This is a genomic window from Lysobacter sp. FW306-1B-D06B, from assembly GCF_038446665.1.
Taxonomy (GTDB): domain Bacteria; phylum Pseudomonadota; class Gammaproteobacteria; order Xanthomonadales; family Xanthomonadaceae; genus Lysobacter_J.
Genome location: NZ_CP151802.1, coordinates 396457 through 454127, shown reverse-complemented (window position 1 = coordinate 454127; position 57671 = coordinate 396457). Strand labels below are relative to the sequence as shown.

Sequence of the window (57671 nt, the reverse complement as noted above, 5' to 3'; positions counted from 1 at the left end):
CCATGAACTGAGTTACGAAGATTTCAAGCCATTCGCTGTCGCGAAAGCTGCGGGTATCCAGTGGTGGTGGATAAGCGGCTACGAACTCTGACAATGCGTTGATGGCATCGATTTGATCGAGGCTCCGCGTCCGAAAGTATGTGGAGGCGGCATCGACAAGCTCGGTTGTGAACTCAGGACCGAGACGTTCGAACATGCCGTAAAGGCGGAGGTGGAAGGGCGCGTCGCGCTTGTTTGTAATCACCCAGCCTGACCAGAAGTCAGCCTTGACGTGGCCGATGTGCTCGTCACGGAATGAGGCGATCCAGGGGGCGAGGTGCCCCGCTTCGTTCAAGAATGTCTTGCCGTATGTCCAATCAACTGCGGTGTCGGTATCCCCGAGTGCCTCCAACGTCACTCGAAAGTGTCGGGAGAGGCTCTTGTCGTGCGGCCCGAGTCGGCCACTCGCCAAGGCGCCGGCGAAGGCGGTCCATATTTCCGTCCATTTGGGTGTCCCAGCATTAGCGTCGCTGAGTGTTCGGCCGGTCAGGTCGAGATACACGTTCAGCCGGAATAGCAGCCGGTCAATATCGCTTCGATCTCGCTCGTTGACCGCCGCGCCGAGTGCCCTCTCGACAAGCGCGGGGTCAATTGCCCGGCGAGGGAAGCCAACGAAGCATAGGGGCGGGGTGACAATTGTCATGGCGATTTGGCCGATGGACGGCTCTTAACCGTCTGACTTATATGGAAAATGGTATTGTGTGACAGAATCCAGACAATTGTAAAAGCTCGAATTCGTCGAGGAAGAGCACGCCCTGGTGGGCCAGGAAATCTCGCCGGGCCGCGGCTGCGCACCACCGCCGACCAGCGCGACCGCGCTCGCGGTGTGGTGGGGCGACCGGAACGGACGCTCGCGCCAGCGCGCCGGGTCGAGGCCGCGCCCGCTCACGGACGCGATGGCCGCCGCTTCCAGCGCTTCTTCCTCACTGGCCTCCGGCAACAGGCCCGGCAGGCGCGAGGCCAATAGCGTCTTGCCGCAGCCGGGCGGCCCGACCAGCAACAGGTGATGCCCGCCGGCGGCCGCAACTTCCAGCGCGCGCCGCGCCTGCGCCTGGCCGCGCACGTCGGCGAGGTCCGGGCCGAGCCGGCGTTCCAGCGCGGGCGCCTGCGCGAACGGCAAGGCCTTGCGCGCCGTCAGGTGGGCACAGACTTCCAGCAGCGTGCGCGCGGGTCGCACCTCGACGCGGCCGGCCAGCGCGGCCTCCGCGCCGTTGGCGACGGGAACGATCAACTTCCGACCGGCGTCGCCGGCCGCGAGCGCGGCGGGGAGCACGCCGTCCACCGCGCGCAGCTCGCCGGTGAGGGCGAGCTCGCCGAGGAACTCGCAGTCCGCCAGCGACTCCAGTGGAATCTGCCCGCTGGCCGCCAGCAGGCCCAGGGCGATGGGCAGGTCGAAGCGGCCGCCTTCCTTGGGCAGGTCGGCGGGGGCGAGGTTGACGGTGATGCGCCGCGCCGGAAATTCGAACTGCGCGCACAGGATCGCCGCGCGCACGCGATCCTTCGCTTCGCGCACCGCCGCTTCGGGCAGGCCAACGATGGACATGGCCGGCAAGCCGCCCGCCAGGTGCACTTCGACCCGAACCGCAGGCGCACGCACACCCGATCGCGCACGGCTGTGCACGAGTGCGAGATTCATGGTGGAAACCGCTTAGTGGCGCGGCGGCGTGGACTGGCCGAGCTGGGCTTCGAGTTCGGCCACGGTGCGCTGCAGTTCTTCCAGCTTCTCGCGCGTACGCAGGAGCACCGCGCGCTGCACCTCGAACTCCTCCCGGGTGACCAGGTCGAGCTTGGCCAGGCCGGATTGCAGCACGGCCTTGAAGTTCTGCTGCAGCTCTTCGCGGCTCTCGCGCACGCTGGGTGGAACCAGGGAACTCAGGCGGCGGGCGAGGTCGTCGATGGGGTTCAGGTCGATCATGAGGGAAAGGTCCTCGGGCGTTACCCGCAGAGTGCGGGCTGGGCCGTGAGGGCGCCGTCGGCGTGGGTCGCGTCGGCGTGTGGGGGAAGTCCGAAAGTGGGTTCCACTCTACCGCAGGGCATCCCCTCCGGCACGGTCCTTCGCTATCCTCCCGCCGATAGCCCGGAGGTGAATGCGATGAAGATGGTCATGGCGGTGATCAAGCCGTTCAAGCTCGACGACGTGCGCGAGGCGCTCGCCGAGGCCGGCGTGGCCGGCATCACCGCCACCGAGGTCAAGGGCTTCGGGCGCCAGAAGGGCCACACCGAGCTCTACCGCGGCGCTGAATACGTCGTGGACTTCCTGCCCAAGATCAAGCTGGAGGTCGCCGTCACCGACGAGCAGGTCGATGCCGTGGTGGAGGCGATCATGAAGGCCGCCGGCACCGGCAAGATCGGCGACGGCAAGATCTTCGTGTGGGACCTGGAGCGCGCGGTGCGCATCCGCACCGGCGAGATGGACGGCGACGCGCTCTAGGCCGCGCGGCGGTTCCCGTCGTGCGACATCGCGACGCTTGTCGCGCGAAGCATTCCTGCGCAGAGTGAGCGCCCCGCGCACGACGCGATCGCCACGAAACGGACTTCATGCAGCGTCTTCCCGGACTCGATCTCCTGCGCGCCATCGCCGTGGTCTGGGTGATGCTGTTCCACTCCTTCCTCGTCGGCGGACTCGGGCCCGATTTCAAATGGCTCGAGCGCTACGGCTGGATGGGCGTGGACATTTTCTTCGTCCTCAGCGGCTTCCTGATCGGGCGCCAGGTGCTGGCGCCGCTGGCGCGCGGCGAGGCGCTGTCGTTCGGCGATTTCTACGCGCGGCGCGCGTGGCGGATCCTGCCGGCGTTCGCGGCGGTGCTGGCGATCTACCTCGCGTTCCCGGCGTGGCGTGAAGCACCCGGGATGGCGCCGTGGTGGCAGTTCGCCACGTTCACGTTCAACCTGCTGGTCGATTACGGCACGCAGCAGGCGTTCTCGCACGCGTGGTCGCTGTGCGTGGAGGAACATTTCTATCTGGTGTTCCCGGCGCTGGCCTGGGCGTTGTCGCGCCGGCCGTCGATGGCGAAGTTCGTGGGCGTGTGCGTGCTGGTGGTCGTCGCCGGCATCGCCTGGCGTGCCGGGGTCTGGCTGCACAACGACGCGCTGGATCGGCCGGGACCGTGGTTCGTCGAGGACCTCTACTACCCGACGTGGTGCCGCCTCGATGGCCTGCTGATGGGCGTCGTGCTGGCGACGATCGCGGTGTACCGGCCGGCGACATGGGAGCGCATGACCGCGCGCGAGAATGCCTTCGCCGTGATCGGCCTGCTGGGCATGGCGCTGGCGTTCTGGTTGTTCCGCGAGCGCACGGGTTTGCTGGGCAATTCGATCGGCTGGCCGGTGCTGTCGGCGGCGATCGCCTGCCTGGTGGTGGCAGGCGCGGGCACGCGCAGCTGGATCGGGCGCTGGTCGTTGCCGGGCGTGGCGTGGATCGCGGGGATTTCCTACAGCCTCTACCTCAGCCACAAGCTGGTGTTCCATGCCGTGGACACGGCGTGGGGCGAGGTGCTCGCGGGGCGCGGGCTGCTGACGTTCGCGGTGTACGCGCTCACCACGCTGGCGGGCGGGGCCGCGCTGCATTACGCGGTGGAGCGCCCCTTCCTCAAGCTGCGCGAACACCGCCGCGCCCGCACGCGTCTGCGTCTGGCCGACGCGACGGCCTGACGTCTTCGCCTTGCCTCAGGCCCCCGCGCCCAACGGCGGCGGGCGTCGGCGGATCGGCTGCGACTTCACGATCGACGTGCTGGCTTCGGCCTTGTCGGCGATGCGGTCGAGCAGCCCGTCGAGCTCTTCCATCGACGTCACGTACAGCCGCGCGATGTAGCAGTCGTCGCCCGTGACCTTGTCGCATTCGCCGAACTCGGGAATGCCCTGGATGAGTTCCTGCACGATGTGCAGCTTTCCGGGCAGCGGGCGGATGCGCACGATGGCCTGCATCGGATAACCCAGCGCCGCCGGATTGAGCTCCACGGTGAAGCCGCGGATCACGCCGCGCTCCTCCAGCCGCCGGACGCGCTCGGTCACGCTGGGCGGCGACAGCCCGACCTCGGCCGCCAGGTCCTTCATGGAGATGCGTGCGTTCTCCAGCAATCGCTGGAGGATGCGCTGGTCGACGGGGTCGAGGGCATTCATCGGGTCATGTCCGTGTTTTGCCTTGGATTGTAAGGCGCATAGGCGAGTATGGCTTTCCATTCGTCTGGAATGCCCCCGGGCCGCCGTCCATCCTGAAGCCTCCCCACACGAGGCAGGCTCCATGCAAGCGCAGACACGCGGGGCGGTCGAGATGACCGTCGCCATGACCATCCTGGGCACGATCGGCTGGTTCGTCGTCGAATCGGGGCAGCCCGTTGCCAGCGTCGTGTTCTGGCGCTGCGCATTCGGTGCGGCGACCTTGCTGCTGGTGTGCGCGGCGCTGGGCCTGTTCCGCCGCCTGACCCTGCGGCAGTGGGGGCTGGCGATCGCCGGCGGCGCGGCCATCGTCGCCAACTGGGCGCTGCTGTTCGCGGCCTTTCCGCGGGCGTCGATCTCCGTCGCCACGGCGGTCTACAACACCCAGCCCTTCATCCTCGTGCTGCTGGGGGCGCTGTTCCTGGGCGAGCGGCTGACGTGGACGAAGGTCGCCTGGCTGGCGGTGTCGTTCAGCGGCGTGCTGCTGATCGTGCAGGGCAAACCCGGTGCCGGCGCGCTGGGGCCGGCGTTCGTGCAGGGCGTCGCGTTGGCCTTCGGCGCTGCGTTCTTCTACGCCTTGGCGACGCTGGCGACCAAGCGGTTGGCGGGCACGCCGCCGCATCTGGTCGCGCTGATCCAGGTCAGCGTGGGCGTGCTGCTGCTGGCACCGTTCACCGACTTCCATTCGCTGCCGGGCGATGGCCGCGCCTGGGCGTTCCTGATCACGCTGGGCGTCGTGCACACCGGCCTGATGTACATCCTGCTGTACGGCGCGATCCAGAAGCTGCCCACGCACGTGACCGGCGCGCTGTCCTTCCTCTATCCGGTGTCGGCGCTGCTGGTGGATTTTCTCGCCTATGGGCACCGCCTGCAGCCGGCGCAGATCGTGGGCGCGGCGGCCATCCTGGTGGCGGCGGCGGGCATGAACCTGGGCTGGTCGCTCTCGAGTGTGCGCGCGCGCTTGCGGCTGCAACCCGTGATGCGGCGATAGCGCCGCATCGGCCAACTGCGAGCCGCGCTAACGTTCCACGGGCGCGGCTTCGCCCTGCATGAAGCTGGCGACGGGCTTGTCGCCGTTGACGGTGCGCGCCACGACGGTGACGGTCTTGCGGATGCGGTCGAGCTGGATCTCCAGGCTGCTGTCCGGCTTGCCCGGCGTGCTGAAGGAGCCGTAGAGGGTCGGGAAATCGCGGTCGTCGCGCGCGGACGTGTAGCTGTAGCTCGCGGTCTCGTGGAGCAGCGGCGGCAACTTCACCGAACCGACTCGCCCCAGTTCGATGCGCTTGCCGCCCACGGTCAGCGTGCCGCCGTCGTCCAGGCGTTCGCGAAAGCAGAAGACGAACTCCTGCGCGACGGGCGCAGCCTTGGGCTCGCCGACCCAGCGGAAATCGCCTTCGTAGCTGTACGTGTAGCCGTAGGGGCCGCCGCTGCTGGTCTTCTCGCGGACCTCGCCGCTGAGCTGTTCGTGGAAGACGGCCTTCCAGCACGTTCCGTCATCGGACGCGCGCGATCCCGCGTGGACGCTGCCCGCCATGACGAGCAGGCAGAACAGCGGGACGATGCCCCGACGGCCGTTATCCATGAAGTCCCCCTTCGTGGCCGCCACGATAGCGTACGAAAAGAGCGGCTGCGCCGGCCGTCGCGATCAGCCCTTGAGGCGGCGATAGACCCGCTTCCAGCCCAGGCGGATGGCGTCGACCCAGCGCGGTGGCGCCAGCATCTGCGCTTCCCGCGGCGTCGGCGCCTCGCCGATCAGGCGCTGGCGCATCTTCACCACGTTGGCCAGGTCGCTGCGGCGCAGTTCGCGCACCAGGGGCAGCCAGCGCAGCCAGCGCGGCGTGCGCATGGCGGAGGTGAAATCGATCAGCACCGGCGTGGTGCCGCACACCAGCACGTTGGCCGGGTGCAGGTCGTTGTGCGTGATCCCCGCCGCGTGCAGCGAGGCGACCGCACCGCGCAGCTGCTGGAAGACGTGCGAGCCGGCTTCCATCGCCACTTCGCCCAGCGCGACGCCGGGGATGAACTCGATGCCCAGCGCGAGGCCGCCGATCGTGCCCAGCAATGCCGGTGCATGTCGCCAGCCGCGCAGCCGGCCGAGCACGCGCGCTTCGCGACGCACCAGCAGCCGCGCCAGCGGCGACAGCAGCGTGCGTCGGTAGCGGCCGTAGTCCTTGACCACGGTCGGACGTCCGTCCACGTCGATCACGTAAACGTCGGGTTCCAGGAAGCGCTCGCCGCGCTTGAGCAAACGGGTTTCGGGCGGCAAGGACCGGGGGTCCTGCGGCAGGGCATTGGCATTCATCGGGGCGGTCCGGCGACGCGCGTCGTGCTCGGGGGAGGGCGGCGCGGCGGGGGCTGTGAACCGTTGGGTTCAGTTATCGAAATACTAATGTCATGCCGGCGGACGATCGCCTTGGCCCGGGCGCACGCACTGTTCCGCGATCACGACAAAGTCCGCATATGCGTGCAAGACGTCGCGCGGGAGCTCCAACAAAAAAGCCCCGCTTTCGCGGGGCTTTCAATGAAGCGGGGTGGGCGCGGAATCAGCGGCCGTCCAGCTCCGCCGCCACGAACGGCGGCAGGCTCGACGCGCCCTGGTGGATGTCGGCGGTGTAGTACTTGGTGTCGAAATCCTTGGCGCGGGCGTCGGCCTGGCGGACGTCGAAGCCCTGGCCCTTGCGCGCCAGCGTGCAGCTCCACCAGCCGGTCGGGTAGCACGGCTGCGGGAACGGCAGCGTCTGGAAGGTCGTGAAACCGGCCTTGCCCATCTCCGCGCGCATCTCCTTGATGAGCGAGAGCAGCATCAGCGGCGATTCGGACTGCTGGACCAGGATGCCGTCGTCCTTCAGCGCGCGGAAGCAGCTTTCGAAGAACGCCTTGTTGAACAGGCCTTCTGCCGGGCCGACCGGATCGGTGGAATCCACGATCACGATGTCCAGCGAGTTCGGCTCGCAGTTCTTCATGTAGGCGATGCCGTCGTCGAACAGCAGCGTGGCGCGCGGATCGTCGTTGGCGTCGCACAGTTCCGGGAACCACTTCTCGGCCATGCGCGTGACCTGCTCGTCGATGTCGCACTGGACGGCCTTCTGCACGCCCTTGTGCTTGAGCACCTCGCGCAGCGTGCCGCAGTCGCCGCCGCCGATGATCACGACGTTCTTCGGGTCGGCGTGGGTGAACAGCGCCGCGTGGGACATCATCTCGTGATAGAAGAAATTGTCCTTCGTGGTCAGCATCATCGCGCCGTCGATGAGCATCAGGTTGCCCCAGTCGGTGCTCTCGAAGATCTCGATCTTCTGGAACGGCGACTGCACCTCGTCCAGCTTCTTGGTGATGCGATAGCCGATCGCCGAGCCGGTCGGCTCGAAGTTCTCGTAGTGCCAGGAGGTGTTGGTGCTCATCGTTGCGTCCCAGGGGAAAGGCCGTGCGGCGCGCGAGGCGGCCGGGCGGGCGGAAAGGGGGCGGCATTGTAGCGGACCGGCCGTTACGGTCCGGCGTCGCGCGTCCGGGCGCTGCCTTCAGCATGAGGACGGGCCCGTCCGGCGCCGGGCTGTAGAATGCGCGTCCCCCCGCCTCCCCCGGTACCCCGCCGATGTCCGACTGGTCGCTCGATCAGGCCCGCAAGACCTACTCGATTCCGCACTGGTCGGAAGGTTATTTCGACGTCGGCGCGAGCGGGCAGGTCCTGGTGCGCCCGCGCGGCGCGAAAGGCCCGGCGATTTCGCTGCCGGCGGTGGTCGACGCCGCCCGGGCCAACGGCGCCAAGCTGCCGCTGCTGGTGCGCTTCCCGGACATCCTCGGCGACCGCCTGGGCAAGTTGCAGGCCGCTTTCGCGCAGGCGCAGGCCGAATGGGACTACGCCGGCGGCTACACCGCCGTGTACCCGATCAAGGTGAACCAGCACCGCGGCGTCGCCGGAACGCTGGCCTCGCACCGCGGCGAGGGCTTCGGCCTGGAGGCCGGCAGCAAGCCGGAGCTGATGGCCGTGCTCGCGCTGTCGCGCCCGGGCGGCCTGATCGTCTGCAACGGCTACAAGGACCGCGAGTACATCCGCCTGGCGCTGATCGGCCGCAAGCTCGGCCTGCAGACCTACATCGTCATCGAAAAGCCCTCCGAGCTGGCGCTGGTGATGGAAGAAGCCGCCGCGCTGGGCGTGACGCCGGGCCTGGGTGTGCGCATGCGCCTGGCCTCGCTGGGCGCCGGCAAGTGGCAGAACAGCGGCGGCGACAAGGCCAAGTTCGGCCTCTCGCCGCGCCAGGTGCTGGACCTGTGGAAGAAGCTGCGCGACACCGGCATGTCCGACACGCTGCAGCTGCTGCATTTCCACATGGGCTCGCAGATCTCCAACGTGCGCGACATCGCCAACGGCATGCGCGAGGCGACGCGCTATTTCGTCGAGCTCTCGCGCCTGGGCGCGAACATCCGTTACATGGATGTCGGCGGCGGATTGGGCATCGACTACGAAGGCACGCGCTCGCGTGGCTACTGCTCGATCAACTACGGCGTGCAGCAGTACGCCAACAGCATCGTGCAGCCGCTGTCGGAAGCCTGCGCCGAGAACGGCCTGGTGCCGCCGCGCATCGTCACCGAATGCGGCCGCGCGATGACCGCGCACCACGCCGTGCTGGTGGCGAACGTGTCGGAAGTCGAGGAAGCGCCGGAAGGCCGCATTCCCGACGTGCACGACGACGAGCCGTCGGTGATCCGTCACTTGCGCGAGGTCTACAACGAACTCGAACAGCGCCCGCCGGTGGAGCTGTTCCACGAAGCGCAGCACCACCACAGCGAGGGCTTGGCGCTGTACGCGCTCGGCCAGCTCGACCTGGTGCACCGCGCGCGCATCGACGACCTGTTCTATGCGATCGCGCACGACGTGCGCAAACGCCTGAGCTACGACGAGAAGAGCCACCGCGAGCTGCTGGACGAACTCAACGATCGTCTCGTCGACAAGTACTTCGTCAATTTCAGCGTGTTCGAATCGATTCCGGACGTGTGGGCGATCGACCAGGTGTTTCCGATCGTGCCGATCGAGCGCCTGGACGAGGAACCCACCCGCCGCGGCGTTTTGGCCGACATGACCTGCGATTCCGACGGCACGGTGAAGACCTACGTCGAGAACGAGGGCCTGGACACCTCGCTGCCGTTGCACGCGCCGCGCAGCGGAGAGAGCTACCGACTGGGCTTCTTCCTGGTGGGTGCGTACCAGGAAATCCTCGGCGACATCCACAACCTGTTCGGCGACACCGACGCTGTGGAAGTGCGCATCGAAGGCGATGACTACCAGCTCACCCAGCAGCGCCGTGGCGACACCACGGACGTGATGCTCGACTACGTCGGCTACCGCCTGGACGACCTGCGCGCCGCCTACCGCGAGAAGGTCGCCGCCGCCGCGCTGCCGGCGGACGAGGCCGCGCGCCTGGACGCCGCGCTGGAAAACGGCCTGACCGGCTACACCTACCTCGACGACGCGCCGCTGGCATGAGCGCGACGCTGAAGCGCTACCTTGTGCTGGCCCGCAGGACGCCCGGGTTCGACCCGGCCGTCATCGGCCCGCACCACGCGTACCTGGACGCCTTGCGGCGCCAGGGCCGGCTGGAGCTCGCCGGGCCGTTCTCCGACAAGAGTGGCGGCGCGTACCTGCTGAAGGCGGCGGACCTGGACGAAGCCACGGAGCTTGCACGGACCGATCCGCTTCATCTCAGTGGCGCCTCGGATGTCACGGTTTTTGAATGGAACGCCGCCTGACGCGGATCGTTTCCTCCCTCGCAAAACGGAAGTATCGAAAATGAAATCAGGGTTCATTGGCCTGGGCGCGATGGGCGCACCGATGGCTCGCTACCTGCACGCCAAGGGCCTGCTCACTGCGGTGGGCAACCGCACTCAGTCCAAGGCCGATGCGCTGGCCGCGGAGCTGAGCGTGCGGGCGGCGCGTTCGGCGGCGAACTTCGCCGACTGCGATGTGGTCGTGCTGTGCGTCTCGCTGGACGCCGACGTGCTGGAGAACGTCAACGCGCTCGCCGAGGTCCTCAAGCCCGGCGCGGTGGTGATCGACCATTCCACGGTCGCCGTCGACACCGCGCGTCGCTGCGCGGCGCTGCTGGCGCAGCACGACATCGCCTTCCTCGACGCGCCGGTGTCCGGCGGCGTGGAGGGCGCGCGCAACGGCAAGCTGTCGGTGATGGTGGGCGGCGACGCCGAAGTGCTCGAGCGCGTGCACGAGGTCATCGACTGCTACGCCGCGCGCATCACGCACATGGGCGCCACCGGCGCGGGCCAGGCGACGAAGGCGGTGAACCAGGTGCTGGTCGCCGGCATCAACGAGGCGGTGAGCGAAGGCCTGGCGCTGGGCGAGAAGCTCGGCCTGGATCCGGACAAGCTGCTTCCCACGCTGATGGCCGGCGCGGCGAGCAACTGGTTCCTCGAAAAGCGCGGCGCGACGATGCTGCGCGACGAGTTCACGCCGGGCTTCAAGTGCGCGCACATGCTCAAGGACCTGCGCATCGTCTCGGCGATCGCGCGCGACAGCGGCCTGCGCATGAGCACCGTGGAGCAGGCGCTGGCCGATTACGCCGAACTGATCGAGCGCGGCCAGGGCGAGTCCGACACCTCGGCGCTGATCACGCTCAAGCGCGACGGTTGAGGGTTCGCGCGGCGCGCGGCGAAAGGCGGGCCGCGAAGACAGCGTCGCGGTCGCGCGAGGCGACCGCCGGCGGGATCATCCCGCCGCCCGACGGGCTCCGAACCGCGCACCGACCTGCGCGCCGAGGAAGGCGCCCAGCCAGGCCAGCACGAGATTCAGCACGATCGCCAGCTGGTTGAAGCGCCAGACCTTGGCCAGCGTCATCTCCGGCTGCACCGTCACCATCACGAACAGCACCAGCGCCCACAGCAGGGCGACGAGCCCGAGCGCGAACCACCAGAAGCGCGCGCCGCCGATCGCGCCGCCCACGAACGCGGCGGCGAAGACGCCGGCCACATCGAGCAGCGGCAGCTCGCCCCAGGGAGTGGCCTGCACATGGTGCAGGCGCGCGCCGAACATGAAACTGATGAGAGCGAACAGCATCAGCGTCAGCAGCGACGCGATGCAGCCCGAAAGAATGCGCTTGTCCATCCCTTCCCCAGTGATCCCGTGCGGGATGGGCGCAGTCTAGCCGCGCGGCGGGGCGGGTGCGGTGATCGCGGTCGCGGCTTGCGGCGCGACCGCGCGGATCACGTCAGGGCGATCACTTGACCTTGATCGCCATCGCCTGCAGCCCGCCGCCGGCGAGCTTGCGCTTGGCGTCGGCCAGATCGCTGGCGGTGCCGTACGGCCCCATGCGCACGCGGTAGACCGTGTTGCCATTGATGTTGGCCGATTCGACGCGCGCGCTCAGGCCGAGCATCGCGATGCGCGCCTTCATCTCCTCCGCCTGGCCCGAGGCCTGGAAGGCGCCGGCCTGCAGCAGGTAGCGCGTGCCGTCGTCGCCGGTCGCCGCGGGCGCCGTCGAAGTGGATGCGGGCGTCGAAGGTGCCGGCGTCGGAGCGGGGCTCGTCGCCGGTGCGGTGCCGGCGGTCGTCGTCGGCGTGCGCGCCGGGACGGTGTCGGTCTCCACCGGACGCGGCAGCGCCGTCGTCGTCTGCGCGGGCTGCGCCGGCTTCGCGGGCTCGGCCGCAGCGTCGTCGTCCGTCGGGCGCGCGCGCTTGTTGCGCTCGGCCTCGCGGCGGGCTTCGGCCTTCTCGCTGGCGGCGAGTTCGGCGTCGGACATCGGCACTTCCTTGCCCGGCAGCAGGGTGTAGAAGTCGTAGTCGGTGTCCTTCTTCGCCGGCTCGGTGTTCGAGCGCTTGCTGCCCTTCGCCGGCGCAGGCGTGGCCTCGTCGGCGATGGCTTCCTGATCGGCGCCGCTGGCCTGGGCCGGCTGCGCGTCGGGGTTGGGCTGCGGGCGGAAGAAGCCGTCGCCGTTGGACTTGAGGTACTTGGGTGCGACCAGGATCACCACGACGGCCAGCAGCACGCCGAGGATCATCCAGGCCCAGCCCGGCAGGCCGCTGTCGCCGCCGGAATTACGCTTCGCTTGCGATTTGCCGCGACGTGCTGCCACTTACATCACCTCGGGGGCGCTCACGCCCAGCAGTTCGAGACCGTTCGCCAGTACCTGTCGCGTCGCCATCGCGAGCACCAGACGCGCGTCGCGGACGTCGGCGTCGTCGACCAGGAACTGGTGGTCGTTGTAGTACGTCTGGAACGTCTGCGCCAGTTCGAGCAGGTAGGCGGCGATCTGGTGCGGTTCCAGATCGCGGCCGGCGGTTTCCACCACGTCCGGGTAGCGCAGCAGCGTGGCGATCAGCTCGCGCGCGGCGACGTCGTCCAGGTCGAGCGGTTGCGCCAGTCCGTTGGCGGCGTCGTAGGACAGGCCACGCTCCTTCAGCTGGCGCATCAGGCCGTGCATGCGCGCGTGCGAGACCTGCACGTAGTACACGGGGTTGTCGAGCGACTGGCTGCGCGCGAAATCGATGTCGAAGATGAGCTGCGAGTCGGGCTTGCGCGCGATCAGGAACCAGCGCGTGGCATCGCGGCCGACCTCGTCGACGAGGTCGCGCAGCGTGACGTAGCTGCCGGCGCGCTTGGACAGCTTCACTTCCTCGCCGCCGCGCATGACCGTGACCATCTGATGCAGCATGTACTCCGGCCAGCCCTTCGGAATGCCGCAGTCCAGCGCCTGCAGGCCGGCCTTCACGCGAGCCAGCGAACCGTGGTGGTCGGCGCCCAGTTCGGTGATCGCGCGCTCGTAGCCGCGCAGCCACTTGCTGCGGTGATAGGCGACGTCGGGCACGAAGTAGGTGTACGTGCCGTCGGACTTGCGCATCACGCGGTCCTTGTCGTCGCCGAAGTCGGTGGTGCGCAGCCACAGCGCGCCGCCTTCCTCGTAGGTGTGCCCGTGGGCGATCAGCTCGGCCACGGTTTCCTCCACCTTGCCCTCGGTGTAGAGCGAGGATTCCAGGAAGTAGACGTCGAAGCCGACGCCGTAGGCTTCCAGGTCCAGGTTCTGCTCGCGGCGCAGGTAGGCGACGGCGAACTGGCGGATGGCGTCGAGGTCGTTCGCGTCCTTTGCAGCGACGACGGTGTGGCCTTCGACTTCGACGCTCTCGCCACGCAGGTAGGCGGCTGCGACGTCCTTGATGTAGTCGCCGCGGTAGCCGTCTTCCGGCCAGTCCGGATGCTCCGGCCCCTTGCCCTGCGCACGCGCCTGCACCGAGATGGCGAGGTTGTTGATCTGCGCGCCGGCGTCGTTGTAGTAGAACTCGCGCGCCACGTCCCAGCCGTTGGCGTCGAGCACACGCGCGATGCAATCGCCGATCACCGCCGCGCGGCCGTGGCCGACATGCAGCGGGCCGGTCGGGTTGGCCGACACGTATTCCACGCCGGCGCGGTGGCCCTTGCCGATGTCGTTGCGGCCGTACGCGGCACCGCGCTCGAGCACCTGCCCGATCTGGCGACGCCAGGCGGCTTCGTCGACGTAGAAGTTGATAAAGCCCGGGCCGGCGATCTCGACCTTCGCCAGGTCCTGCGTGACGGGCAGCGCATCGACCAGCGCCTGCGCGATCGCGCGCGGGTTCGACTTGGCCGGCTTGGCCAGCAACATGGCGGCGTTGGTGGAGAAATCGCCTTGGCCCGCGTTCTTGGGACGCTCGATCACGAACTCGGGCGTGGCCAGATCGGCCGGCAGGGTGCCGGCGGCGCGGAGGGCGTCGATGGCCTGCGCCACCAGGGCGCGGAGAGTGGATTTCACGGGAGTCTGCGGGGTATTGCGGGACCGCGCATTGTACGCGAGCGGGCGTGCCCGGCCGGCCGTTCACAGCCAGCCCCGCGCCGCCAGCGAGACCGGCGTGCCGTCGCCCACGACGATGTGGTCGAGCAGGCGCACATCCACCAGCGACAGCGCTTCCTTCAGCCGTGCGGTGATGCTGCGGTCGGCGGCGCTGGGTTCGGGGTTGCCGCTGGGGTGGTTGTGGCCGCAGATGGCCGCCGCGGCGTTGAGCGCCAGGGCGCGGCGGGCCACTTCACGCGGGTGCACCTGGGCGCCGTCGATGGTGCCCTGGAACAGCTCCTCGAAGGCGATCGCGCGGTGCCGCGTGTCCAGGAACAGCACGGCGAACACCTCCCGCGGCCGTCCCCGCAGGCGGCGCGCGAAGTACTGCCCGGCGACGAGCGGGTCGGTCAGCAGCGCTCCGCGTTCCAGTGCGGCGCCAACCAGGCGTTGTCCGAGCTCCAGCGCGGCCGCCAGCTGGCAGACCCGGGCCGGGCCCAGGCCGGGCAGGGCCATCAACTGGTCCGGTGGGCGTTCGAGCAGGGTGCGCAGCGGCCCGTGGGATTTCAGCAGGCCCCGCGCCGTGCTCACTGCGTCGCGGCCTCGCAGTCCCGATCCGAGGAAGATGGCCAGCAGCTGCGCATCGGAAAGCGCGCCGGCGCCGTGGGCCAGCAGGCGTTCGCGGGGACGCTCGTCGACGGGCCAGTTTCGGATGTGCATGTACGGGGCGGCCTGATGGAAAGGGAAGGGAAGCGGGCGGCCGGCGCCGTCGTGCACTCGCATCTGCACCTGCGCCGGGAGGACGCCGGAAGCCGGCGACGGCCGTCCGCCGTGCGCAAATTCCAGCAGCTTGTCGCAGCTCGCGCAGGCGGGCGCGGCAGTGCGTTCGGGTAAGCTAAATGCCGATTCAGCGGTAGGTATTTCCCAGATGGTCGAGCCCGGCTCCCTGCGCGGACACAAGATCCTGCTGTGCGTTTGCGGCGGCATCGCCGCGTACAAATCGGCCGAGCTGGTGCGACGGTTGCGCGATGCCGGCGCCGAGGTGACGGTGGCGATGACGCAGAACGCACAGCACTTCGTCGGCACGACCACGTTCCAGGCGCTGTCGGGCAAGCCGGTGCGCACCTCGCTTTGGGACGCTGCCGCCGAGGCCGCGATGGGCCACATCGAACTGGCGCGCTGGGCCGACCGCATCGTCGTCGCACCGGCGACGGCGAACACGCTCGCCAAGCTTGCGCACGGATTCGCGGACGACCTGGTCAGCACGCTGTGCCTGGCGACCACCGCGCCGATCACCGTCGCCCCGGCGATGAACCACCGCATGTGGCTGCATCCGGCCACGCAGGCCAACATCGCCACCTTGCGCGAGCGCGGCGTGGACGTGGTCGGCCCCAACGACGGGCCGCTTGCGGAAGGCGAATCGGGCCCGGGTCGCATGAGCGAGCCAGCGGAGATCCTCGCCGCGGTCGCGAAGGCGTTCGCATGAGCACCGCCGCCGCCCTGCGGGGTCTTCGCATCCTGGTCAGCGCCGGGCCGACGTTCGAGGACATCGACCCGGTGCGTTTCATCGGCAACCGCAGCAGCGGCAAGATGGGGTTCGCCCTTGCGCAGGCGGCCGCGCAGCGCGGCGCGCAGGTCGTGCTGGTGGCCGGCCCGGTGTCGCTGCCCACGCCCGAAGGCGTCAGTCGCATCGACGTGCGATCGGCCGCGCAGATGCACGAGGCCGTGCTGTCGCAGTTGCCGGCCGACGTCTACATCGGCGCGGCGGCGGTGGCGGATTTCGCGCCCGCGCAGGCGGCCTCGAACAAGATCAAGAAGACCGCCGGCCAGGACACGCTGACCCTGACGCTGGTGCGCACGCGCGACATCCTCGCCGACATCGCCGGCCATGCGCAGCGGCCGCGGCTGGTGGTGGGCTTTGCCGCCGAGACCGACCACGTCGAGGCCTACGCGCGCGGAAAGCTGGAGAACAAGCGCCTGGACCTCATCGCCGCCAACCGCGTCGGCGTTGCCGGCAGCGGCTTCGAAAGCGACGACAACACACTGTCGGTCTACGCCGCCGACGGCGCGGCGCACGTGCTGGGGCCGGCCCCCAAGACCGTGCTGGCCGGGGAGCTGCTCGACCTCATCGCCGCGCGCCTGACGGCCTGATCGCGCCGACTTGGCACGACCCTTGCGTCACCCAACACGCACGCGTCGCCGGGGACACTGGCGCGCCTCAACCCGATGGACCGCATGAACCACACGCTCGAACTGAAGATCCTCGACGCCCGCTTCGGCAGTGAATGGCCGCTGCCGACCTATGCCACGCCCGCCAGCGCCGGCCTGGACCTGCGCGCGGCGCTGGAGGAACCGCTGACGTTGCAGCCGGGCGATGCCTCGCTGGTGCCCTCGGGGCTGGCGATCCATCTGGGCGATCCGACGATGTGCGCGGTGATCCTGCCGCGCTCGGGCCTGGGGCATAAGCACGGCATCGTATTGGGCAACGGCACGGGGCTGATCGACGCCGATTACCAGGGGCCGCTGCTCATCAGCGTATGGAACCGCGGTCGCGAGGCTTTTACGATGCAGCCGGGGGACCGCATCGCCCAGCTCGTGATCCTGCCGATCGTTCGGGCGACGCTTGAGGTGGTGGACGAATTCGAAACCAGCGCGCGCGGAACCGGCGGCTTCGGCCACACCGGCGTGCGCTGACAAAGGGGATGTCGATGAAGGGTCTGGAAAAGGGACAACTGTCGGCCTCGGCCGCACAGCTGAAGGTGATGCTGCCGCTGGTCGCCGCGTTGCTCGCGGTGCTGGCGGCGTGGTTCGCATGGACCGGCTTGGGCCTGCACCGCGACGGCACGCGCCGGCTGGCGATCACCGAAGCCCGCAACACCGCGATCGACGCCGCCGTGAAGGCATTGACGGCCGAACAGAAGCAGCTCACCGAGCGCCTGGCGGCGCCGACCCTGCAAGCCGCACTGGCCGCGGGCGATCTGGCCGCGGCCTCGCAGGAGCTCGGCAAGGGCTGGCCGGGCGCGACGGATGCCGCCGTGCTTCCGCTGGACCTGACCGCCGAGTACGCCGCGCTGCCCAAGGGCGGTTACGGCCGGCTGGGGGTGATCGAAGCCGCCGTCGCCGCGGACCGTCCGGTGGCCGGATTGCTGCGCCAGGGCAGCGGCACGCAGCTGGCGCTGGCCGCGCCGGCGCGCACCGCGACGCAGACCGTCGGCGTGGCCTATGTGCGCCTGCCGATCACGCGGGTCAGCGCCGGCCTGGACCAGGCCGACGTCGCCGACGACAGCTACCTGGCCTTGCGCCAGGGCGGCTTCACCGCGATCGAGCGCGGCGATACGTCCCTGTCCGGCGGTGCCGAGGCACTGGCCGCCAAGGTGCCCGGCAGCGACCTGCGCGTCGCCGCGGCCGTGCCGGACGTGGCCGGTGGCCCGCTGGGCATGGACGCGCTGGGCTGCTTCATTGCCGCGGGCGTGCTGGCACTGCTGGCGTTCCTGACCTGGCGCGCCCCGCATTTCGCGGCTCGCCGGAAGAAGACCGACGAGGTCGACGAGGGTTCGGTGCAGACGCTGGCGGAGAGCCTCGAAGCGCTCCCGCCGGTCCCGGTCGCGGCCCCCGTGGCCGCACCCAAGCCGGCGATGCCGTCGGCGTCCATCGCCATCGACCGCGGCATCTTCCGCGCCTACGACATCCGCGGCGTGGTCGGCCAGTCGCTCGACGCCGGCGTGGCGGAGCTGATCGGTCACTCCATCGGCTCGCTGATGCACGAGAAGGGCATGACCGACATCGTCGTGGGCCGCGACGGCCGCCTGTCCGGTCCTGCGCTGGTGGAAGGTTTGATCACCGGCCTGCGCAAGGCCGGCCGCAACGTCATCGACATCGGCCTGGCGCCGACGCCGGTGGTCTATTTCGGCGCGTACCACCTGCGTGCGGGCTCGTGCGTGTCGGTCACCGGCAGCCACAACCCGCCGGACTACAACGGCTTCAAGGTGGTCGTCGGCGGCGAGACGCTGTCCGGCGACGCCATCACCGACCTGTATTCGCGCATCGCCGACGACCGCCTGCACCTGGGCGACCTGGGCTCGCTGGTCGAGCGCGACATCTCCGAGGACTACGTCCAGCGCATCGCCTCCGACGTGCAGATCGACCGCCCGCTGCGCGTGGTGGTCGACGCCGGCAACGGCGTGGCCGGCGAGATCGGCCCGCGCGTGCTGGCCGCCATCGGTGCCGACGTCACGCCGCTGTATTGCGACATCGACGGCACCTTCCCGAACCACCATCCGGACCCGAGCGAGCCGCACAACCTCACCGACCTGATCCGCATGGTGCAGCGCCTGGAGGCCGACATCGGCATCGCCTTCGACGGCGACGGCGACCGCCTGGGCGTGGTCACGCGCGAGGGCGAGAACATCTTCCCGGATCGCCTGCTGATGCTCTTCGCCGCCGACGTGCTCGAACGCAACCCGGGCGCGGTGATCCTGTTCGACGTGAAGTGCACCGGCCGCCTGCCGGGGCACATCCTGCGCCACGGCGGCAGCCCGCTGATGTGGAAGACGGGCCACTCGCTGATCAAGGCCAAGATGCGCGAGACCGACGCGGAACTGGCCGGCGAGATGAGCGGCCACTTCTTCTTCAAGGAGCGCTGGTACGGCTTCGACGACGGCATCTACGCCGCCGCGCGCCTGCTGGAAATCCTCGCCGCGCAGCCGCGCACGCCGACCGAAACGCTGGCCGCCCTGCCCAACGGCGTGTCGACGCCGGAGATCAAGGTCGACGCGCCCGAAGGCGACCCGCACAGCTTCGTGGACTGGTTCCGCGACGAGGCCAAGTTCGAGGGCGCACGCCTGTCGACCATCGACGGCCTGCGCGTGGACTGGCCGGACGGCTGGGGCCTGGTGCGTGCGTCCAACACCACGCCGGTGCTGGTCATGCGTTTCGATGCCGACTCGCCCGAGGCGCTGGCGCGCATCAAGGCGGACTTCCGCACCCAGTTGCTGGCGCTGCGGCCGGACCTGTCGCTGCCGTTCTGACGGCGGCGGGGGGGAAAACAAAAAGGCCGGCGGTGCGAACCGCCGGCCTTTTGCATTCAGGGGTGGAACTCAGCCGTTGCCGGGCTTCTTCAGCGCGTGATAGCGCTCCAGCGCCGCGGCGAGTTCCTCGTCGATCACCTCGCGCTCGGCGAGTTGCTGCACCAGCAGCGCCTGCTGGCGCAGCAACTGGTCGTGCTGGATGCGCACGTTGTCCTGCGTCGGCTTGGGCACCGGCTTTCCGGAAAGTTCGTTCTCGCCGGCGCGGCGCAGCAGGCTGACCAGGGTCGAGCGACGACCCTCCACGCCCAGGCGCGAGGCCTTGATCGACTCGTCCATCACCGCCTGGCGTTCGCCGAACGCGCGGCGCAGGTCGGCTTCGGTGGCGTAGGACTCGGCCATCGCCCGGTCGCGGCGGTCCTTGGCTTCGGCGATCGCCGCGGCCTCCTGATTGAGCTTGGCTTGGGCGCTCGCCGCTTCGCGTTCCTCGTCGGTCAGCGCGCGCGCGACCTGGCCCGTCGCCATGCCGCTCTTCGCGTTGAACTCGGTGCGCGCGCTGTCCACCGCATGCGCCGGCAGCGCATCGCCGCACACCTTGGCGCCGTTCTCGTTCCAGCAATACAGCTTCTTGCCCGCACCGCTCTTCTGGGCGAAGGCGATGCCGGTCGTGGCAAGCATCAAGGTGCAAGCGAGCAGCGGCAGAGTGCGGTTCATGAAGTCAGTAAAGTCCGAAAGACTTGTCGGGAATCATCCAGACAGCATGCAAGACGCACGCCATGCGGAACTGCGTCACACTTCTTCGCTGCCGTAGGCGTCGCAATAGGCGAGCAGGCGTGCGCGCTGGGCCGCCAGTTCGGCGTGATCGCTAGCGAACGCAAGCAGATCGGTCAGCGTGGCCACGGCGATGACGGGCAGGCCATGGTCGGCCGCGACCGTTTGTGCCGCAGAGCGTCGTGTTTTGGCCGGGTCGACGGCCTCCTGTCGGTCCAGCGCGATGACGATGCCCGCGACTTCGCCGCCGGCGTCGGCGATCAGGCCGAGCGCTTCGCGGATCGCGGTGCCGGCGGTGATCACGTCGTCCACGATCAGCACGCGCCGACCCTGCAGCGGTGCGCCGATCAGGTTGCCGCCTTCGCCATGCGTCTTGGCTTCCTTGCGGTTGAAGGCCACCGGCAGGTCGCGGCCGCGATTCGCGTACTCGCAGGCCAGCGCGGTCGCCAGCGGAATGCCCTTGTAGGCCGGCCCGAACAGCAGGTCGAAGGCGACGCCGTGCGCGTCCACCGCGTCGGCGTAGCAGGCGGCCAGACCGGCCAGCGCCGCGCCGGAATCGAAGCGCCCGGCGTTGAAGAAGTACGGGCTCTGGCGCCCGGACTTCAGGGTGAACTCGCCGAAGCGCAGGGCGTCGGCGCGCAGCGCCAGGTCGAGGAAACGGGCGCGATGGTCGGTGCGTGGGTCGTTCATGTCGTTGGATGCGGGGGGAGTGAATGCAGCATCACATGCTGCGGGCCGGCGCTGCCGCCGTGGAAGAGTTCGCCGGTGTCGGTGAATCCGGCCTTGAGGTACGACGCGATCGCCGGGGCGTTCGCGCAGTTCACCGTGAGCACCAGCAGCCTGCGGTCGGGGTAACGCGTGCGCAGATCCTCGCAGCAGGCGGTCATCGCGCCGGTGCCGTATCCGCGGCCCTGCTGGTGCTGGTCGATGACGAAGGCGCGCAGGCCCACGCTCGGCACGCCGAGCGTGCGGCCGACGACCGCGTTGGGGGCGAAATCCAGTCGGTAGAAGCCCACCACCGTGTCGTCCGCGAACACACCCATCGCCTCGCTCATCGGGTCGCGCAGGGTGTCGCCGAGGTTGAAGGCGGTGTCGCCGATGTAGCGGTACTGGTCCGGCGTCACGCGCAATGCCCGCACGGCGCGCGCGGCGGCACTGTCGGGGTCCACGATGGGTTCCACTCGGACGCGGGCGGTGACGACGGACATGGCGTGCATGATAGCCCTGCGCCCGTGCCCGGCCGTGCGAGAGGCTATGATCGTGCGCATATCGTCGTGGAGTGCGCATGCGCATCGTCAGCTTCAATGCCAATGGCCTGCGCTCGGCGGCCAACAAGGGATTCTTCGACTGGTTCCGCACGCAGGACGCGGATGTCCTGTGCGTTCAGGAAACCAAGGCGCAGGAGCACCAGCTGGCCGGCCCGCAATTCCTGCCCGAGGGTTATCGCGCCTGGTTCAAGGACGCCATCACCAAGAAGGGCTACAGCGGCGTGGCCATCTACAGCCGGCGCGAACCCGATGAGGTGCGCACGAGCATGGGCTGGGCGCCGTTCGACGACGAGGGCCGCTACATCGAGGCCCGCTTCGGAAACCTGAGCGTGGTGTCGTTCTACATCCCGTCCGGTTCTTCGGGCGAGTTGCGCCAGGGCTTCAAGTTCGAAGTGATGGACTGGCTCAAGCCGCACCTGGACGAGTGGCTCGCCAGCGGTCGCGACTACGTGCTGTGCGGCGACTGGAACATCGTGCGCTCGCGCCTGGACATCAAGAACTGGACGAGCAACCAGAAGAACTCCGGCTGCCTTCCGCCGGAGCGCGACTGGCTCAACGGCCTGTGCATCGACTCCACCGGCTGGGTCGACGCGTACCGCGCGCTGCATGCGGAAGGGCAGGATTACACGTGGTGGAGCAACCGCGGCGCCGCGCGCGCCAACAACGTCGGTTGGCGCATCGACTACCAGCTGGTCACGCCGGGACTGGCGTCGAAGCTGAAGGCCTGCTCGATCCTGCGCGAACCGCGCTTCTCCGACCACGCACCTTTCAGCGTCGACTATGACCTCTGAAACCGCGCCGGCCGCCGAGCCGAAGCTGAAGGGCTGGCGTCTGGTCGCCGCCAATCTGAGTGAGCGCAAGGTGCTGGTGATGCTGTTGCTGGGCTTCAGCTCCGGCATCCCGATCTACCTGGTGGGCAACACGCTCGGCTTCTGGATGCGCGAGAACGCGATCGAGCTGTCGACGATCGGTTTCCTGTCGTGGGTGGGCCTGGCGTATTCGCTGAAGTTCCTGTGGGCGCCGTTGATCGACAAGGCCGACGCGCCCGTGCTGGGACGGCTGCTCGGTCGCCGGCGCGGCTGGATGCTGTTGTCGCAGATCGTGGTGGCCATCGCGCTGGTCGGCATGGCGCTGGTGCAGCCGCTGCACGGCGAGCTGATGCTCGCCGGTGTCGCGCTTGACCAGCTGCTCGTGTTCGGCGCACTCGCGCTGGTGGTGGCCTTCGCCTCGGCGACGCAGGACATCGTCATCGACGCCTGGCGCATCGAGATCGCTTCCGGCAACGAACAGCTGGGCCTGCTCACGTCGAGTTCCGCGCTGGGTTACCGCGGCGCCCTGCTGGTCACCGATTCGCTGATCCTGATCTTCGCTGCGCACATCGGCTGGTCGATGTCCTACGAGTTGATGGCGCTGCTGATGGGCGTGGGCGTGGTCGCCACGTTCATGGCGCGCGAGCCGGCGGCGGCGGTGCGCGCCGTCACGCTGCCGCATGCGCCGTTGCTGTCGGCGCAGGGCATGTACGACGCGATCGTCGCGCCGTTCATCGTGTTCTTCCGCGACCATGGCCGCTGGGCGCTGGTGATGCTGCTGGCGATCAGCCTCTACCGCCTGCCGGATTTCGTGCTGGGCCCGATGGCCAATCCGTTCTACGCGGACCTGGGCATCGACAAGGCGACGGTGGGCGCGGTGCGCGGTACGTTCGGGCTGGGGGCGACGATCCTGGGAATCGCCGCCGCAGGCCTGTGCGCGGTGCGCTTCGGTGCCTTCGCCACCCTCATGGCCGGCGCCGTGCTGGGGCCGGGCTCGAACCTGGCGTTCTCATACCTGGCCCTGCACGGGGCCGACGCCGGGGTCTTCACGGCGGTGATGGCCATCGACAACTTCTGCAGCGGCTTCGCCGGCGTGGCGCTGATCGCCTACATGTCCAGCCTGGTCAATCTCGGCCACACGGCCACCCAGTACGCGCTGCTCAGTTCGTTCTACGCCCTGCCGGGCAAGGTGCTGAAGGGCCTGTCGGGCTGGACCATCGAACAACTGGAAGTGGGCCGCAGTTTGCTGGAGGCCTATTCGCTATTCTTCGCAGGTACGGCCCTGATCGGCATTCCCGCCCTGCTGTTGTGCCTGATCCTGACCGCACGCCGTCCCGGCGCCGGCCTCAACGCGCCCGCGGTGCAATGACCCGGTAACCCCGTGCCGGGGAGGGGAAACACGTTATGACCGACATCATCCTGCACGACATCGACCCGCTGCTGCTGGACCGCATCAAGCGCGTGGCGGCCACGCGCAGCTGGCCGCTGCAGGAAGCGCTGATGCACCTGCTCGAACACGGGCTGTTCGCCTGCGAGGCCGAACTGGCCGCGCGCTTCACCGACACCGACGCGATGGCGCTGCAGGCGGCGATCGCCGCGCTGGAAGGGGTTCCCAGCGATCCCGGTTTCTCGAAGATCGGGCGCATGGAGCGTCCGCACGACGTCAACGTCGCGCCGCTGGAACAGGCCGGCCTGACCGACGTCGACCGCGACCTGATGGCGTACGCGCAGAAATCCTGAGGATCACGCCGCCGGGTGGATCGCGCCGAGCACGCGCGGGCCGATCGCACCGGTGACGCTGGGCAGGTTGCCCGGGCGCCCCGACAGGGTTTGACGCGCCAGCCAGGCGAAACCCATGGCCTCGACGAAATCCGGATCCACGCCGTGACGGGCGGTCGATTCGACGATGACGCCCGGCAGCTGCGCGCCGATACGCTCGAGCAGGCGCGGATTGTGCACGCCGCCGCCGCAGGCCAGCACGCGTCGCGTACCGGGCTGGTGCGCGCGCAGGGCGTCGGCGATCGTGATGGCACTCAACTCCAGCAACGTCGCCTGCACGCCGGCCGGCGTCTCGTCGCCCTCCAGGCGGCGTTCGACCCAGGCCAGATGGAAGTGCTCGCGGCCGGTGCTCTTGGGCGGCGGCAGCATGAACCAGGGTTCGTCGAGCAGGCGCACCAGTAGCTCGGCATCGACCTGCCCCTGCGCCGCGAACGCTCCGCCCGCGTCGTAAGCCGCGCCGGTGTGGCGCAGGCACCAGGCGTCCAGTAGGCAGTTCGCCGGGCCCGTGTCGAACCCGCGCACCGTGCCCTGCGCCGGCAACAGCGTGAAATTGGCGATCCCGCCCAGATTCAGTGCGGCGCGATCCTCGGCCGCGCTGTGCAGCAGATCGGCGTGCAGCGCCGGCAAAAGCGGCGCGCCATGGCCACCGGCGGCGACATCGCGACGGCGGAAGTCGGAGACGGTGGCGATGCCGGTGCGCTCGGCGATCAGCCCGCCGTCGCCCATCTGCCAGGTGAAGGGATGGCGGCCGTCGAAGCGCGCGCCGTCCGGACGATGCCGCACCGTCTGGCCGTGCGAACCGATCGCGCGGACGTCCGTGGCCGGCACGCCAGCGACTTCGAGCAGGCGGGTTGCGGCGGCGGCGAAGGCTTCGGCGATCTGCACGTCCAGCGTGCCCAGCTCGTCCAGCGATTGCGCGTCCGAGCCCTGGCCCAGTGCGACGAGGCGTTCGCGCAGCGACGTCTCCCAGGCGAAGGTGCGCCCGAGCAGGAGTTCGCAGCCGGCAGGTGCGCTTGCGGAGTTGGAAGACTGGAAGCGCACCAGCGCGGCATCGATGCCGTCGGCGCTGGTGCCGGAGATCAGGCCGACGAAGAGCCCGTCGAGCGGGCCGCCGGTCGGCCCGGCCGCGAGTGCGGGCATGTCAGGCCTTGGTCTTGGCCGGCTTCTTCGCCTTGGCGACGGCCACCGGCGTGGCGGCGTCACCGGCGTCGGCGTAGATGATGTTCTCGACCTTCTGGATCCGTGCCAGCGCGACCGAGGTCTGCGCGCGGAACTGCGCCAGCGCGGCACCCGACAGCGGCTCCGGCGGCGGCATCGTGATCGACAGCGGGTTGCGGTGCACGCCGTTGACGCGGAATTCGTAATGCAGGTGCGGGCCGGTCGACATGCCGGTGCTGCCGACGTAGCCGATCACCGTGCCCTGCGCGATGCGCTGGCCCGGACGGATCTTGCCGATGCGCGACATGTGGCCGTACAGCGTGCTGTAGCCGCGGCCGTGGTCGAGGACGACGGCATTGCCGTAGCCGCCCTGCCAGCCGGCCGAGACGACGCGCGCGTCGCCGGCGGCCATGATCGGCGTGCCGGTGCGTGCGGCGTAGTCCACGCCCTTGTGCATGCGCGTGCGGCCCAGGACCGGGTGCTTGCGCGTGCCGAAGTTCGAGGTCAGGCGCGCATACGGAATCGGCATGCGGATGAAGCTCTTCTTCAGCGGACGGCCGTCGCCGGTGAAGTATTCGGACTTGCCGTCGCGCTCGAAGCGGAAACCGGTGTGCAGCTTGCCGCCGGTGGTGAAGGTCGCCGCCAGCACCGGGCCGGTGCGCAGCAGCTCGCCCTCGCGCCAGGTCTGCTCGACCACCACGCTAAAGCGGTCGTCGGCGCCGACGTCTTCGTTGAAGTCGATGTCGTACTTGAAGATCTCGTCGGTCAGCGTGTTGATGTTGCTGCCCGTCAGGCCCAGCTTGCGCGCCGAACGGAACAACGACTTGCCGACCTTGCCGCTGATCACGACGGTGCGGCTTTCGGTGGGCCGGACGACGACCTTCTCGGTGACCTTGTCGCCGGTGAGCGAAAGCTCGACGCGGTGGCTGTCGTCGCGGTCGTAGCGGAAGGTGCGCAGTTCGCCGCTGACGGGAAGATCGAAGGCGAGTTCGCTGCCCGGCTTCAGGCGGGTGAGGACGGCTTTGTCGCCCGGAACCGCTTCGAGCAGGCGGTGCATGGTCGAGGCCGGCAGGTCCAGATCGTTGAACACGGCGCCCAGCGTCTGGCCGCGCTCCACGCGTACGACCTGCCAGCTGTCGCCGTTATGGCCCTTCAAGCGCGCCAGCGGCAGCGGCGGCAGCGAAAGCGCCAGTGAGCTGCGCTGCGCATGCAGCGGCTGTACGTTGGAAGTGGGGCCGAAACCCGGCACGATCGCCGCGACGAGTACGCCGAGCGTCGCAAACAGGCTCGCATGCGCCCAATGGCGGCGCGTCCAGCGACCATTGAATCCGCCGGAAACCTGCGTGGCGGGCACCGAACGGTGCAGAGCGGCTTCACGAAGCGCCTTGAGGCGTTGGCGCCGGTCTGTACCGTTCTCGGATGCAGTCATGTTGGAGTCCCGCGCGCAGGTGTGAAGGCTATGTGGCGGCGTTACCATAGAGCTGCGAGCAGTGTGCGTCAAACCCTTGAACTGAATAGGGTTTTTGTTTGGGCCCTTGGCCCGGTATGTTTAACCGTCCTTTAACCCAATTCCATGATCGTGATCGCAACTCGCGTTCACCATTCACGTAGCGAGTCCCACTTTGTCCCCCCAGACCCCCGCCCCCGACCAAGACGCCCTCGACCTGATCTCCCGTGGCGCAGACGAGATCCTCAAGCGTGAGGAGCTCGAGGCCCGGTTGAAGCTCGGCCGGCCCCTGCGCATCAAGGCCGGCTTCGACCCGACCGCCCCCGACCTGCATCTGGGCCACACGGTCCTGCTCAACAAGATGCGGCAGTTCCAGGACCTGGGGCACCAGGTGATCTTCCTGATCGGCGACTTCACCGGAATGATCGGCGACCCGACCGGCAAGAACGTCACCCGCAAGCCGCTCACGCGCGAGGACGTGCTCACCAACGCGGAGACCTACGCCGAGCAGGTTTTCAAGGTGCTGGACAAAGAGCGCACCGAAGTGCGCTTCAACTCCGAGTGGTTCGGCCAGATGGGCGCGGCCGACATGATCAAGCTCGCCGCGCAGCACACCGTGGCGCGCATGCTGGAGCGCGACGACTTCGCCAAGCGCTACGCCGCGCAGCAGTCGATCGCGATCCACGAGTTCCTGTATCCGCTGGTGCAGGGCTACGACTCGGTCGCGCTGAAGGCGGACGTCGAACTCGGCGGTACGGACCAGAAGTTCAACCTGTTGATGGGGCGCGGCCTGCAGGAGCATTACGGCCAGCCGCCGCAGATCGTGCTGACCATGCCGCTGCTGGAGGGCCTGGACGGCGTCAACAAGATGTCCAAGTCGCTGGGCAACTACATCGGCATCAACGAACCGGCGATCGACATCGTCACCAAGACGATGAAGATCGACGACGTGCTGATGTGGCGCTGGATCGACCTGCTGAGCTTCGAGATCGGAATCGCACAGGCGGCGCAGTTCAAGCGCGATATCGAGGCCGGACAGCTCAATCCGCGCGATCTGAAGATGCGCCTGGCGCGCGAACTGGCGGCGCGCTTCCACGGCGAATCCGCGGCGGAACAGGCGGTGGCCGGCTGGAATGCCGCCGTTCGCGGCGAGGGAGATACCGCGTCGCTGCCGATCACCGATGTCGCGGTGCCGGCCGAGGGGCTGCGCATTTCGGCACTGCTGACGGCGGCGGGCCTCACGCCCAGCAACTCCGAAGCGAACCGCAAGCTCAAGGAGCGCGCGGTGCGCATAGATGGCGAAGTGATCGAAGACGCGCAACGTGTATTCGCCGTTGGCTTTGAAGGTGTATTGGCGGTCGGCAAGCGCACGTTCGCGCGCGTCCGCCTCGTGTCCGCTTGAGCTGTTTCTTCTTGCCAAACGCATCACGGCGCATGGCGTGATGCGTTATTCACCAAGCGCGCAAAAGAATTCGCTGCAACCCCTTCCAAATCCCGATATGCATGTGCACAATGCGCGCCCCGCCAAGGTGAACTTCACTGAAGCGGGGCGCGGTTGAAGCGGTGGTTTCGAAGGGCGGTTGACGAACTTCGAAGGTGCTGTAAGATGCGCGGCCCGGTCGCCCGGGGCGGTCCGAAAGGACGAGCTGAATGGCGGCGGGGGCGGTCAAAAAGATTTCGACACGGTGTTGACGGAATCGAAATTGACTGTATAGTAGTCGGCTCCCTCGGGCACTTTGGTGCGACGGGGCGAGAAAAGGGAAAGGCGCTGAGGCCGGCCCCGAGATCTTTGACAGTGTGCGCAGGTGACTTGTGCGGGCGTCTGGCTAGTGGATGGTTGTCCACAGCAGATGTCCTGTAACAAGCATTAATGATTCAAAGCATGCAAATGCAAGCGAGTAATTGATGCCTGGAACGGGCTCTGCACTCAAGATATTGGATCTTCGGATCCTGCAATTTTAAGTGAAGAGTTTGATCCTGGCTCAGAGTGAACGCTGGCGGCAGGCCTAACACATGCAAGTCGAACGGCAGCACAGCAGTAGCAATACTGTGGGTGGCGAGTGGCGGACGGGTGAGGAATGCATCGGAATCTGCCTATTTGTGGGGGATAACGTAGGGAAACTTACGCTAATACCGCATACGTCCTACGGGAGAAAGTGGGGGACCTTCGGGCCTCACGCAGATAGATGAGCCGATGCCGGATTAGCTAGTTGGCGGGGTAAAGGCCCACCAAGGCGACGATCCGTAGCTGGTCTGAGAGGATGATCAGCCACACTGGAACTGAGACACGGTCCAGACTCCTACGGGAGGCAGCAGTGGGGAATATTGGACAATGGGCGCAAGCCTGATCCAGCCATGCCGCGTGTGTGAAGAAGGCCTTCGGGTTGTAAAGCACTTTTGTCCGGAAAGAAAAGCATTCGGTTAATAACCGGGTGTCATGACGGTACCGGAAGAATAAGCACCGGCTAACTTCGTGCCAGCAGCCGCGGTAATACGAAGGGTGCAAGCGTTACTCGGAATTACTGGGCGTAAAGCGTGCGTAGGTGGTTTGTTAAGTCTGATGTGAAAGCCCTGGGCTCAACCTGGGAACTGCATTGGAAACTGGCTTACTAGAGTGCGGTAGAGGGGTGTGGAATTCCCGGTGTAGCAGTGAAATGCGTAGATATCGGGAGGAACATCTGTGGCGAAGGCGACACCCTGGACCAGCACTGACACTGAGGCACGAAAGCGTGGGGAGCAAACAGGATTAGATACCCTGGTAGTCCACGCCCTAAACGATGCGAACTGGATGTTGGGGGCAACTTGGCCCTCAGTATCGAAGCTAACGCGTTAAGTTCGCCGCCTGGGAAGTACGGTCGCAAGACTGAAACTCAAAGGAATTGACGGGGGCCCGCACAAGCGGTGGAGTATGTGGTTTAATTCGATGCAACGCGAAGAACCTTACCTGGCCTTGACATGCACGGAACTTTCCAGAGATGGATTGGTGCCTTCGGGAACCGTGACACAGGTGCTGCATGGCTGTCGTCAGCTCGTGTCGTGAGATGTTGGGTTAAGTCCCGCAACGAGCGCAACCCTTGTCCTTAGTTGCCAGCACGTAATGGTGGGAACTCTAAGGAGACCGCCGGTGACAAACCGGAGGAAGGTGGGGATGACGTCAAGTCATCATGGCCCTTACGGCCAGGGCTACACACGTACTACAATGGTAGGGACAGAGGGCTGCAAACCCGCGAGGGCAAGCCAATCCCAGAAACCCTATCTCAGTCCGGATTGGAGTCTGCAACTCGACTCCATGAAGTCGGAATCGCTAGTAATCGCAGATCAGCATTGCTGCGGTGAATACGTTCCCGGGCCTTGTACACACCGCCCGTCACACCATGGGAGTTTGTTGCACCAGAAGCAGGTAGCTTAACCTTCGGGAGGGCGCTTGCCACGGTGTGGCCGATGACTGGGGTGAAGTCGTAACAAGGTAGCCGTATCGGAAGGTGCGGCTGGATCACCTCCTTTAGAGACTAAAGACAGCAAATTGCTGGCCGGACGTCCGCACAAGTGACCTGCATCTAGTTCCGGGAGCTCCCAAGGGGGAGATCCGCGGGAGCGTCCCGTTCGATTGTTTGAACATGGGGCTTTAGCTCAGCTGGGAGAGCACCTGCTTTGCAAGCAGGGGGTCGTCGGTTCGATCCCGACAAGCTCCACCAAACCAGCCGTGCACGACTTTTGGGTCTGTAGCTCAGGTGGTTAGAGCGCACCCCTGATAAGGGTGAGGCCGGTGGTTCGAGTCCTCCCAGACCCACCACCCCGAACGAAACTAGATTGCGCACACATCAAGAATTGAAGCGGTTCGGCGTTGAGGCCGGATCGCGTTCTTTGAAAACTGGGAAAGTAGCGAGCGTTTTGAGACGAATGTCCATGACGTGTCGTAGAGGCTAAGGCGAGTGTCTTCGGACACTTTATTAATTGAGTCGTTATATTCGAGTTCGGGCTTTGTACCCCCGAACCCATGACTCCGAGGCGACTTGGGGTTATATGGTCAAGCGAATAAGCGCACACGGTGGATGCCTTGGCGGTCAGAGGCGATGAAGGACGTGGCAGCCTGCGAAAAGTGCGGGGGAGCTGGCAACAAGCATTGATCCCGCAATGTCCGAATGGGGAAACCCACCTAGCAATAGGTATCCTGCAGTGAATACATAGCTGCTGGAAGCGAACCCGGAGAACTGAAATATCTAAGTACCCGGAGGAAAAGAAATCAACCGAGATTCCCTAAGTAGTGACGAGCGAACGGGGACTAGCCCTTAAGTCGAATGAGTTTTAGCAAAACAACCTGGAAAGGTTGGCCATAGACGGTGACAGCCCGGTATGCGAAAGGGCTCATTCGATGAAATCGAGTAAGGCGGGGCACGAGAAACCCTGTCTGAACATGGGGGGACCATCCTCCAAGGCTAAATACTCCTGACCGACCGATAGTGAACCAGTACCGTGAGGGAAAGGCGAAAAGAACCCCGGAGAGGGGAGTGAAATAGACCCTGAAACCGTGTGCGTACAAGCAGTCGGAGCCCGCAAGGGTGACGGCGTACCTTTTGTATAATGGGTCAGCGACTTACTGTTCGTGGCGAGCTTAACCGTATAGGGGAGGCGAAGGGAAACCGAGTCTGATAAGGGCGCATAGTCGCGGGCAGTAGACCCGAAACCGGGTGATCTAGTCATGCCCAGGGTGAAGGTTGAGTAACATCAACTGGAGGCCCGAACCCACTCCCGTTGCAAAGGTAGGGGATGAGGTGTGATTAGGAGTGAAAAGCTAATCGAACCCGGAGATAGCTGGTTCTCCTCGAAAGCTATTTAGGTAGCGCCTCATGTGAATCTTCCTGGGGGTAGAGCACTGTTATGGCTAGGGGGTCATTGCGACTTACCAAACCATGGCAAACTCCGAATACCAGGACAGAATGCATGGGAGACACACGGCGGGTGCTAACGTCCGTCGTGAAAAGGGAAACAACCCAGACCCACAGCTAAGGTCCCAAATTTCGTGCTAAGTGGAAAACGATGTGGAAAGGCACAGACAGCCAGGAGGTTGGCTTAGAAGCAGCCACCCTTTAAAGAAAGCGTAATAGCTCACTGGTCGAGTCGGTCTGCGCGGAAGATTTAACGGGGCTAAGCACGAAACCGAAGCTTGGGGTGCACAACTTGTTGTGCGCGGTAGAGGAGCGTTCCGTAAGCCTGCGAAGGTGGATTGAGAAGTCCGCTGGAGGTATCGGAAGTGCGAATGCTGACATGAGTAACGATAATGCGGGTGAAAAGCCCGCACGCCGAAAGCCCAAGGTTTCCTTGCGCAACGTTAATCGACGCAGGGTGAGTCGGCCCCTAAGGCGAGGCAGAAATGCGTAGTCGATGGGAAGCTGGTTAATATTCCAGCACCTCGCGTAAGTGCGATGGAGGGACGGAGAAGGTTAGGCAGGCCGGGCGTTGGTTGTCCCGGTGAGAGAGTTGAGGCGGTCCCCTTAGGCAAATCCGGGGGGGCAACGTTGAGACTAAGGACGAGTCCATTAGGACTGAGCTGCCGATATCACGCTTCCAGGAAAAGCTCCTAAGCTTCAGCTTACGCAGACCGTACCGTAAACCGACACAGGTGGGCAGGATGAGAATTCTCAGGCGCTTGAGAGAACTCGGGTGAAGGAACTAGGCAAAATAGCACCGTAACTTCGGGAGAAGGTGCGCCCTTTTTGGTTCATAGCTGAGAAGGGCCGCAGTGACCAGGCCGCTGCGACTGTTTATCAAAAACACAGCACTCTGCAAACACGAAAGTGGACGTATAGGGTGTGACGCCTGCCCGGTGCCGGAAGGTTAATTGATGGGGTCAGCCGCAAGGCGAAGCTCTTGATCGAAGCCCCGGTAAACGGCGGCCGTAACTATAACGGTCCTAAGGTAGCGAAATTCCTTGTCGGGTAAGTTCCGACCTGCACGAATGGCGTAACGACAGCGGCGCTGTCTCCACCCGAGACTCAGTGAAATTGAAATCGCTGTGAAGATGCAGCGTTCCCGCGGCAAGACGGAAAGACCCCGTGAACCTTTACTATAGCTTTACACTGAACGTTGAGTTCTTCTGTGTAGGATAGGTGGGAGCCTATGAAACCGAGGCGCTAGCTTCGGCGGAGGCAACCTTGAAATACCACCCTGAAGTGCTTGACGTTCTAACCTGGGTCCGTAATCCGGATCGGGGACCGTGTATGGTGGGTAGTTTGACTGGGGCGGTCTCCTCCCAAAGTGTAACGGAGGAGCACGAAGGTACGCTCAGCGCGGTCGGACATCGCGCACTGTGTGCAAAGGCATAAGCGTGCTTGACTGCAAGATCGACGGATCAAGCAGGTACGAAAGTAGGTCTTAGTGATCCGGTGGTTCTGTATGGAAGGGCCATCGCTCAACGGATAAAAGGTACTCCGGGGATAACAGGCTGATACCGCCCAAGAGTTCATATCGACGGCGGTGTTTGGCACCTCGATGTCGGCTCATCACATCCTGGGGCTGTAGTCGGTCCCAAGGGTATGGCTGTTCGCCATTTAAAGTGGTACGCGAGCTGGGTTCAGAACGTCGTGAGACAGTTCGGTCCCTATCTGTCGTGGGCGTTGGAGATTTGAGAGGGGCTGCTCCTAGTACGAGAGGACCGGAGTGGACGAACCTCTGGTGTTCCGGTTGTCACGCCAGTGGCACTGCCGGGTAGCTATGTTCGGAAGCGATAACCGCTGAAAGCATCTAAGCGGGAAGCGCGCCTCAAGATGAGATCTCCCGGGAGCTTGACTCCCCTAAAGGAACCATCAAGACCAGGTGGTTGATAGGCAGGGTGTGTAAGTGCAGCAATGCATTGAGCTAACCTGTACTAATGATCCGTGTGGCTTGACCATATAACCTCAAGTGGCCTTGGACTCGACGATACGTCGGACGTTCGGCTCACTCGCTACTTATCCCAACCTATCCGCCGAAGACGGGCAACCGTCCGAAGCAACCCTACGAGAGCGTGTGCGCGACTCAATCCACCGAGATCCGCGACCCTCCACCCTCTCCCTGGTGACAATAGCTGTGTGGTCCCACCCGATCCCTTTCCGAACTCGGAAGTGAAACGCACATGCGCCGATGGTAGTGTGGCTTAAGCCATGCAAGAGTAGGTCATCGCCAGGGGCTTTACCCCAGAAGGCCGGTCCAACAGGACCGGCCTTCTTCTTTTTGCGCGGGCGAAAATCCGAGCGGCGCCTGCCGAGCACCTTGCGCGGTGACCGCAATCACGTCGCACTCGCTGCGAGTAGCGGTCCGAATCCCGGACGACACGCGGGCACCCTGCCGTTAACACTCATTCGCTTAGGTGCCAGCCCCGATCGGGAGAGACGGATGACGGCGTTACTCGAGTAGCTCGCAACCGCAGTGGGCGCGTAGTAACCGCTGGTCGAAATCCGTGCGAACGCTGGAGGACGCCCTCCATCGCAATGAAGATAGAGCAGTTCGCGAGGACGAGACTCGCGCACGTCCTGGACTCATATCCTAGCTATCGCCCAGCGCGAGACAGTACCTGTCAGCGCAGCTCCAGATTCCAGGCGGGCGCTCCATCAACCGTTCGGTGGCAACGACGCTTCGCACCACCACGTCCCGCCAACACCAGCCGACCGCTAAGCCTTCCGCCGCAGCGTCACCACCAACACATCACGATGTGACGCACCCGTCGGGTCCTCCGGCTCGACCGCCGTGACGCCATGGAACACGCGCGCATCGTCAACCAGGGCCGCATCGAGCGGCCGAGCCAGCGTGAAGCTGCCCAGCAGCGTGCCGTCTGCGGTGTGGATGGTCGTCGTTCCGCTGGCGATGTTTTGGCGATCGACCAGCAGCACCAGCACGAAGTCGACGCCATCGCGATGCACGCCTTCCGGTGTCGGCTGGCCGGGTTCTCCGGCACGCGCCTCGATGCGGAATTGATGCAGCTCGACATGCCATGCACGCACTTCCGGTGCGAGCGCGCCGAAGAACGACTGGCAGAAGCGCAGGATGCTGCGAAGACTGGCGCTGTTGGCGACGTCAGGCAGCATCGGCGCAAACCAGCGCTCGATGCCGCCCTGCAGGGAGTTGTAGTCGCGACTTTGGTAATGCGGCTGATGCGCCTCGCGCACGACACCTTCATCCGTCGCGGAGAACACGGCATGGCGACGGCGCCGGTGCAGTCCCACGGTAGCCAGATACGTGTCTGGCTCCAGCGCGTTCCAGCTGTCCGTGAAGCTTTGCCAATCGGACAGGGGCCCGAAGGTCTCCAGGAGAGAGAGCATCTCCGCACCGTCGACGAAGCGGAACCCCACCTGCCGCAATTCGTTCTGAAGCGAAACCGGTGGAGACGTGGAGGGCGGCGTGGAGTTCACTGCTGGATTCCGGAACGGGACGGTCAGGGGACGACGTGCAGCGCGGCCTGCACCAACAAGACGAGCACGCAGGCGAATGCCAGCATCCAGATCAAGGTGCGCAGGTAATGGCGGCCCGACACATAGGCGATACCGTGCAGCACCCGCAGCACGACGAACGCCAACGCCAGCGCCGCGATCTGCGAGTGCGCCACACCGGCCAGCTGTGCCATGACGACACCCGCCGCGAATGGCGCGAACGCCTCATAGCTGTTGAGCTGCGCGGCAGAGGCGCGCTGCGATCTCGGGCTCTGTTGCTTGTCCTGCCAGCGCCGCGGGTCGCGGTTGTCGTAACGCTCGCCGCTCGCCTTGGCGACGGCGACCCAGAGGTACGGCAGCAACGCGGCGATCAGGACACACACGTAAGCGGTGGTCAGCGTCATGGCGGCTCCGGCACGGTGGCAAGGTCGCATCAGCGTAGCCGAAAACGACAACGGCGCCTGTGGAGGCGCCGTTGTCGATCTTGCCGATGGCGATCGGACTACTTGGCCGTGTGCATCAGCTTGTCGTGCGCGCCCCGGAAGGCGTTGCCCTCATACCAGTTGGGCCACTGCTCGCCGCTCGCCAGCGTGCGGCCCACGCCGTACAGGGCGTCGAGGTCCTGCACCACGCCTTCCATCTTCCAGGCCGGATCGAACTGGTCGCCGGGCTTGTGATATCGGTTGTCGCGATAGTCGGATTCGGCCCGGCGCCCCGCATCCACGCCGCCGTCGATCAGGTCGCTGCCGCCCTTGGCATACAGCGCCGGCACGCCGGCCTTGGCGAAGTTGAAGTGATCGGAGCGGAAGTAGAAGCCGTCCTCCGGCGTCGCCTCGGCATGGAGCACGCGCTTCTGCGCGTCGGCCTGCGTCTTGAGCATGTCTTCCAGCTCGGAGCTGCCGAAGCCCACCACCGTCATGTCCTTCGCCTGGCCGATCACCGGCATCGCATCCAGGTTGATCACGGCCACCGTCTTGTTGAGCGGAATGGTCGGATGGGCGACGTAGTACTTCGAACCGAGCAGGCCCGACTCCTCCAGCGTCACCGCCAGGAACAGCAGCGAACGGTCCGGCGCCGGCGTCTGCTTGCTGAAGGCTTCGGCGATCTCGAGGATGCCCGCCACGCCGGTCGCGTTGTCGATCGCGCCGTTGTAGATGGTGTCGGCGTGCGGCTCACCGCCGCTCGCCGCGCCGTGTTCGTCCGCTTCATGCGCGTGGTTGCCCAGGTGGTCCCAGTGCGCCATGTACACGATCGCCTCGTCCGGACGCTTCGCGCCCGGGAGCAACGCGACGACGTTGCGCGAGGACTTTTCGCTGGTGGTGCTCTTCAGGTCGACCGACAGCTTGGCGTCCAGCGGGATCGCCTTGAAGCCCGGCTTGTTGGCCGCCTTGTAGAGGTCGTCGAGGTTATGGCCCAGATCGCCGAGCAAGGTGCGCGCCGCTTGGCCGGTGATCCAGCCCTGCACCGGCAAGCGCGGATCCGGATCGTCCTTCGCCGGCAGGTCGAACTGCGCGCCGGACCAGGAATTCTTGACCACGTCCCAACCGTAGGACGCGCCCTCGGTGTCGTGGATGATGATGGCCGCGGCGGCGCCCTGTCGCGCGGCTTCTTCGAACTTGTAGGTCCAGCGGCCGTAGTACGTCATCCGCTTGCCTTCGAACAGCTTTGGATCCTGGCTGTGGAAGCCCGGGTCGTTGACGAACATCACCACCGTCTTGCCCTTCACGTCCACGCCGGCGTAGTCGTTCCAGTTCTGCTCGGGTGCGTTCACGCCATAGCCGACGAAAACCAGGTCGCTGCCATCGACCTTCACCTCGCTGCGCCCGGTACGCGTGCCCACGACCATGTCGCTGCCGAAGGTCAGCGTGACCGGCTTGCCCTTGGCGGTGATGTTCAGTGTGGTGTTCTCGTCCGCGGTGGTTTCCACCATCGGCACGGTCTGGAAGTAGCTGTCGCCGTTGCCCGGCTTCAAGCCCATGCGCTTGAACTGCGCTTCCAGGTACTGGACCGTCTTCTCTTCGCCGGCGCTGCCGGGCGCACGGCCTTCGAACTCGTCCGACGCCAGCACCTTCACGTGCTCGGCGAAGTCGGCCGCGTTGATCGCATCGTTGAAGGAATGGCTGCCGGCCGCGCGGGTCGGCGTGGCGGTGCTGGCGCTGGGCGCGTCTGCGGGCTTGGAGCAGGCGGTCAGCGCAACCGCGCCGGCCGCGCACGCCATCGCGGCGTGGAGCAAGGAAACTCGGGACATGGGACCTCCGGAATGGACCAGGCCCCCACGACGCGGTGGGGGCGCCGCCGCGGAAGCGAACCCCATTCTAGGCATGCTTTCCGGACCGCGGCCGTGCGCGGTCCGGCAGTTCGCCTCCCGATCCGTGCCGGACTTACTGGCCCGGCGGGGTCGTGCCGTCGTAGCGCACCGCGGTGGCGCCCGAGACCGGGCCGATCTTCGCGGAGTTGTGCACGTACAGGTCGACCTTGCGCTCGAACACCAGCGGCCCTTGGACGACCGCATTGGGGCCGATGATGACCTTCGGGTCCCGCTTGTTGAGGGAGAACCACGAGGTGTTGGGCTTGGTGTAGCGGATGCCGCCCTTCACATGCGAATTCACGCCGACGGTCACGTCGCCGTTGACCGTGGTGATGCCGCCGGACAGCTGCGTGGCGACCAGGCCGATGGCGCCGTTCACCGTCTCGATGTCGCCGTGCACGTCGCCGCCGCGATCGACGAAGATGCCGCCGTTGACCGTTTCCAGGCTGCTGGAAAGCTTGCCGTTACCGGCCACGCGGATCGAACCGTTGACCGTCTCCAGGCCATTGGCCTCGACGTTCTCGGCCACGGTGATGCTGCCGTTGACGGTCTCGGCCTTGCCGGTGCGCGCGTTGGCGCCGATGCGGATGGAGCCGTTGACGGTCTCCAGGTTGCCGGCGGTCTCGCCGGCCTCCACGGTGATGCTGCCGTTGACTTTGTCGATGTCCTGGGCGGCGAACGCCGGCGCGGACAGCGCCAGGGCGAGCGGGAGGACGGCGTACAGATTGCGGATTTGCATCGTTTCGGGTTCCGTGTTGGGACGGGCTTCAATGCATCGGATGCGATGAAGGCGGAATCGGTTTACACCGCTTCGCTACAATCGCAGCCATTGTCGGCGCGGACCCGTGCCCGAAGTCACCCGTTCATCTCCCGATCCTGGAATCCGACGACGTGCCAGCCTCCTCCATGCGCCCCAAACCCGTGGTCCTGCTGATCCTCGACGGTTGGGGGCACCGTGACGACCCGACCGACAACGCGCTGGCCCAGGCCACGCTGCCGAACTGGGGCGCCCTGCTGGCCGCCGCACCGCACACGCTGATCCACACCGAAGGCCGCCATGTCGGCCTGCCGGACGGGCAGATGGGCAACTCCGAGGTCGGTCACATGAACCTCGGCGCCGGCCGCATCGTCTACCAGGACCTGACCCGCGTGGACGCGGCCATCGAGGACGGCAGCTTCTTCGGCAACGAGGAACTGCGCGCCGCCTGCGCCGCCGCGCAGTCCAGCGACGGCACGCTGCACGTGATGGGCCTGCTCTCGCCCGGCGGCGTGCACAGCCACGAGAACCACATCTTCGCCATGCTCGAACTGGCCAGCCAGGCGGGCGTGGCCAAGGTCGCCGTGCACGCCTTCCTCGACGGCCGCGACATGCCGCCCAAGTCGGCCGAGCCGAGCCTGGCGAAGTTGCAGGACGTTTGCCGCAAGCTCGGCAACGCCCGCGTCGCCACCGTTAGCGGCCGCTACTACGCGATGGACCGCGACCAGCGTTGGGATCGCGTGCGTCGCGCCTGGGACGCGATGGTCGAAGCGAAGAGCGAGCACGTCACCACCGGCCCGATCGAAGCGCTGCTGCAGGCCTACGAGCGTGGCGAAACCGACGAGTTCGTCGCGCCGACGGTGATCGAAGGTTACGCACCGATGGCCGACGGCGACGCCGTGGTGTTCATGAACTTCCGCGCCGATCGCGCGCGCCAGCTCACGGCGGCATTCGTGTCGCCGACGTTCGACGGCTTCCAGGCGCGGCGCCCGAAGCTCTCGCGCTTCGTCTGCCTCACCGAATACGACGCGAAGCTGCCGGCGCCGGTGGCATTCGGTCCGGACGACCTGCGGCACACGCTGGGCGAAGTGCTCGCCGACAACGGCCTCAAGCAACTGCGTATCGCCGAGACCGAGAAGTACGCGCACGTGACCTTCTTCTTCAGCGGCGGCCGCGAAGATCCCTACGCAGGTGAATCGCGCATCCTCATCCCGAGCCCGAAGGTCGCCACCTACGACCTGCAGCCGGAGATGAGTTGCCCGGAGCTCACCGCAAAGCTGACCGCCGCGATCCGCTCCGGCGAGATCGACGTGGCCATCTGCAACATCGCCAACCCCGATATGGTCGGCCACACCGGCAACATCGAGGCGGCCATCAAGGCGGCCGAGGCCGTGGACGTCGCCATCGGCGAGATCGTGCAGGCCGTGCGTGACACCGGCGGCGCATTGCTGGTCACCGCCGACCACGGCAACCTGGAAATGATGCGCGACCCGTCCACGGGCCAGCCGCATACGGCGCACACGGTCGGCCCGGTGCCGTTCGTGTACCTCGGCCCGCGCAAGGCGAACCTGCGCAGCGGCGGCGCACTGCGCGACGTGGCGCCGACGATCCTCGACCTGCTCGGACTGCCCAAGCCGGCGGAGATGAGCGGAACCAGTCTGCTCGCGGGCTGATCCGGATGCGGCGCGCGCTCTGCGTCCTGCTCGTCGCCGGCACGGTTCTGGCGGCGCCCGTCGCCGCGCAGAACAGTCGCGAAGCGGAGCGGAAGCTGGAGAAGATCCAGCGCGAGCTCAAATCGGTCGCCGACGAGCGCCGCGAGATCGAAGGCCAGCGCGGCAGCGCCTCACGCCGGCTGCGCGATGCCGACGAAAAGGTCGGCGAGTCCAATCGCCGCCTGCGCGAGATCGAAACGCGCCTGGCAAAGGAGCGGCAATCGCTCGACACGCTGCAGACGCAGCGTGCCGATCTGCACGAGCGCATGGCCGCGCAGCGCCAGGAACTCGCGCAACTCCTGCGCGCGGCCTATCTGCAAGGACAGGACGCACCGCTGAAACTGCTGCTGGCGCAGGACCGTGTCGCCGATGGCAGTCGCATGCTGGCGTACTACGGCTACCTGCAACGCGACCGCACGCGTCGCATCGCCGAGCTCGACGGCGAGCTGCGCCAACTCGATGCCGTCGAACAAGCGATCACGCAGCGCCGCGCCGAACTGGACCGCACGCGTGAAGCGCAACGTTCGCAACTGGGCAAGCTCCAGAGCGACCGCAAGGAACGGGCGACGCTGGTGGCCGAACTCGACCAGCGCTACAAGGATCGCAGCACGCGCGAGCGCGAACTCGGGCGCGACGCGGCGGGCCTGGAGCAGCTTCTGAAGAAGCTGCGCGCCGCGGCCGCCCGCGCCGAAGCTCAGCGCCGCGCCGCAGCCGAACGCGCCGCGCGCCAGAACACCGCGCCCGCCGACGGCACGCCCCGCCGCAAGCCCGCGACCGTCGCCAGCGCTCCGGCGCCGCAGGTCGGCGGCCTGGGTTGGCCGGTGTCGGGCTCGCTGCTGGCGGGCTTCGGCGCCACCATGCCCGACGGCCGCGGCAGCGAAGGCCTGCTGATCGCCGCCGCCGCCGGCACGCCGGTCAAGGCCGTCGCCGACGGCACGGTCGTCTACGCCGAATGGATGACCGGCTATGGCCTGCTGCTGATCGTCGACCACGGGAATGGCTACATGAGCCTGTACGCGCACAACGACGCGCTGCTCAAGGACGTGGGCGACACGGTCAAGCGCGGCGATGCCGTGTCCACCGTCGGCACCTCGGGCGGAAGCGGTCGCGCGGCGCTGTATTTCGAACTGCGCCGCAACGGTGCGCCGGTGAACCCGGGCACCTGGCTGCGACGCTGAGCTGAATACCCGGCGCGCTCGTCGCCGGGATTAACAAAAGCCTTCCATTGCGCTGCCCCGCCATGTCCATAATCTTGGCGAGGCCGGCCGGACCGCCGTCCCTGCGGTCGCGCCAGGCGCGGCCTTCATCTTCGTCCTGCCGCGCCATCCCGGAGTTGCCCGAATGTCCCTGCGTCACCTCGTTCCGCTCGCCCTGGCTGCCTTCGTCGCCCTGCCGGCTTCCGCGCAGGAGACCGAACCGGCGCCGGCCGACGCGCCGATCGAGTCGCCCGATGCCGAAACCGCCGAAGCCAAGGTGCCGCTCGACGAGATCCGCCGCTACGTCTCCGTCTACAACGCGGTGAAGCAGGCCTATGTGGAGCCGGTCGAGCACCGCAAGCTGATGCACTCGGCGATCCGCGGCCTGCTGTTCGACCTCGACCCGCACAGCGTCTATCTCGACAAGGACGATGCCGAAAGCTTCGAGGAACAATCGCGCGGCAATTACGACGGCGTCGGCGTGGAGCTCATGCGCCAGCCCGATGGTTCGCTGCGCGTGATCTCCCCTATCGACGATACGCCGGCCGCACGCGCGGGCATCAAGGCCGGCGATGTGATTACGGCCATTGACGGCAAACCGTTCAAGCCCGACGAAGGCGACAACTCCGGTCCGCTGCGCGGCGAGCCCGGCAGCAAGGTGACGCTGACCGTCGTGCGCGAGGGCAAGGACGCGCCGTTCGACGTGACGCTGCAGCGCGAGACCATCCGCGTGGCCAGCGTGAAGAGCCGCATGCTCGAGCCCGGCTACGGCTACGTGCGCATCAGCGCGTTCCAGGCCGACACGGCGGCGGATTTCGAAAGCCAGCTCGACAAGCTGAAGGAAAAGGCCGGCGGCAAGCTGCGCGGACTGGTCATCGACTTGCGCAGCAATCCCGGCGGCCTGCTGACCTCGGCGGTGCAGATTGCCGACGACCTGCTCGATTCGGGAAAGATCGTCTCCACGCGCGGGCGCATCGCCATCAGCGACGCCGAATTCGGCGCCACGCCGGGCGACAGGCTCGACGGCGCACCGGTGGTGGTGCTGGTGGACGCGGGTTCGGCGAGCGCGGCGGAAGTGCTCGCCGGCGCGCTGCGTGACAACAATCGCGCGCGCATCGTCGGCAGCCGCACGTTCGGCAAGGGCTCGGTGCAGACCGTGCTGCCGCTGGACAACGGCGATTCGGTCAAGCTGACCACCGCGCGTTACTTCACGCCCAGCGGCAAGTCGATCCAGGCGCTCGGCATCTCGCCCGATGTGGTTCTGCATCCGCCCAAGGACACCGACAAGGGCATTCGCAACTTCAGCGAAGCCAGCCTGCCGGGCCATCTGCGCGGCGACGGTGAAGGTGAAGGCCTGCCGGGCGAGAACGCCGGCGATGTGCTCGACGGCGATGCACCGATTGCGGCGGCGTTGGTGGAACTGAAGAAGCCGGTGGCAAGCACCGCCAACGCGCCGACGACCAAGAAGAACTGAGGCTTGCGCCTAACGAAGCGTTTCGTCGATCAGCTTGCATGTCAGGCGGATCGGCGCCTGCGCGGCGATCGCGAGCGTGTCCTGGAACATCTCGCAATCAAGCAGATTGTCCGGTGACGAACGGCGTCCCGAGTAGACATTGATGTTGACCTGCGGCGCATCGGGCGCCTCGGTCCACGCAAGCTCTTTCGCATCGAACGTCACGGCGGGGAATCGCGCCGTCGCCGTGCCTTCCAGTTGCGCGCCGTCGAGCTCCATCTGCGCGCGGTGCAACGTCAGCCACGGGTTCTCGCTCCCGGGCACGCGCTGTGCCTGCGCCTGCGCGCTGGGATAGCCGAAGTAGTCGGCGCTCACGATCAACGACTCGCGCTGCGAAGCAAGGCGGTCATGCGCAGCCGGCGAGAGCGTGATCTGCACGGCGAACGCATTGCCCTGCACAGGTTGCGATGCGCGCGGCGTGGCGGAAGCTGCGGTCGCGCTCGGCGAAGACGGTGTGGGCTCGCGCTGGCAAGCGGCGAGCGCGAGAAGCAACACGATAACGACGCGATGCGATGAGCGGATCATCGCGTCACGTCTCAACGCGGCTTCGCCGGCAGCGGGAATGGCGTGACGACCTTCTCGCCGGTCGCCGCGTCGCGGATCGCCGACTGGCCTTTGCGCTCGACTTCCTCGATGCGCACGATGCTGTGCATCGGCAGGTGCAAGGCGCGCGTGTTGCCGAACTCGTCGCGCAGGCGTTCTTCGGTGGGGTCGATGACCAGGCCGTCGTGCACGTCGAAGACCAGCTCGCTCACTTCGGTGAAGCCCCACAGCGCGCCGGAAGCGACCGTGCGCGCGTAGAGCTCGTACACCTTGCCGGCGTTGAGGAAGGTGATCTTGTAGAGCGGCTTGGACATGGTCGGGGCATCGCATGTGTCGGGTTGCAGGCTGACGATGGGGACGCCGCGGCAGGCAATCAAGCCGCGGTGTTCATAGCCCGCGCCGCCGTCGCAGTCGGCGCGCGATGCCGGCCCGTGCGATCAGTGCGAACGCGCCGCCGAAGGCGAAGCCGGCCAGGTGCGCCGACCAGGCCACCGCACCGAAGGCGGGGCCGATAAAGGTGAAGACCAGTTGCAGGAGCGCCCATACGCCGATCAGCAGCGGCGCCGGCACCTTCACGAACTGCAGGAACACGCCCAGCGGCACCACCACCCCCAGCTTCGCGCCGGGGAACAGCGCAAGGTAGGCGCCGATCAGCGCCGACACCGCGCCGCTGGCCCCGATGATGAGGCGGTCGGGGGTGCCGATGGCGATCACGGCCGCCAGGTTCGCCACCGCACCGCCGAGCAGGAACAGGATCAGCAGCCGCCACGGGCCCATCGCGCGCTCGGCCGGCAGGCCGAAGATCAGCAGGAATACGAGGTTGCCCAGCAGATGCGCCCAGTCAGCGTGCAGGAACAGCGCCGTGAACAGGCGCAGCACGCTGCCGGTGCGGACCGCCGTGAGCCAAGCCTCCGGGGTGCCCAGCCCGCCGGACAGCGCGCCCCACTCCATGAGCAGGCGGCGTTGCTCCTGGCCGGGCATCACCTCCACGGTGATGAAACACAGCCACAGCACACTGAACAGGACCGGGGTCGCCCAGCGCAGCGGAACGCGCTCCCGGCCGGGGATGCTCACGAACACCGGGCCGCCCTCCGCCTATTCAGCATTCGCGGTGCTCCGGCAACGGAAAAACCCCTGTTTTACAAGTGCGGACGGGCATGCCGGCTATTGTTAGCCTCCGGTTAAAAGGCGGGTTATAGTGCATACGGCGTCGTACGTCGGGAGGGGTTTCCGGCGCGCACTGGCGCCCGGACCGGCCGGGCCCAAGGCTATGACGGCATCGGAACCAAAAAATACTCCAATGGAGACTACACGCATGCAACTTGCTTCTCGTTTCACTCAGCTGTCGGCGCTCGCCCTCGGCATCGCCGGCGCGCTGGCGGTTGGTCAGGTTCACGCTTCGGGTTTCCAGCTCAAGGAAAACAGCGTCAAGGGCCTCGGCGCCGCCTTCGCCGGCGTTGGCGTCAACGAGACCGATTCCTCGGTCGTCGCCAACAACCCGGCCACGATGGCGCGTTTTGAAGGCACGACCATGCAGGTCGATGTCACCGCGATCGACCTCAGCTACGAATTCAAGGGCACCGGCACCGACGCCGCAGGCCGTCCGCTCACCGGCGGCAACGGTGGCGACGCCGGCGACATCGCCGCCGTGCCGGCGCTCTCGGTCATCCACAAGCTCGACAACGGCCTGGCGTTCGGCGCCATGGTCAGCGCGCCGTTCGGCCTGAAGACCGAGTACGACGACAACTGGCAGGGTCGCTACTTCGCGCACACCTCCGATGTCGAGATCGTCGACCTGACGCTCGCCGCTGCGCTCGACATCATTCCGGACCGCTTCTCGGTCGGCGCCGGCATCATCTACTCGCGCGCCGATGTGACGCTGTCGAAGTCGGTCGATTTCGGCACGCTGCTGGCCAGCAACCCGGCCACGCGTCTGCTGCCGTTCGCCCGCCCGCAGGCGGCCGACGGTTTCGCCGAGATCCAGGGTGACGACACCGGCTTCGGCTGGACCGTGGGTGCCAACTTCAAGCCGACCGACAAGCTCGCCATCGGCGTGAGCTACCGTTCGGAAATCGACTACGAGCTGGACGGCACCGCCGACTGGACCGTGCCGACCAACGTCGCCGGCGTGTTCTCGGTCAGCCCGACCACCCGCGCGCTGTTCCAGGACGGCAAGGCCACCGCCAAGCTGACCACGCCGTCGGTGCTGAACGTCGACCTGCGTTACGACTTCACCGACCGCTTCGCGATGATGGCCTCGTACGCCGAGACCGGCTGGGAATCGCTGCGCGAAGTGCGCATCGAGTTCGCCAATCCGGATCCGGATTCGGTCGAGCCGTTCGCGTGGAAGGACAGCACGTTCGCGTCGCTGGGCGGCGAGTTCAAGCTCAACGAATCGTGGGTCCTGCGTGGTGGCGTCGCCTATGACGAAACCCCGACGCACATCGAGACCCGCACGCCGCGTCTGCCGGACGCCAACCGCATGTGGTACTCGATCGGCGCCAGCTGGATGGCCACCCAGGCCCTGGAAGTCAACTTCGGCTACACCCGCATCGAGCCGGATTCGCCGAAGATCGACATCACCTCGGGCGGTTCGCACCTGGTCGGTCCGTTCGATGGTCACGCCAACCTGTACGGCGTTTCGGCGCAGTACAAGTTCTGATCGCATCGCGACATGCTGTACGCAAAAGCCCCGCTTCGGCGGGGCTTTTCTTTTGTGGCCCGACGAACGCGCGCTCATAGTGCCGGCACGATGGCCGGATCCCGCTCGCCGCGCAGCGCCTGCACGCGCGCCGATGCGGCGCGGCTCATCGCTTCGTCGCGCAGGACGCGGTATACCGCCAGCGTTTCCCACGCCACGCGGTAATCCCTCGCGGCGAACGCATCCAGGTCGCCGAGCACGGGCACCGCGGCCTCGACATTTCCCTGCATGCGCAACAGCCGCGCCTTGAACACGCCGGTTTGCACGCGTTCGTCCGGGCTGCCGGTGCTTTCGGCACGCGCTACCGCGCCGTCCGCTTTCGACAACGCATCGCGCGTGCGCGCACGCGACTGTGCGAGCAATGCCTCGGCGATGTCCCAGTCCACGCTGCGCTGGGCAGCGGGAATTCGGTCGCGGTAGGCGAGCCATCGCGATGATGTGGCCTCGTCCTGCATCGCCAGCGCGGCCTGCACTGCGGTCAACGACAGGCCTCCGGAAATGAACGCATCCCGGGGCAGCGACGCGCGCGCCAGGCGCGCCGCGCCGACGGCGTCGCCGCGCACGAGCAGGGCGCGCATCTCCAGCTCGCGAGCCGTCATGCCGTCGCTCTGCTGTGAAGTGTCGAGCGCGCGTAGGCGGGCGATGTCGCGTGACGCATCCCGGAGCCGTCCGCGCATCAGGTTGATCCTCGCGCTCAACGCCGCGATCCGCGCGGACAACACGCGATCCTCCAGCGACCCCATCAACGAACGCGCACGCGCGATGCTCGCCGCCGCCGCGTCGGCCTGCACCATGTCCAACTGCGTGCCGGCCTTGGCCATGAGCGCCGCGGCCATGTGGTCGCGGACGTCGAAACGTTCGAACACATCGATGGCGCGATCGAACTCCTGCATCGCCTGCGGGTAATGACGCCGCTGCTGCTCGATCATGCCCAGGTTGGCGCCGACCGAGGCCGCCTCGATCAGGTTGCCGGAGCGCTGCATTTCCACACGCGCCATGCCCATGTTGAGCACGGCCTCGTTCATGCGTCCCTGGAGCACCAGCGCCACGCCCAGGCCGTTGTAGGCATTGCCGGCCATCGTCGGATCGTCGACCCGCGCCAGACCGGGCAGCAGCTTCAGCGCTTCGGTGTAATGACGTTCCGCGCGAACGGCTTCGCCGCGGCGGATCTCCACTGCGCCCTGGCCCATGAGCGTGCGCGCACGCACTTCCGGCGTCAGTCCGGTGCGCGCGAGCGTCTCCTGGAAGATCGCCGCCGCTTCGTCCACGCGGCCGGTGCGGAACGCGAGCTGTCCCTCGCGTACGCGCAGCGCGGGCTGGGCGCGCGCATCGGGCGGAACCGATTCGATCAGCTGGCGCGCAGCATCGAGCTGCCCGGCCAGCAACTCCGCATCGATCTGCTGCAGACGTTGATCGAAGTCGCTCGGGCCGGGATCCGATCGCATGTTCTCCGGATGCACGCGCCGAAGCCAGGCATTCACCGCCGCCGCCGTGGCGGCGAGCGCGCTCGTGCCACGCGCTTCGATCGCTTTCTCACGCCCTGCTTCGAACACGGTCAGCCGGACACGCCAGCCGCGTGCGTCGCGTTCGGCCTGCGGTGCGACGACCCAGCGCGCATCCGCGATTTCCCCAAGCTGGGCAGCGCGTTCGACATCAAGCGACTGCGCGCGTGCCATCGCGCTCAGGTGCAGGGCCTGCTCGCTGGGCACGACGGGCAACCCGCCGTGACGCAGGCGGCTGGCCATGTAGTCCATCGCGCCCAGCCGCACCCATGCATCCTCTGCCTCGCCATGCGCGACGGTCACGGGAAGCACGAGCACGGCATTGGCGACGGCCTTCTCCGCACGCGGAGCCTGTGGCGTGCGCAAGGCGCGTCCGGTCATCAGGCCGGCCAGAGCGATGCCCGCGATCGATGCGACCAGGACCAGCACGCGCCATGGGCGAGCGTGCGGTCGCGCTGCGTTCTCCTCACGCGCGGGTGTTGCCGGTTCTACGGACGTCGGCGGCGTAGCGGTCGCGACCGGCGCACGCCAGATTTCCTCCACGGAGGTGACCCAGTGATAGCCGAAGCGCGGCACGGTTCGTACGTAGCACTGGCTCGACTCGCCCTGGTCACCCAGCGCCTTGCGCGCCCGCAGCATGGTTTGCGCGACCACCGTATCGGTGATGTCCACGCGTCCCCAAACCGCGGCGATGAGTTCATCGCGGCCCACCGCGCGTTCGCGATGGGCGATGAGGTAGGCCAGGGAGTCGAACGACTTCGGCGGCAACGGTACGCGCTCGCCCCGACGTCGGAGTTCGCGCGCGGCTGGATCGAGTTCGAACTCCCCGAACCGGTAGATCGGAAGGCGCATGCGCGTGATACCCGGCGTTCATTGTCGTGCTTCGCCGAGCGTACTTAGCGGTGGACTTGCAGGCGATATGCCGTGCGGCGTCATTCGACCTGCACGTCGAACTCCCGGTAGACAGGCGGCGCGTAACGTGCTCTCCACGGATGCCCGTAGACGAAGGACAGTCTGGCGCGGCCGGCGTGCTCGGCGCGGAACGTCCAGGTCTGCACCGTGGCGTCGCGCGGCACTTCCGGCGGCACCTGCGCGGGGTCGCGCTCCATGCGCAGGATGGGCGGAAGCGGGCCGGCGAAGCTCCAGGAATAGCCGCTCGCCGGGCTCGCATCGAACTGGAGCACGAGTTGCTCGCCTATGCGAAGACGGCGCGGCGAAGCGGGCGAAACCGTATGCAGCGGCGCAATCGCGTGCGATGGAGTCTTGACGTCCTGCGCGGGTGGCTTCGGGCCGCATGCGGAACAGATCAGCAGCAATGGCACCACGAGCGTGCGGATGGAATGACGCATGAGAACTTTTCGCTTAAGAAAAAAGCCGGGGCCCGTGAGGCCCCGGCTGCGGCCGTCCTGCAATCAGTAGATGCGCGCGCGTATCAGCACGCCGGCTGCATCTGCGGTCGCCACCACCTTGAAGTAGTACGTGCCGGCGGCGGGCGAGGCGATGCTGATGACCTCGTTGGTGCCGGGACGCACCGACGAGGCGATGTTCGCCGACGGCATCGGTTCGGCTTCGTAGTTCGCGTACACCGACAGCGTGCCGCGCCCGCTATAGCTGGTGAGCTCCAGCTTCGTCGCGTTGGCCGGCACGACGATGGCGTACAGCGTGCTCTGCCCGGCGGCCAGTGGCGGCATCGCTTCGGCCACATTGTTGGTGAGCGGGGCGGCCTGCAGCGGTTGGCCGAAGGTCTTCGCGCGATCGACCGCGGCGGATGCGTCGAGAATGCCCGAGCCGATGACCCGGTCCGGCTTCGACGGGAATGGGCGCGCGGACGCCTTCAACAGCCCTTCGACCTGCGCCGGCGTGAGTGGCGTGGGCGCGACGCTCTGCATGAGCGCGACGACGCCGGCGACGTGCGGGGTCGCCATCGAGGTGCCGGTCATGCCGACGTAGCGATCGCCTTCGGGAACGGTCTTGCCGGTGTTGTGGGTGGACCAGATGTAGCCGTTGGGCGATCCCTCCACACCCGCGCCACCGGGCGCGGCCAGGTCCACGCCGGGACCATAGTTGGAGTAACTCGCGCGCTGTCCGCTGTAGCCCGTCGCGCCCACCGCAACCACGCGCGCGCAACTGGCGGGCGCGTGGCCCGACACGTCCTCGTTGTCGTTGCCCGCCGCGACGACCACGGTCGCGCCCAGTGACACGGCTCGGTCGATCGCGGCCTGCGTATCGGCTTCGCAGGCATGCGAGCCACCCAGACTCATGTTGATCACTTCCGCCGGATTCGGATTGTCGGCCACGCCGTCGATGTGGCCACCCGCCGCCCACACGATGGCGTCGTTGATGTCCGACGTGTAGCCACCGCAGCGGCCGAGCACTCGCACCGGAACGACCTTGGCGTTGTAGGCGACGCCCGCGCCGCCGATGCCGTTGTTCGTCACTTCCGCGATGGTGCCGCTCACGTGCGTGCCATGCCAGCTGCTGTTGCTGGGCTGCGAACCCGGAGCGCACTGGCCGGCCGTGGTGAAGTCGCCCAGGTCCCAACCGCCGGGCACGCGCTCGTCCGTCGGGCGACCCGACAGTTCCTTGTCGGTGATGAAGTCGTAGCCCGGCAACAGATTCGCCACCAGGTCGGCGTGATGCGTGGCGCCGGTGTCGAGCACCGCGACCACGACGCCGGCGCCCGTCGCGCCTTGCGCCCATGCGCTGGTCACGCGCGCGCCACCGCTGCCGGTGCCGTAGTGCCACATCTGGTGCGTGGCCAACACCGGATCGTTGGGCATTGCGCTTGCGTGCATCAGGCGGTCCACACCCACGTATTCGACATTGGGATCGCTGGCGATCGCGCGCATCAGCGCTTCGGCCTGCGCGCGATCCAGTCGCTGCGAAGCGCGCACGACGTGCTTGCCGGTGGCGGTGGCGCGCAGCGTGTCGACGCGCAATGCAGCGGCGCCGCGCAGGCCGGCGATACGTGCGCCCATCTGCGGGCGTGCGCGTTCGGCCGCCGCGGCCAGGGCCTTGGCCCGCGCCAGCGGTTGCACGCGCTCGGCGCTGCCGCTGCGGTACTTCACGATGAAACGCCCGGAGACGCTGGCGTCGTCGAGCGAGGACAGGTCCACCGTGGCGGCGAACGCGGGCGTGCAGGCGCCGGCGATCAGGACGCTCAGCAGAGTGCGGCGAAGATTCATAAGGGATTCCTTGGGAGTGCGTAGGGGTGTCGCGGCGCCCATGACGGGCGCGGCGTATCGGAGGAACTCAGAGATCGACGCCGAAGCCGATGCCCGCGGAGCTGTCGTCGCTGCTGAAGGCGCCGCCGATCGAGAACGAAGCGCGGTCGCCGATGGCCTTGGAGTAACCGACGGACATCGCGCTTTCGCCGTTCTGCCAACCGGCGCCGACGGCGATGCGACCGCGCGGACTGCGCGAGTTGGCGGCGTTGATGGACATGTTCATCATCGCCGCGCTCATCGCACCCTGGCGGTCGATGCGCTCGTCCTGCTTGCCCAGCCGGTAGCCGATGTCGTTCTTCAGTTCGGTGAACGAATCGCTTAGTCCCTGGTAGCGGCTATCGGTGTAGGCATTGGCGCGGGTGAGGGTCTGCGTCGCGGTGGCGTCGGTGTAGGCGTTCGCCGATGCCACGGCTTGCGCGTCGCCGGCCTGCATCTGCTGCACGTTCACGGCATCGCTGGCATTCACGCCGGCGGCGACGTTGGTGACGCGACGCGTGTTGCCTGCGCTGCCGACAGACACGGTGTTGGCCTCGTTGGCGACCGAGCCCTGTCCCAGGGCCACCGAGTTCCTCGCCGTCACCGATGCGCCCTGGCCAACGGCCGTGCCGGATTGCGCGGTAACGCGCGCGTCCGCGCCGAGGGCGACGGAGTTGCTGGCGGAGGCGCCGACGGTGGCGTTGACGCCCACCGCGGTGCTGCTGTCCGAGCGCACATTCGCGCCGGTGCCCACCGCCGTGTCGCGACTGCTGACGGCGACGCTGCCTTCGCCGATCGGCAGGCCGCTGCCGGTGCCGATCGGCACGTCGGTATGCGGGCCGGAGAAGTGGTTCTCCACGAGCGTGAGGCGGTTGCTCAGCCCGGTGATACCGGCGCCGAGCGCGGAGAAGGCTTCCGTGACGGTGCTGTATTGCCCGCCAAGCACCTGGAAGGTCGGCATCGTCATCATGCCGCTGCCGTCGAACGTGGCGCCGCCGCCGAAGGCGTTGATCACCGAACGCAGTTGGCCGACGTTGACGGCGTCATTGGTCGCCAGACCCGCGCGCAGGTTGGTGATCGTGGTGCCCGTGGTTCCGCCCAGCGTCACCTTGTCGCGCGTGGTGGCGTCGTCGTACTTCACGGCCGCGTCGTCGAGTTCGCCGACGGTGTCGTCGACGTTGGCCAGCGCGGTGTTGAGCTGGGCGACGTTGACCGCGTCGGTGTCCTCCGTGCCGGCGGCGACATTCGCGATCTGGCGTTCATTGCCGGCGGTACCCACCGAGACGGTGTTCGCCCGATTCGCGATCGAGCCGGCGCCGATGGCGACGCTGTTGGCGGACTGCGCCTGCGCGTCGCTGCCAAGAACGGTCGACTGGTCGCCGGAGGCAATCGAATTGGTGCCAATGGCGATGGATTTGAATGCCCGGGCATCAGCGGCACCGCCGAGCGCGATCGACATGGTGGCGCCGGCAATCGAGTAGTTGCCGATGGCGACGCTGACTTCGCCCGTCGCCTTCGCACCGGTGCCGAACGCCGACGCGGACATGGCATCGGCGATCGCATAGCTGCCGAACGCAGCGCTGTCATCGCCCGAGGCGTAGCTGTTGTAGCCGACGGCGGTGCTGTTCAATCCCATCGCGAAGGCGTTGCTGCCGGCCGCCAGGGCGTAGTCGCCGCTGGCGTAGGCATAGTTGCCCAGGGCGCTGGCGAATTCGCCACTGGCCACCGCGCTATCGCCGAAGGCCGCGGCCGACGTGCCGCTGGCCTGGCTTTCATTGCCCACGGCGACGGAAGCGATCCCGCTGGCCGAAGCGGCATGGCCCAGGGCGGCCGCCTCGTCCGCCATCGCCTCGGCTTCGGTGCCCTGGGCGATGGCGTTGGAAATGTCGTCGCCGCTGCTGTTGCCGACACGCGCGTCGACACCCAGGGCGATATTGCCGGTGCCATAGCCGCCCCACGCATGGGCGTTGGTGCCGATTGCGATGTCGTCGTGCCAGGTGGCGACGGCGCTGTCGCCCAGCGCGATGCTGCGCATGCCCCAGGCCACGGTGTCGTTGCCGATCGCGACAGCGAACGCATCGTTGGCCAGGCTCTGTGCGCCGATGGCGGTGCTCAGGTGGCCGCGTGCGAAGGAGCGGAACCCTAACGCGGTGGCGCCGTTGATCACCGTCATGTCGTTGGACTGGTAAGGCGCGGTTCCGCCTTCGGCGCTATAGAACGAGCTGGTGGCCGCGGCCGGTCCCACCGCCGTGTCGTAGTTGGCGAACGTGCGTGAGCCGTTGCCCAGGGCCTGCGAGCCGGTGCCGAGCGATTGGGTGAACACGGTGGACAGGCCGGAGCCCGGGAAGATGGCGCCCAGGTCGAGCAGCCCGCCCAGCGACGTGGACTGATATGCGACGGCGTAGCTGCGCGAGCCGATGGCAGTGGACTGGTAGCCGTACGCGATCGCGCGGTAGCCCAACGCCGTGCCCCAGCCGCGTACCGATGCGGCTTCCACGCCGACGACGGTGTTGTTCTGGTCTTTCAGCAGCTTGGTGCCTGTCGGGTCGAGGCCGTCGCCGAGCGTCTGCGCGCCGGCGCCGATCACCACGCTGTTGCCGCTAAGCGCACGGGCGCCGTTGCCGATCACAGTCGTGTTGTTCGCCGGACCGACGGTGAAGTAGTTGCTGGTGCTGCCAAAGCCCGTGAGCGTCTGGCCGACCTTCGCTTCGGCCAACGCGTTGGCGCCGATGACGATCGTGCCATCGCCGTTCGCGCGCGCCGCGTTGCCGACGGCCATGCTGTTGGAGGCCGGACCCGCGGTCGTGGTCTGCACCAGTGTGCTGACGCCGCCGGTGGTGCTCATGCTAAGGGTGGCGGCGACCTTCTCGACCGTCGCGCCGGTGCCCATCGCGATGTCGTTGCTCCCGTTGGCGCGCGCCTGGCTGCCCATGGCGATGCTGCCGGACTGGCTGGCGGAGGAAGGCGCGACCGAGGTGGTCGTGGTGACCGTGTTGGGCGTGCCCTGGACCGTGGTCTTCGTGGTCGTGGTGACCTGCGCCTGCGTTTGCGCCTGGTTGCCGACGGCGACGCTGTTGTCGCCCCTCGCGACCGAGCGCACGCCGACCGCGACACTGGACGTGCCCAGTGCCTGCGACGCAGCGCCGAGCGCGGTCGCGCCGTCGCCCTTGGCCCAGGTGATCTCGTCGGGATCGACCGCACCGTCGCCATCAAGGTCGATCCACGAGCCGACCGCTGTGGCGTTCCTGCCCGAGGCGGTGGTTTCGTCGCCGACGGCCACGGCGCCATCGCCCGAGGCCTTGGCGTCGGGCCCGCAGGCCAGTGCCTCGGCGCCCGCGGCGGTGCTGTCGATCGTCAGCGCCGCGCCGCTGTCATCAAAGAGTTGGCAATTTCCGCCGGCGAAGGCGGGGCCGGCGAGGGCGGACAGCAGTGCGAGGGTCAGTAGGCGGCGTTGCGGCGGATGCTTGGGCATGGCGGCTCTCGGAGGTGGAGGACGATCCGGAGGACGTCACCGTCCCGCCGGACCCCAACCCTCACTTCCCCCGCCGCCCGCGGCTTGAAATCGCCATCACAAGCCAGGCGTCGACATCACAGCCCGATGACAGCGACGCAACAAGTCCATGAAATCTCGTCAGATTTCTCCGAATCGTCTGTCGGTCTGCGCCTCAACGACCCCCATACGACGACGGCCCCGGTGGATGCCGGGACCGTCGGTCGGACTGCGATGGCGGCTGGGCCGCCCTGCGACTCAGTCGCCCAGCGTCAGCAACGACGCGTTGCCGCCTGCGGCCGTCGTGTTGACGGTGATGGTCTTCTCGGTCGCGAAGCGCGGAAGGTAGTGCGGGCCGCCGGCCTTGGGGCCGGTGCCGGACAGGTTCTGGCCGCCGAAGGGCTGCACGCCGACGACCGCGCCGATCTGGTTGCGGTTGACGTAGCAGTTGCCCACCTTCACCCGCGAAGCGATCTTCTCGATCGTCTCGTCGATGCGCGAATGGATGCCCAGCGTCAGGCCGTAGCCGGTGGCGTTGATCTGGTCGATGACGGCGTCGAGCTGGTCCGCCTTCCAGCGGATCACGTGCAGCACCGGCCCGAAGACTTCCTTGTGCAGCTGGTCCAGCGACTTGAGCGTGTAGGCGCGCGGGGCGAAGAAGCTGCCGTTGGCGGCCTCGCCGTCGAGTGCGACCTCGGCGATCTTGGTCGCTTCGCGGTCCATGCGCTCGGCGTGGTCGCGCAGCATCTTCAGCGCGTCCTCGTCGATCACCGGGCCGACGTCAGTGGACAGCAGGCCCGGGTCGCCGACCTTCAGCTCGGCCATGGCGCCGGCGAGCATGGTGGTGACCTTGTCGGCGATGTCGTCCTGCACGAACAGCACGCGCGCGGCCGAGCAACGCTGGCCGGCGGAGGTGAAGGCCGAGGCGATCGCGTCCTTGACGACCTGCTCCGGCAGCGAGGACGAATCGGCGATCAGCGCGTTCTGGCCGCCGGTCTCGGCGATCAGCACGCCGATGGCGGCGTCGCGCGCGGCGAGCGCACGGTTGATCGCGCGCGCGGTGTCGGTCGAGCCGGTGAAGGCGACGCCGGCGATGCGCGGGTCCTTGGTCAGCGCGGCGCCGACGGTGGCGCCGTCTCCCGGCAGGAACTGCAGCACGGCTTCCGGAATGCCGGCTTCGTGCAGCAGCTTCACCGCGTAGTAGCCGATGAGGTTGGTCTGCTCGGCCGGCTTGGCGATGACGGCGTTACCGGCGGCGAGCGCCGCCGCGATCTGGCCGGCGAAGATCGCCAGCGGGAAGTTCCACGGGCTGATGCAGACGAACACGCCGCGGCCGGAGAGCTGCAGCGTATTGGACTCGCCCGTCGGGCCCGGCAGCGCTTCAATGGCGAACTGCTTGCGCGCCTGGCCGGCGTAGTAGCGCAGGAAGTCGACGGCCTCGCGCACTTCGGCCACGCCGTCGGGAATCGACTTGCCGGCTTCGCGCGTGCACAGCGCGAGGTACTGCGGCATCCGCTGCTCGAGCAGGTCGGCGGCGTGTTCGAGGATCGCGGCGCGGCTGGCGGCCGGCGTGGTGTTCCAGCCGTCGGCGGCCTTCACCGCGTTCTGCACGGCCTTCTCGACAGTCGCGCTGTCGGCGGCCTTCCACTGGCCCACGACCTGGCGGCGATCGGCCGGGTTGGTCACGGCGATGTCCGGGCCGGACACGTTCGCACCCGGCACCAGCGGCGCGGCGCGCCAGTCTGCGCGCGCGGCGGCGTTGATCTGCTCGGCGAGCGCGCGCAGTTGATCGTCGTTGGCGAGGTTGATGCCCATGGAGTTGGTCCTGTCGATGCCGAAGCTGCGGTACAGATCGAGCGGCTGCGGGATGCGCGGGTGCGCGATGGATTCGAATGCGGAAACGGTGGCGACCGGATCGTGGATGAGGTCATCGATGGCGATGTCCTCGTCGGTGATGCGGTTGACGAAGCTGGAGTTGGCGCCGTTTTCGAGCAGGCGGCGTACGAGGTACGGCAGCAGGTCCTCGTGCGAACCCACCGGCGCGTACACGCGGCACGGCACGTCGAGGCGGTCGGCCGGGATGACTTCGGCGTACAGGTCGTCGCCCATGCCGTGCAGCTTCTGGAACTCGAAATGCTTCTGCCGGCCCATGGCCTTCGCGCGCTGGTGGATCGTCGCGATGGTCTGGGCGTTGTGCGTGGCGAACATCGGATAGATCGCGTCGCCGGCTTCCAGCATCTTGCGTGCGTTGGCCAGGTAGCTGACGTCGGTGTTGGGCTTGCGCGTGAACACCGGATAGCCGAGCTGGCCGTCGACCTGCGCACGCTTCACTTCGCTGTCCCAGTACGCGCCCTTCACCAGGCGCACCGGAATGCGACGGCCGGTGCGGCGGGCCAGATCGGCGATGAAGTCGATCACTTCCGGCGCGCGCTTCTGGTACGCCTGGATCGCCAGGCCGTAGCCTTCCCAGCCCTCGAGCGACTTGTCCGAATACGCGGCGGCGATGACGTCGAGCGAGAGTTCGAGGCGGTCGGCTTCCTCGGCGTCGACGGTGAAGCCGATGCCGTAGGACTTGGCCATCTGCGCCAGCTCGAGTACGCGCGGCACGAGTTCGGCAAAAACGCGTTCGCGCTTGGCGTGCTCGTAGCGCGGATGCAGGGCGGAGAGCTTGACCGAGATCGACGGCGTGGCGAACACATCGCCGCCGACGAAGTTGCCGCTCTTGCCGATCGCGTGGATCGCATCGCGGTACGCCTGCTGGTAGCGCAGCGCGTCCTTGGTGGTGAGCGCGCCTTCGCCCAGCATGTCGAACGAATAGCGGTAGGCGGCGTTGCCGTTCTTCTGCGAGCGCGACAGCGCCTCGCCGATGGTGCGGCCCATGACGAATTGGTGGCCCATGATCTTCATGGCCTGGCGCACGGCCAGGCGGATCACCGGCTCGCCGACGCGGCCGAGCAGGCGCTTGAAGGCGCCGTGCACGTCGCGCTTGGTGTCGTCGGCCAGGTCGACCAGGTGGCCGGTCAGCATCAGGCCCCAGGTGGAGGCGTTGACCAGGACCGAGTCCGACTGGCCCATGTGCTTCTTCCAGTCCGCATCGCCGAGCTTGTCGCGGATGAGCTTGTCGGCGGTGTCCTGGTCCGGAATGCGCAGCAGCGCCTCGGCCACGCACATCAGAAGGACGCCTTCCTCGCTGCCCAGGTCGTACTGGCGCATGAAGGCTTCGATCGCGCCCTGGTCCTGGGCGCGGGCGCGGACCCGGCGGACCAGGTCGGCGGCCGTGGCCTGCGCGGCGGCGCGGTCGGCGTCGGGCAGGCGGGCCTGTTCGAGCAGGGCGCGAACGTGGGCGGCCTCGTCGCGGACCCAGCCGGCCGTGATGGCGGCGCGGGCGGCGGCGGGGGCCGGCGGGAGTTCGGGGGTGATCAGCGCATGCGGCGCCGGCGGGCCGTCGCTGGCGACGGCGGTGGCGGGATGGGTGGTCATGGGGCCATGGGACAGCCGTGGGAAGCCCAATAGTCTAGAGCGTCCGGGTCGCCGCCGGTGTTGCGCGGATGGCCTGCTACCGTCCCGCCGGCCGCCCCCGGGAGGTGCGATCGACGCCTTGAATGTTGCGAAATTTGCCGACAGTCCCGTGTCGTTTGATAGTTGCGGTTGTTGGGTTCGCGTGCGGTCGGTAAAATGAGCGGTTACGCGGGGCGGAATCCGGATGCCTGTTTGGTGGCCTTCCGGACTGGGATATCCACCCCGTGCACCGGATGAGCCCGCAAGCCAAGCCGAACGGCTCAGCCAGTTTCCACCATTTACTCAGCGCATTTCTGGGGCTCGAACAGATGAAAGCCGGTCGTTTCAAGCAGTGGGGCGCGGGCATCGCCGCGATGGCGCTGCCGGTCCTTGCCAGTGCGCAGGCGGCCGATCCGAAGCCGTGGCAGCTCAACATGGGCCAGGGCGTCACCGTCCAGTCCGCCAACGCCTATTCGGCGCACATGTTCGCCCTGTGGGTGTGCGTGGTCATCGGCATCCTGGTGTTCGGCGCCATGGCCGTGGCCATGTTCAAGTTCCGCCACTCCAAGGGCGCCGTGCCGGACAAGGACTTCACCCACAGCACGCGCCTGGAA

At 67.2% G+C, this 57671-nt stretch carries 43 protein-coding genes, 2 tRNA genes, 3 rRNA genes and 3 pseudogenes (2 of these 51 only partly in view); 23 read left to right on the top strand and 28 right to left on the bottom strand.

Annotated features, from left to right (window positions below; genetic code table 11):
- From AAFF32_RS02080 to AAFF32_RS02070, 3 genes and pseudogenes are all read right to left on the bottom strand, one after another.
- Positions 1 to 682 carry the 5' portion of a hypothetical protein gene (locus AAFF32_RS02080; protein ID WP_342316311.1) on the bottom strand. The gene continues 1601 nt to the left of window position 1, outside the view, so 682 of the gene's 2283 nt are visible here — the first part of the coding sequence; it begins with the start codon at positions 680 to 682; the stop codon falls past the left edge of the window.
- Positions 683 to 773: 91 nt separating this feature from the next.
- Positions 774 to 1675, bottom strand: a pseudogene (locus tag AAFF32_RS02075) (YifB family Mg chelatase-like AAA ATPase); the annotation flags it as partial.
- Positions 1676 to 1687: 12 nt separating this feature from the next.
- Positions 1688 to 1954 (bottom strand): accessory factor UbiK family protein, encoded by a 267-nt coding sequence (locus tag AAFF32_RS02070; protein ID WP_216965269.1) that lies wholly within the window; start codon positions 1952 to 1954, stop codon positions 1688 to 1690.
- A gap of 177 nt (positions 1955 to 2131) precedes the next feature.
- On the opposite strand from AAFF32_RS02070, the gene AAFF32_RS02065 reads away from it, so the two are divergent.
- Together AAFF32_RS02065 and AAFF32_RS02060 are read left to right on the top strand one after the other, a co-directional pair.
- Entirely contained in the window at positions 2132 to 2470 is a 339-nt protein-coding gene (locus AAFF32_RS02065) for a P-II family nitrogen regulator (protein ID WP_158983665.1), read from the top strand.
- 107 nt (positions 2471 to 2577) lie between these two features.
- Positions 2578 to 3690, top strand: coding sequence for an acyltransferase (locus tag AAFF32_RS02060; protein WP_342316310.1), 1113 nt, complete (start codon positions 2578 to 2580; stop codon positions 3688 to 3690).
- Between the two features lie 15 nt (positions 3691 to 3705).
- Here AAFF32_RS02060 and AAFF32_RS02055 read toward each other — a convergent pair whose 3' ends face one another.
- Entirely contained in the window at positions 3706 to 4158 is a 453-nt protein-coding gene (locus AAFF32_RS02055) for an Lrp/AsnC family transcriptional regulator (protein ID WP_342316309.1), read from the bottom strand.
- Between the two features lie 121 nt (positions 4159 to 4279).
- Between AAFF32_RS02055 and AAFF32_RS02050 the strand changes: the two genes are divergently transcribed.
- Positions 4280 to 5185, top strand: coding sequence for a DMT family transporter (locus tag AAFF32_RS02050; RefSeq protein ID WP_342316308.1), 906 nt, complete (start codon positions 4280 to 4282; stop codon positions 5183 to 5185).
- A 27-nt stretch (positions 5186 to 5212) separates the two neighbouring features.
- Here AAFF32_RS02050 and AAFF32_RS02045 read toward each other — a convergent pair whose 3' ends face one another.
- The 3 genes from AAFF32_RS02045 to speE form a co-directional block, all read right to left on the bottom strand.
- Positions 5213 to 5776 (bottom strand): hypothetical protein, encoded by a 564-nt coding sequence (locus AAFF32_RS02045; protein ID WP_216965276.1) that lies wholly within the window; start codon positions 5774 to 5776, stop codon positions 5213 to 5215.
- Positions 5777 to 5839: 63 nt separating this feature from the next.
- The gene (locus AAFF32_RS02040) at positions 5840 to 6496 is read right to left on the bottom strand and encodes a phosphotransferase (protein WP_216965278.1); all 657 of its coding nucleotides are present in this window, start codon (positions 6494 to 6496) and stop codon (positions 5840 to 5842) included.
- 241 nt (positions 6497 to 6737) lie between these two features.
- Positions 6738 to 7592 carry a polyamine aminopropyltransferase gene (speE, locus tag AAFF32_RS02035; RefSeq protein WP_342316307.1) on the bottom strand — a complete coding sequence of 285 codons (855 nt, stop codon included), beginning with the start codon at positions 7590 to 7592 and terminating at the stop codon, positions 6738 to 6740.
- A 191-nt stretch (positions 7593 to 7783) separates the two neighbouring features.
- Between speE and speA the strand changes: the two genes are divergently transcribed.
- From speA to AAFF32_RS02020, 3 genes are read left to right on the top strand one after another with little or no spacing between them, the layout of a single operon-like run.
- Positions 7784 to 9673 (top strand): arginine decarboxylase, encoded by a 1890-nt coding sequence (gene speA, locus AAFF32_RS02030; RefSeq protein ID WP_216965282.1) that lies wholly within the window; start codon positions 7784 to 7786, stop codon positions 9671 to 9673.
- A gap of 8 nt (positions 9674 to 9681) precedes the next feature.
- On the top strand, positions 9682 to 9936 hold the full coding sequence (locus AAFF32_RS02025) for a YciI family protein (RefSeq protein WP_216965415.1): 255 nt from the start codon (positions 9682 to 9684) through the stop codon (positions 9934 to 9936).
- Positions 9917 to 10831 (top strand): NAD(P)-dependent oxidoreductase, encoded by a 915-nt coding sequence (locus tag AAFF32_RS02020; RefSeq protein WP_256448150.1) that lies wholly within the window; start codon positions 9917 to 9919, stop codon positions 10829 to 10831. The genes AAFF32_RS02025 and AAFF32_RS02020 overlap by 20 nt, the downstream gene beginning before the upstream one ends.
- A 75-nt stretch (positions 10832 to 10906) precedes the next feature.
- Here the strand turns inward: AAFF32_RS02020 and AAFF32_RS02015 are convergent, their stop codons facing one another.
- The 4 genes from AAFF32_RS02015 to radC form a co-directional block, all read right to left on the bottom strand.
- On the bottom strand, positions 10907 to 11302 hold the full coding sequence (locus tag AAFF32_RS02015; protein ID WP_342316306.1) for a hypothetical protein: 396 nt from the start codon (positions 11300 to 11302) through the stop codon (positions 10907 to 10909).
- Between the two features lie 112 nt (positions 11303 to 11414).
- Positions 11415 to 12269, bottom strand: a complete 855-nt coding sequence (locus AAFF32_RS02010) for an SPOR domain-containing protein (RefSeq protein WP_216965287.1) — start codon at positions 12267 to 12269, stop codon at positions 11415 to 11417.
- A complete protein-coding gene (gene argS / locus AAFF32_RS02005) occupies positions 12270 to 13958 on the bottom strand; it encodes an arginine--tRNA ligase (protein ID WP_216965289.1) in 1689 nt (562 codons plus the stop codon).
- Between the two features lie 63 nt (positions 13959 to 14021).
- The gene (radC, locus tag AAFF32_RS02000; protein ID WP_216965291.1) at positions 14022 to 14696 is read right to left on the bottom strand and encodes a DNA repair protein RadC; all 675 of its coding nucleotides are present in this window, start codon (positions 14694 to 14696) and stop codon (positions 14022 to 14024) included.
- 208 nt (positions 14697 to 14904) lie between these two features.
- On the opposite strand from radC, the pseudogene coaBC reads away from it, so the two are divergent.
- The 3 genes and pseudogenes from coaBC to AAFF32_RS01985 all read left to right on the top strand — a co-directional run bounded on the left by coaBC (position 14905) and on the right by AAFF32_RS01985 (position 19003).
- Positions 14905 to 16127: pseudogene (gene coaBC / locus AAFF32_RS01995) on the top strand (bifunctional phosphopantothenoylcysteine decarboxylase/phosphopantothenate--cysteine ligase CoaBC).
- An 84-nt stretch (positions 16128 to 16211) separates the two neighbouring features.
- On the top strand, positions 16212 to 16670 hold the full coding sequence (gene dut, locus AAFF32_RS01990; protein ID WP_216965293.1) for a dUTP diphosphatase: 459 nt from the start codon (positions 16212 to 16214) through the stop codon (positions 16668 to 16670).
- Positions 16671 to 16684: 14 nt separating this feature from the next.
- Entirely contained in the window at positions 16685 to 19003 is a 2319-nt protein-coding gene (locus tag AAFF32_RS01985; RefSeq protein ID WP_254200797.1) for a phosphomannomutase/phosphoglucomutase, read from the top strand.
- A gap of 69 nt (positions 19004 to 19072) precedes the next feature.
- Here AAFF32_RS01985 and AAFF32_RS01980 read toward each other — a convergent pair whose 3' ends face one another.
- From AAFF32_RS01980 to AAFF32_RS01970, 3 genes are all read right to left on the bottom strand, one after another.
- On the bottom strand, positions 19073 to 19714 hold the full coding sequence (locus AAFF32_RS01980) for a hypothetical protein (protein WP_216965295.1): 642 nt from the start codon (positions 19712 to 19714) through the stop codon (positions 19073 to 19075).
- A gap of 75 nt (positions 19715 to 19789) precedes the next feature.
- A complete protein-coding gene (gene pyrE / locus AAFF32_RS01975; RefSeq protein WP_342316305.1) occupies positions 19790 to 20461 on the bottom strand; it encodes an orotate phosphoribosyltransferase in 672 nt (223 codons plus the stop codon).
- Positions 20458 to 20979 (bottom strand): GNAT family N-acetyltransferase, encoded by a 522-nt coding sequence (locus tag AAFF32_RS01970; protein ID WP_216965299.1) that lies wholly within the window; start codon positions 20977 to 20979, stop codon positions 20458 to 20460. The genes pyrE and AAFF32_RS01970 overlap by 4 nt, the downstream gene beginning before the upstream one ends.
- Before the next feature lie 77 nt (positions 20980 to 21056).
- Between AAFF32_RS01970 and AAFF32_RS01965 the strand changes: the two genes are divergently transcribed.
- From AAFF32_RS01965 to AAFF32_RS01955, 3 genes are read left to right on the top strand one after another with little or no spacing between them, the layout of a single operon-like run.
- Complete coding sequence (locus tag AAFF32_RS01965; protein WP_216965301.1) at positions 21057 to 21830, top strand: exodeoxyribonuclease III; 774 nt, start codon at positions 21057 to 21059, stop codon at positions 21828 to 21830.
- Positions 21820 to 23217: an MFS transporter gene (locus AAFF32_RS01960; RefSeq protein WP_216965303.1), complete on the top strand. Its 1398-nt coding sequence runs from the start codon at positions 21820 to 21822 to the stop codon at positions 23215 to 23217. The genes AAFF32_RS01965 and AAFF32_RS01960 overlap by 11 nt, the downstream gene beginning before the upstream one ends.
- Before the next feature lie 35 nt (positions 23218 to 23252).
- A complete protein-coding gene (locus tag AAFF32_RS01955; RefSeq protein ID WP_216965305.1) occupies positions 23253 to 23588 on the top strand; it encodes a hypothetical protein in 336 nt (111 codons plus the stop codon).
- 3 nt (positions 23589 to 23591) lie between these two features.
- Here AAFF32_RS01955 and AAFF32_RS01950 read toward each other — a convergent pair whose 3' ends face one another.
- Positions 23592 to 24767: an anhydro-N-acetylmuramic acid kinase gene (locus tag AAFF32_RS01950; protein ID WP_342316304.1), complete on the bottom strand. Its 1176-nt coding sequence runs from the start codon at positions 24765 to 24767 to the stop codon at positions 23592 to 23594.
- A 1-nt stretch (position 24768) separates the two neighbouring features.
- Positions 24769 to 26214, bottom strand: coding sequence for a peptidoglycan DD-metalloendopeptidase family protein (locus tag AAFF32_RS01945; RefSeq protein ID WP_216965309.1), 1446 nt, complete (start codon positions 26212 to 26214; stop codon positions 24769 to 24771).
- Positions 26215 to 26407: 193 nt separating this feature from the next.
- Here AAFF32_RS01945 and tyrS point away from each other — a divergent pair, with 193 nt between their 5' ends.
- From tyrS to rrf, 6 genes are all read left to right on the top strand, one after another.
- Positions 26408 to 27634, top strand: a complete 1227-nt coding sequence (tyrS, locus tag AAFF32_RS01940; protein WP_342316303.1) for a tyrosine--tRNA ligase — start codon at positions 26408 to 26410, stop codon at positions 27632 to 27634.
- A 557-nt stretch (positions 27635 to 28191) separates the two neighbouring features.
- A 16S ribosomal RNA gene (locus AAFF32_RS01935) occupies positions 28192 to 29736 on the top strand.
- A 115-nt stretch (positions 29737 to 29851) separates the two neighbouring features.
- Positions 29852 to 29927 (top strand) — tRNA-Ala (locus AAFF32_RS01930).
- A gap of 21 nt (positions 29928 to 29948) precedes the next feature.
- Positions 29949 to 30025, top strand: a tRNA-Ile gene (locus tag AAFF32_RS01925).
- Between the two features lie 232 nt (positions 30026 to 30257).
- A 23S ribosomal RNA gene (locus AAFF32_RS01920) occupies positions 30258 to 33122 on the top strand.
- Positions 33123 to 33281: 159 nt separating this feature from the next.
- Positions 33282 to 33396, top strand: a 5S ribosomal RNA gene (gene rrf, locus AAFF32_RS01915).
- The 16S, 23S and 5S rRNA genes sit together here with 2 tRNA genes alongside, the layout of an rRNA operon.
- A 482-nt stretch (positions 33397 to 33878) precedes the next feature.
- Here the strand turns inward: rrf and AAFF32_RS01910 are convergent.
- From AAFF32_RS01910 to AAFF32_RS01895, 4 genes are all read right to left on the bottom strand, one after another.
- On the bottom strand, positions 33879 to 34526 hold the full coding sequence (locus AAFF32_RS01910; RefSeq protein WP_342317195.1) for a 2OG-Fe dioxygenase family protein: 648 nt from the start codon (positions 34524 to 34526) through the stop codon (positions 33879 to 33881).
- Between the two features lie 113 nt (positions 34527 to 34639).
- A complete protein-coding gene (locus tag AAFF32_RS01905; protein WP_216965421.1) occupies positions 34640 to 35038 on the bottom strand; it encodes an MAPEG family protein in 399 nt (132 codons plus the stop codon).
- A gap of 98 nt (positions 35039 to 35136) precedes the next feature.
- A complete protein-coding gene (locus AAFF32_RS01900; RefSeq protein ID WP_342316302.1) occupies positions 35137 to 36882 on the bottom strand; it encodes a M28 family metallopeptidase in 1746 nt (581 codons plus the stop codon).
- Positions 36883 to 37015: 133 nt separating this feature from the next.
- Complete coding sequence (locus AAFF32_RS01895) at positions 37016 to 37681, bottom strand: hypothetical protein (protein ID WP_342316301.1); 666 nt, start codon at positions 37679 to 37681, stop codon at positions 37016 to 37018.
- A gap of 167 nt (positions 37682 to 37848) precedes the next feature.
- Here AAFF32_RS01895 and gpmI point away from each other — a divergent pair, with 167 nt between their 5' ends.
- From gpmI to AAFF32_RS01880, 3 genes and pseudogenes are all read left to right on the top strand, one after another.
- Positions 37849 to 39372 (top strand): 2,3-bisphosphoglycerate-independent phosphoglycerate mutase, encoded by a 1524-nt coding sequence (gene gpmI, locus AAFF32_RS01890; RefSeq protein ID WP_342316300.1) that lies wholly within the window; start codon positions 37849 to 37851, stop codon positions 39370 to 39372.
- A 5-nt stretch (positions 39373 to 39377) separates the two neighbouring features.
- Positions 39378 to 40589, top strand: a complete 1212-nt coding sequence (locus AAFF32_RS01885; protein ID WP_216965429.1) for a peptidoglycan DD-metalloendopeptidase family protein — start codon at positions 39378 to 39380, stop codon at positions 40587 to 40589.
- Between the two features lie 163 nt (positions 40590 to 40752).
- Positions 40753 to 42039: pseudogene (locus AAFF32_RS01880) on the top strand (S41 family peptidase); the annotation flags it as partial.
- Positions 42040 to 42090: 51 nt separating this feature from the next.
- On the opposite strand, the gene AAFF32_RS01875 reads toward AAFF32_RS01880, so the two are convergent.
- The 3 genes from AAFF32_RS01875 to AAFF32_RS01865 form a co-directional block, all read right to left on the bottom strand.
- On the bottom strand, positions 42091 to 42615 hold the full coding sequence (locus AAFF32_RS01875) for a hypothetical protein (protein ID WP_342316299.1): 525 nt from the start codon (positions 42613 to 42615) through the stop codon (positions 42091 to 42093).
- A 41-nt stretch (positions 42616 to 42656) separates the two neighbouring features.
- Positions 42657 to 42977 carry a DUF1820 family protein gene (locus tag AAFF32_RS01870; RefSeq protein WP_216966110.1) on the bottom strand — a complete coding sequence of 107 codons (321 nt, stop codon included), beginning with the start codon at positions 42975 to 42977 and terminating at the stop codon, positions 42657 to 42659.
- Between the two features lie 73 nt (positions 42978 to 43050).
- Complete coding sequence (locus tag AAFF32_RS01865) at positions 43051 to 43743, bottom strand: rhomboid family intramembrane serine protease (RefSeq protein WP_216965437.1); 693 nt, start codon at positions 43741 to 43743, stop codon at positions 43051 to 43053.
- A 235-nt stretch (positions 43744 to 43978) separates the two neighbouring features.
- Between AAFF32_RS01865 and AAFF32_RS01860 the strand changes: the two genes are divergently transcribed.
- The gene (locus AAFF32_RS01860; protein WP_216965440.1) at positions 43979 to 45325 is read left to right on the top strand and encodes an outer membrane protein transport protein; all 1347 of its coding nucleotides are present in this window, start codon (positions 43979 to 43981) and stop codon (positions 45323 to 45325) included.
- A 74-nt stretch (positions 45326 to 45399) separates the two neighbouring features.
- Here the strand turns inward: AAFF32_RS01860 and AAFF32_RS01855 are convergent, their stop codons facing one another.
- From AAFF32_RS01855 to putA, 5 genes are all read right to left on the bottom strand, one after another.
- Entirely contained in the window at positions 45400 to 47718 is a 2319-nt protein-coding gene (locus AAFF32_RS01855) for a winged helix-turn-helix domain-containing protein (protein ID WP_342316298.1), read from the bottom strand.
- Positions 47719 to 47798: 80 nt separating this feature from the next.
- Positions 47799 to 48215: a protease inhibitor I42 family protein gene (locus AAFF32_RS01850; RefSeq protein WP_342316297.1), complete on the bottom strand. Its 417-nt coding sequence runs from the start codon at positions 48213 to 48215 to the stop codon at positions 47799 to 47801.
- A 63-nt stretch (positions 48216 to 48278) separates the two neighbouring features.
- Complete coding sequence (locus tag AAFF32_RS01845) at positions 48279 to 50051, bottom strand: S8 family peptidase (RefSeq protein ID WP_342316295.1); 1773 nt, start codon at positions 50049 to 50051, stop codon at positions 48279 to 48281.
- A 67-nt stretch (positions 50052 to 50118) separates the two neighbouring features.
- Positions 50119 to 53541 carry a YadA-like family protein gene (locus AAFF32_RS01840; protein ID WP_342316294.1) on the bottom strand — a complete coding sequence of 1141 codons (3423 nt, stop codon included), beginning with the start codon at positions 53539 to 53541 and terminating at the stop codon, positions 50119 to 50121.
- A 276-nt stretch (positions 53542 to 53817) separates the two neighbouring features.
- Positions 53818 to 57039, bottom strand: coding sequence for a bifunctional proline dehydrogenase/L-glutamate gamma-semialdehyde dehydrogenase PutA (gene putA, locus AAFF32_RS01835; RefSeq protein ID WP_342316292.1), 3222 nt, complete (start codon positions 57037 to 57039; stop codon positions 53818 to 53820).
- Between the two features lie 392 nt (positions 57040 to 57431).
- On the opposite strand from putA, the gene coxB reads away from it, so the two are divergent.
- Positions 57432 to 57671, top strand: the 5' portion of a protein-coding gene (coxB, locus tag AAFF32_RS01830; protein ID WP_254200974.1) for a cytochrome c oxidase subunit II. It continues 648 nt past the right edge of the window; only the first 240 of its 888 coding nucleotides appear in the window; the start codon lies at positions 57432 to 57434; its stop codon lies beyond the right edge, outside the window.

Coding starts and splice junctions, on each gene's coding strand:
- AAFF32_RS02045 (WP_216965276.1), bottom strand. CDS start 5,776: ATGGATAACGGCCGTCGGGGCATCGTCCCGCTGTTCTGCCTGCTCGTC.
- AAFF32_RS01900 (WP_342316302.1), bottom strand. CDS start 36,882: ATGTCCCGAGTTTCCTTGCTCCACGCCGCGATGGCGTGCGCGGCCGGC.
- AAFF32_RS01980 (WP_216965295.1), bottom strand. CDS start 19,714: ATGAACCGCACTCTGCCGCTGCTCGCTTGCACCTTGATGCTTGCCACG.
- speE (WP_342316307.1), bottom strand. CDS start 7,592: ATGAGCACCAACACCTCCTGGCACTACGAGAACTTCGAGCCGACCGGC.
- dut (WP_216965293.1), top strand. CDS start 16,212: ATGAACCACACGCTCGAACTGAAGATCCTCGACGCCCGCTTCGGCAGT.
- AAFF32_RS01855 (WP_342316298.1), bottom strand. CDS start 47,718: ATGCGCCTTCCGATCTACCGGTTCGGGGAGTTCGAACTCGATCCAGCC.
- AAFF32_RS01955 (WP_216965305.1), top strand. CDS start 23,253: ATGACCGACATCATCCTGCACGACATCGACCCGCTGCTGCTGGACCGC.
- AAFF32_RS02055 (WP_342316309.1), bottom strand. CDS start 4,158: ATGAATGCCCTCGACCCCGTCGACCAGCGCATCCTCCAGCGATTGCTG.
- AAFF32_RS02060 (WP_342316310.1), top strand. CDS start 2,578: ATGCAGCGTCTTCCCGGACTCGATCTCCTGCGCGCCATCGCCGTGGTC.
- AAFF32_RS01950 (WP_342316304.1), bottom strand. CDS start 24,767: ATGCCCGCACTCGCGGCCGGGCCGACCGGCGGCCCGCTCGACGGGCTC.
- gpmI (WP_342316300.1), top strand. CDS start 37,849: ATGCGCCCCAAACCCGTGGTCCTGCTGATCCTCGACGGTTGGGGGCAC.
- AAFF32_RS01945 (WP_216965309.1), bottom strand. CDS start 26,214: ATGACTGCATCCGAGAACGGTACAGACCGGCGCCAACGCCTCAAGGCG.
- AAFF32_RS02070 (WP_216965269.1), bottom strand. CDS start 1,954: ATGATCGACCTGAACCCCATCGACGACCTCGCCCGCCGCCTGAGTTCC.
- AAFF32_RS01845 (WP_342316295.1), bottom strand. CDS start 50,051: ATGAATCTTCGCCGCACTCTGCTGAGCGTCCTGATCGCCGGCGCCTGC.
- AAFF32_RS02050 (WP_342316308.1), top strand. CDS start 4,280: ATGCAAGCGCAGACACGCGGGGCGGTCGAGATGACCGTCGCCATGACC.
- AAFF32_RS01905 (WP_216965421.1), bottom strand. CDS start 35,038: ATGACGCTGACCACCGCTTACGTGTGTGTCCTGATCGCCGCGTTGCTG.
- AAFF32_RS01850 (WP_342316297.1), bottom strand. CDS start 48,215: ATGCGTCATTCCATCCGCACGCTCGTGGTGCCATTGCTGCTGATCTGT.
- radC (WP_216965291.1), bottom strand. CDS start 14,696: ATGCACATCCGAAACTGGCCCGTCGACGAGCGTCCCCGCGAACGCCTG.
- AAFF32_RS01870 (WP_216966110.1), bottom strand. CDS start 42,977: ATGTCCAAGCCGCTCTACAAGATCACCTTCCTCAACGCCGGCAAGGTG.
- speA (WP_216965282.1), top strand. CDS start 7,784: ATGTCCGACTGGTCGCTCGATCAGGCCCGCAAGACCTACTCGATTCCG.
- putA (WP_342316292.1), bottom strand. CDS start 57,039: ATGACCACCCATCCCGCCACCGCCGTCGCCAGCGACGGCCCGCCGGCG.
- AAFF32_RS01840 (WP_342316294.1), bottom strand. CDS start 53,541: ATGCCCAAGCATCCGCCGCAACGCCGCCTACTGACCCTCGCACTGCTG.
- AAFF32_RS02040 (WP_216965278.1), bottom strand. CDS start 6,496: ATGAATGCCAATGCCCTGCCGCAGGACCCCCGGTCCTTGCCGCCCGAA.
- AAFF32_RS01970 (WP_216965299.1), bottom strand. CDS start 20,979: ATGTCCGTCGTCACCGCCCGCGTCCGAGTGGAACCCATCGTGGACCCC.
- AAFF32_RS01960 (WP_216965303.1), top strand. CDS start 21,820: ATGACCTCTGAAACCGCGCCGGCCGCCGAGCCGAAGCTGAAGGGCTGG.
- AAFF32_RS01885 (WP_216965429.1), top strand. CDS start 39,378: ATGCGGCGCGCGCTCTGCGTCCTGCTCGTCGCCGGCACGGTTCTGGCG.
- AAFF32_RS01910 (WP_342317195.1), bottom strand. CDS start 34,526: ATGCTCTCTCTCCTGGAGACCTTCGGGCCCCTGTCCGATTGGCAAAGC.
- AAFF32_RS01965 (WP_216965301.1), top strand. CDS start 21,057: ATGCGCATCGTCAGCTTCAATGCCAATGGCCTGCGCTCGGCGGCCAAC.
- AAFF32_RS02065 (WP_158983665.1), top strand. CDS start 2,132: ATGAAGATGGTCATGGCGGTGATCAAGCCGTTCAAGCTCGACGACGTG.
- AAFF32_RS01860 (WP_216965440.1), top strand. CDS start 43,979: ATGCAACTTGCTTCTCGTTTCACTCAGCTGTCGGCGCTCGCCCTCGGC.
- pyrE (WP_342316305.1), bottom strand. CDS start 20,461: ATGAACGACCCACGCACCGACCATCGCGCCCGTTTCCTCGACCTGGCG.
- AAFF32_RS01895 (WP_342316301.1), bottom strand. CDS start 37,681: ATGCAAATCCGCAATCTGTACGCCGTCCTCCCGCTCGCCCTGGCGCTG.
- AAFF32_RS01985 (WP_254200797.1), top strand. CDS start 16,685: ATGAAGGGTCTGGAAAAGGGACAACTGTCGGCCTCGGCCGCACAGCTG.
- AAFF32_RS02015 (WP_342316306.1), bottom strand. CDS start 11,302: ATGGACAAGCGCATTCTTTCGGGCTGCATCGCGTCGCTGCTGACGCTG.